General features: G+C 69.3%; 55 protein-coding genes and 1 tRNA gene (2 of these 56 only partly in view). 25 read left to right on the top strand and 31 right to left on the bottom strand.

Going from position 1 to position 54186, the window contains the following annotated elements:
* Positions 1-320, bottom strand: the 5' end (the start) of a protein-coding gene (locus AW272_RS00590) for an MFS transporter (protein ID WP_066359989.1). 877 nt of this gene lie to the left of the window's left edge; the window shows 320 of its 1197 coding nt (coding positions 1-320); its start codon is at positions 318-320; the stop codon falls past the left edge of the window.
* 87 nt (positions 321-407) lie between these two features.
* Here AW272_RS00590 and AW272_RS41610 point away from each other — a divergent pair, with 87 nt between their 5' ends.
* Complete coding sequence (locus tag AW272_RS41610) at positions 408-983, top strand: CGNR zinc finger domain-containing protein (RefSeq protein ID WP_066359987.1); 576 nt, start codon at positions 408-410, stop codon at positions 981-983.
* A 9-nt stretch (positions 984-992) separates the two neighbouring features.
* Here the strand turns inward: AW272_RS41610 and AW272_RS00580 are convergent, their stop codons facing one another.
* Positions 993-1946 carry a helix-turn-helix transcriptional regulator gene (locus AW272_RS00580; protein ID WP_066359985.1) on the bottom strand — a complete coding sequence of 318 codons (954 nt, stop codon included), beginning with the start codon at positions 1944-1946 and terminating at the stop codon, positions 993-995.
* 61 nt (positions 1947-2007) lie between these two features.
* On the opposite strand from AW272_RS00580, the gene AW272_RS00575 reads away from it, so the two are divergent.
* Complete coding sequence (locus tag AW272_RS00575) at positions 2008-2511, top strand: DinB family protein (protein ID WP_066359982.1); 504 nt, start codon at positions 2008-2010, stop codon at positions 2509-2511.
* A 9-nt stretch (positions 2512-2520) separates the two neighbouring features.
* On the opposite strand, the gene AW272_RS45895 is transcribed toward AW272_RS00575, so the two are convergent.
* The 5 genes from AW272_RS45895 to AW272_RS00550 form a co-directional block, all read right to left on the bottom strand.
* Positions 2521-4221: a cellulase family glycosylhydrolase gene (locus AW272_RS45895; RefSeq protein ID WP_083957779.1), complete on the bottom strand. Its 1701-nt coding sequence runs from the start codon at positions 4219-4221 to the stop codon at positions 2521-2523.
* 123 nt (positions 4222-4344) lie between these two features.
* Entirely contained in the window at positions 4345-5568 is a 1224-nt protein-coding gene (locus AW272_RS00565; protein ID WP_066359980.1) for a TIGR02679 family protein, read from the bottom strand.
* Positions 5565-9644, bottom strand: coding sequence for a TIGR02680 family protein (locus AW272_RS00560; protein ID WP_066359979.1), 4080 nt, complete (start codon positions 9642-9644; stop codon positions 5565-5567). Before AW272_RS00560 ends, AW272_RS00565 begins: the two co-directional genes overlap by 4 nt.
* On the bottom strand, positions 9641-10783 hold the full coding sequence (locus AW272_RS00555) for a TIGR02678 family protein (RefSeq protein WP_066359977.1): 1143 nt from the start codon (positions 10781-10783) through the stop codon (positions 9641-9643). The genes AW272_RS00560 and AW272_RS00555 overlap by 4 nt, the downstream gene beginning before the upstream one ends.
* Complete coding sequence (locus AW272_RS00550; RefSeq protein ID WP_245657149.1) at positions 10780-12327, bottom strand: TIGR02677 family protein; 1548 nt, start codon at positions 12325-12327, stop codon at positions 10780-10782. The genes AW272_RS00555 and AW272_RS00550 overlap by 4 nt, the downstream gene beginning before the upstream one ends.
* A gap of 414 nt (positions 12328-12741) precedes the next feature.
* Here AW272_RS00550 and AW272_RS00545 point away from each other — a divergent pair, with 414 nt between their 5' ends.
* Together AW272_RS00545 and AW272_RS00540 are read left to right on the top strand one after the other, a co-directional pair.
* Positions 12742-13329, top strand: coding sequence for an SRPBCC family protein (locus AW272_RS00545; protein ID WP_157518074.1), 588 nt, complete (start codon positions 12742-12744; stop codon positions 13327-13329).
* A 107-nt stretch (positions 13330-13436) separates the two neighbouring features.
* Entirely contained in the window at positions 13437-14159 is a 723-nt protein-coding gene (locus AW272_RS00540; protein WP_174551779.1) for a carbonic anhydrase, read from the top strand.
* A gap of 51 nt (positions 14160-14210) precedes the next feature.
* On the opposite strand, the gene AW272_RS00535 is transcribed toward AW272_RS00540, so the two are convergent.
* Positions 14211-16652: a DUF6493 family protein gene (locus AW272_RS00535; protein WP_066359974.1), complete on the bottom strand. Its 2442-nt coding sequence runs from the start codon at positions 16650-16652 to the stop codon at positions 14211-14213.
* A gap of 51 nt (positions 16653-16703) precedes the next feature.
* Between AW272_RS00535 and AW272_RS00530 the strand changes: the two genes are divergently transcribed.
* Complete coding sequence (locus AW272_RS00530) at positions 16704-17252, top strand: DUF6461 domain-containing protein (protein ID WP_245657148.1); 549 nt, start codon at positions 16704-16706, stop codon at positions 17250-17252.
* On the opposite strand, the gene AW272_RS00525 is transcribed toward AW272_RS00530, so the two are convergent.
* Positions 17249-17617, bottom strand: a complete 369-nt coding sequence (locus AW272_RS00525) for a nuclear transport factor 2 family protein (RefSeq protein ID WP_066359968.1) — start codon at positions 17615-17617, stop codon at positions 17249-17251. The two genes, AW272_RS00530 and AW272_RS00525, sit on opposite strands and share 4 nt — an antisense overlap.
* A 78-nt stretch (positions 17618-17695) precedes the next feature.
* Between AW272_RS00525 and AW272_RS00520 the strand changes: the two genes are divergently transcribed.
* The 3 genes from AW272_RS00520 (at position 17696) to AW272_RS00510 (ending at position 20144) form a co-directional block, all read left to right on the top strand.
* Entirely contained in the window at positions 17696-18244 is a 549-nt protein-coding gene (locus AW272_RS00520) for a DUF1707 SHOCT-like domain-containing protein (protein ID WP_066359967.1), read from the top strand.
* Between the two features lie 61 nt (positions 18245-18305).
* Complete coding sequence (locus tag AW272_RS00515; protein ID WP_066359965.1) at positions 18306-19163, top strand: helix-turn-helix domain-containing protein; 858 nt, start codon at positions 18306-18308, stop codon at positions 19161-19163.
* 72 nt (positions 19164-19235) lie between these two features.
* Positions 19236-20144 (top strand): NHL repeat-containing protein, encoded by a 909-nt coding sequence (locus AW272_RS00510; protein WP_066359961.1) that lies wholly within the window; start codon positions 19236-19238, stop codon positions 20142-20144.
* A gap of 7 nt (positions 20145-20151) precedes the next feature.
* Here the strand turns inward: AW272_RS00510 and AW272_RS00505 are convergent, their stop codons facing one another.
* Complete coding sequence (locus AW272_RS00505; protein WP_218010749.1) at positions 20152-20868, bottom strand: TetR family transcriptional regulator C-terminal domain-containing protein; 717 nt, start codon at positions 20866-20868, stop codon at positions 20152-20154.
* 99 nt (positions 20869-20967) lie between these two features.
* Between AW272_RS00505 and AW272_RS00500 the strand changes: the two genes are divergently transcribed.
* The 3 genes from AW272_RS00500 (at position 20968) to AW272_RS00490 (ending at position 22012) form a co-directional block, all read left to right on the top strand.
* Complete coding sequence (locus tag AW272_RS00500; protein WP_157518071.1) at positions 20968-21201, top strand: hypothetical protein; 234 nt, start codon at positions 20968-20970, stop codon at positions 21199-21201.
* Between the two features lie 26 nt (positions 21202-21227).
* Positions 21228-21512 (top strand): antibiotic biosynthesis monooxygenase, encoded by a 285-nt coding sequence (locus tag AW272_RS00495; protein WP_066359958.1) that lies wholly within the window; start codon positions 21228-21230, stop codon positions 21510-21512.
* Positions 21513-21655: 143 nt separating this feature from the next.
* Positions 21656-22012: a DUF488 domain-containing protein gene (locus tag AW272_RS00490; protein WP_066359956.1), complete on the top strand. Its 357-nt coding sequence runs from the start codon at positions 21656-21658 to the stop codon at positions 22010-22012.
* Here AW272_RS00490 and AW272_RS00485 read toward each other — a convergent pair.
* Entirely contained in the window at positions 22001-23296 is a 1296-nt protein-coding gene (locus AW272_RS00485; RefSeq protein WP_157518069.1) for a hypothetical protein, read from the bottom strand. The genes AW272_RS00490 and AW272_RS00485 overlap by 12 nt on opposite strands.
* 56 nt (positions 23297-23352) lie before the next feature.
* Between AW272_RS00485 and AW272_RS00480 the strand changes: the two genes are divergently transcribed.
* Complete coding sequence (locus tag AW272_RS00480; RefSeq protein ID WP_066359951.1) at positions 23353-23703, top strand: VOC family protein; 351 nt, start codon at positions 23353-23355, stop codon at positions 23701-23703.
* Between the two features lie 10 nt (positions 23704-23713).
* Here AW272_RS00480 and AW272_RS00475 read toward each other — a convergent pair whose 3' ends face one another.
* The 3 genes from AW272_RS00475 to AW272_RS00465 form a co-directional block, all read right to left on the bottom strand.
* Positions 23714-26011: a hypothetical protein gene (locus tag AW272_RS00475; protein WP_066359949.1), complete on the bottom strand. Its 2298-nt coding sequence runs from the start codon at positions 26009-26011 to the stop codon at positions 23714-23716.
* A gap of 83 nt (positions 26012-26094) precedes the next feature.
* Positions 26095-26757: a response regulator gene (locus AW272_RS00470; RefSeq protein ID WP_066359947.1), complete on the bottom strand. Its 663-nt coding sequence runs from the start codon at positions 26755-26757 to the stop codon at positions 26095-26097.
* The gene (locus AW272_RS00465) at positions 26754-27863 is read right to left on the bottom strand and encodes a sensor histidine kinase (protein ID WP_066359944.1); all 1110 of its coding nucleotides are present in this window, start codon (positions 27861-27863) and stop codon (positions 26754-26756) included. The genes AW272_RS00470 and AW272_RS00465 overlap by 4 nt, the downstream gene beginning before the upstream one ends.
* Before the next feature lie 218 nt (positions 27864-28081).
* Between AW272_RS00465 and AW272_RS00460 the strand changes: the two genes are divergently transcribed.
* Positions 28082-28447, top strand: coding sequence for a DUF6223 family protein (locus tag AW272_RS00460; RefSeq protein ID WP_066359942.1), 366 nt, complete (start codon positions 28082-28084; stop codon positions 28445-28447).
* Between the two features lie 371 nt (positions 28448-28818).
* Positions 28819-29229 (top strand): DUF3147 family protein, encoded by a 411-nt coding sequence (locus tag AW272_RS00455; protein ID WP_157518066.1) that lies wholly within the window; start codon positions 28819-28821, stop codon positions 29227-29229.
* An 18-nt stretch (positions 29230-29247) separates the two neighbouring features.
* On the opposite strand, the gene AW272_RS00450 is transcribed toward AW272_RS00455, so the two are convergent.
* The gene (locus AW272_RS00450; RefSeq protein WP_066359939.1) at positions 29248-30180 is read right to left on the bottom strand and encodes an SDR family NAD(P)-dependent oxidoreductase; all 933 of its coding nucleotides are present in this window, start codon (positions 30178-30180) and stop codon (positions 29248-29250) included.
* Positions 30181-30263: 83 nt separating this feature from the next.
* Between AW272_RS00450 and AW272_RS00445 the strand changes: the two genes are divergently transcribed.
* The 5 genes from AW272_RS00445 to AW272_RS00425 all read left to right on the top strand — a co-directional run bounded on the left by AW272_RS00445 (position 30264) and on the right by AW272_RS00425 (position 33566).
* The gene (locus AW272_RS00445; RefSeq protein ID WP_066359937.1) at positions 30264-30833 is read left to right on the top strand and encodes a TetR/AcrR family transcriptional regulator; all 570 of its coding nucleotides are present in this window, start codon (positions 30264-30266) and stop codon (positions 30831-30833) included.
* A gap of 67 nt (positions 30834-30900) precedes the next feature.
* A complete protein-coding gene (locus tag AW272_RS44700) occupies positions 30901-31194 on the top strand; it encodes an LLM class flavin-dependent oxidoreductase (RefSeq protein ID WP_066359936.1) in 294 nt (97 codons plus the stop codon).
* Entirely contained in the window at positions 31191-31646 is a 456-nt protein-coding gene (locus tag AW272_RS40175; RefSeq protein WP_245657147.1) for an LLM class flavin-dependent oxidoreductase, read from the top strand. The genes AW272_RS44700 and AW272_RS40175 overlap by 4 nt, the downstream gene beginning before the upstream one ends.
* A gap of 76 nt (positions 31647-31722) precedes the next feature.
* Entirely contained in the window at positions 31723-32628 is a 906-nt protein-coding gene (locus AW272_RS00430; RefSeq protein WP_066359933.1) for an SMP-30/gluconolactonase/LRE family protein, read from the top strand.
* Positions 32629-32663: 35 nt separating this feature from the next.
* On the top strand, positions 32664-33566 hold the full coding sequence (locus AW272_RS00425) for a phosphotransferase family protein (protein WP_218010747.1): 903 nt from the start codon (positions 32664-32666) through the stop codon (positions 33564-33566).
* Positions 33567-33803: 237 nt separating this feature from the next.
* Here the strand turns inward: AW272_RS00425 and AW272_RS00420 are convergent, their stop codons facing one another.
* The 3 genes from AW272_RS00420 to AW272_RS00410 form a co-directional block, all read right to left on the bottom strand.
* Positions 33804-34481: an alpha/beta fold hydrolase gene (locus AW272_RS00420; RefSeq protein ID WP_174551778.1), complete on the bottom strand. Its 678-nt coding sequence runs from the start codon at positions 34479-34481 to the stop codon at positions 33804-33806.
* Positions 34482-34521: 40 nt separating this feature from the next.
* Positions 34522-37236 (bottom strand): AAA family ATPase, encoded by a 2715-nt coding sequence (locus AW272_RS00415; protein ID WP_169807464.1) that lies wholly within the window; start codon positions 37234-37236, stop codon positions 34522-34524.
* Between the two features lie 134 nt (positions 37237-37370).
* On the bottom strand, positions 37371-37775 hold the full coding sequence (locus AW272_RS00410; protein WP_066359922.1) for a nuclear transport factor 2 family protein: 405 nt from the start codon (positions 37773-37775) through the stop codon (positions 37371-37373).
* 173 nt (positions 37776-37948) lie between these two features.
* On the opposite strand from AW272_RS00410, the gene AW272_RS00405 reads away from it, so the two are divergent.
* Positions 37949-38860, top strand: coding sequence for a helix-turn-helix transcriptional regulator (locus tag AW272_RS00405; protein WP_066359920.1), 912 nt, complete (start codon positions 37949-37951; stop codon positions 38858-38860).
* A gap of 517 nt (positions 38861-39377) precedes the next feature.
* Here AW272_RS00405 and AW272_RS00400 read toward each other — a convergent pair.
* The 5 genes from AW272_RS00400 to AW272_RS00385 form a co-directional block, all read right to left on the bottom strand.
* Positions 39378-39450, bottom strand: a tRNA-Ala gene (locus AW272_RS00400).
* 62 nt (positions 39451-39512) lie between these two features.
* Positions 39513-40205, bottom strand: a complete 693-nt coding sequence (locus tag AW272_RS00395; RefSeq protein WP_245657146.1) for an HAD-IA family hydrolase — start codon at positions 40203-40205, stop codon at positions 39513-39515.
* 5 nt (positions 40206-40210) lie between these two features.
* The gene (locus AW272_RS43950; RefSeq protein ID WP_212735470.1) at positions 40211-40330 is read right to left on the bottom strand and encodes a DLW-39 family protein; all 120 of its coding nucleotides are present in this window, start codon (positions 40328-40330) and stop codon (positions 40211-40213) included.
* 463 nt (positions 40331-40793) lie between these two features.
* A complete protein-coding gene (locus AW272_RS00390) occupies positions 40794-41168 on the bottom strand; it encodes an ATP-binding protein (RefSeq protein WP_066361157.1) in 375 nt (124 codons plus the stop codon).
* Between the two features lie 35 nt (positions 41169-41203).
* Entirely contained in the window at positions 41204-41677 is a 474-nt protein-coding gene (locus AW272_RS00385) for a DUF305 domain-containing protein (RefSeq protein ID WP_169807463.1), read from the bottom strand.
* 127 nt (positions 41678-41804) lie between these two features.
* Here AW272_RS00385 and AW272_RS00380 point away from each other — a divergent pair, with 127 nt between their 5' ends.
* Positions 41805-46208: a HAMP domain-containing protein gene (locus AW272_RS00380; protein WP_083957775.1), complete on the top strand. Its 4404-nt coding sequence runs from the start codon at positions 41805-41807 to the stop codon at positions 46206-46208.
* On the opposite strand, the gene AW272_RS00375 is transcribed toward AW272_RS00380, so the two are convergent.
* The gene (locus tag AW272_RS00375; protein ID WP_066359911.1) at positions 46205-47539 is read right to left on the bottom strand and encodes a sensor histidine kinase; all 1335 of its coding nucleotides are present in this window, start codon (positions 47537-47539) and stop codon (positions 46205-46207) included. The genes AW272_RS00380 and AW272_RS00375 overlap by 4 nt on opposite strands.
* Positions 47536-48204 carry a response regulator transcription factor gene (locus AW272_RS00370; protein ID WP_066359909.1) on the bottom strand — a complete coding sequence of 223 codons (669 nt, stop codon included), beginning with the start codon at positions 48202-48204 and terminating at the stop codon, positions 47536-47538. Before AW272_RS00370 ends, AW272_RS00375 begins: the two co-directional genes overlap by 4 nt.
* A gap of 170 nt (positions 48205-48374) precedes the next feature.
* Here AW272_RS00370 and AW272_RS00365 point away from each other — a divergent pair, with 170 nt between their 5' ends.
* On the top strand, positions 48375-49022 hold the full coding sequence (locus AW272_RS00365; protein WP_157518063.1) for a hypothetical protein: 648 nt from the start codon (positions 48375-48377) through the stop codon (positions 49020-49022).
* Positions 49023-49190: 168 nt separating this feature from the next.
* Here AW272_RS00365 and AW272_RS00360 read toward each other — a convergent pair whose 3' ends face one another.
* From AW272_RS00360 to AW272_RS00345, 4 genes are all read right to left on the bottom strand, one after another.
* A complete protein-coding gene (locus AW272_RS00360; protein ID WP_066359905.1) occupies positions 49191-49775 on the bottom strand; it encodes a methyltransferase family protein in 585 nt (194 codons plus the stop codon).
* Complete coding sequence (locus tag AW272_RS00355) at positions 49772-50719, bottom strand: cation diffusion facilitator family transporter (RefSeq protein ID WP_245657145.1); 948 nt, start codon at positions 50717-50719, stop codon at positions 49772-49774. The genes AW272_RS00360 and AW272_RS00355 overlap by 4 nt, the downstream gene beginning before the upstream one ends.
* Positions 50712-51107, bottom strand: coding sequence for an ArsR/SmtB family transcription factor (locus tag AW272_RS00350; RefSeq protein WP_066361155.1), 396 nt, complete (start codon positions 51105-51107; stop codon positions 50712-50714). Before AW272_RS00350 ends, AW272_RS00355 begins: the two co-directional genes overlap by 8 nt.
* Positions 51108-51177: 70 nt before the next feature.
* On the bottom strand, positions 51178-51528 hold the full coding sequence (locus AW272_RS00345) for a hypothetical protein (protein WP_066359903.1): 351 nt from the start codon (positions 51526-51528) through the stop codon (positions 51178-51180).
* 127 nt (positions 51529-51655) lie between these two features.
* On the opposite strand from AW272_RS00345, the gene AW272_RS00340 reads away from it, so the two are divergent.
* Both AW272_RS00340 and AW272_RS00335 read left to right on the top strand, forming a co-directional pair.
* Positions 51656-51967: a DUF5709 domain-containing protein gene (locus AW272_RS00340; RefSeq protein WP_066359901.1), complete on the top strand. Its 312-nt coding sequence runs from the start codon at positions 51656-51658 to the stop codon at positions 51965-51967.
* Between the two features lie 102 nt (positions 51968-52069).
* Positions 52070-52882 (top strand): SAM-dependent methyltransferase, encoded by an 813-nt coding sequence (locus AW272_RS00335; RefSeq protein WP_066359899.1) that lies wholly within the window; start codon positions 52070-52072, stop codon positions 52880-52882.
* On the opposite strand, the gene AW272_RS00330 is transcribed toward AW272_RS00335, so the two are convergent.
* Complete coding sequence (locus tag AW272_RS00330) at positions 52879-53067, bottom strand: DUF5999 family protein (RefSeq protein WP_066359897.1); 189 nt, start codon at positions 53065-53067, stop codon at positions 52879-52881. The two genes, AW272_RS00335 and AW272_RS00330, sit on opposite strands and share 4 nt — an antisense overlap.
* 330 nt (positions 53068-53397) lie before the next feature.
* On the opposite strand from AW272_RS00330, the gene AW272_RS40170 reads away from it, so the two are divergent.
* Complete coding sequence (locus tag AW272_RS40170) at positions 53398-53799, top strand: ribosomal maturation YjgA family protein (RefSeq protein WP_083957774.1); 402 nt, start codon at positions 53398-53400, stop codon at positions 53797-53799.
* Here AW272_RS40170 and AW272_RS00325 read toward each other — a convergent pair.
* A protein-coding gene (locus AW272_RS00325; protein ID WP_066359895.1) for an MMPL family transporter crosses the window boundary here: on the bottom strand, positions 53780-54186 show its final stretch. It continues 1510 nt past the right edge of the window; only the last 407 of its 1917 coding nucleotides appear in the window; the start codon falls outside the window, past its right edge; it ends in the stop codon at positions 53780-53782. The two genes, AW272_RS40170 and AW272_RS00325, sit on opposite strands and share 20 nt — an antisense overlap.

The raw sequence follows: 54186 nt of genomic DNA, 5'->3' as shown, positions 1-54186 counted from the left end.
CCGAGCAGGATCGCGGCGACGATCAGCCCTGCCATCGACAGGTTCCCGGTGAAGAAGGCGACGCTGACGGCGGCCAGCAGCGCCGCCCTGAGCACGTTGACCCCGCTGAGCAGCAGCCGCCGGTCGACGCGGTCGACGATCCAGCCGGCGTGCAGGCCGAAGACCGGCCAGGCGAGCGTGAGCGCGGCGGTGACCGCCGCCACCCCTCCCGGTGACGCGCCGAGGCCGAGCGCGAGCAGCGGCAGGACGAACAGGGCGATGCCGTCACCGAGGTTGGCCGCGCCGGTGCCGAACCACAGGGCGTTGAACGATCGACCCATCCGATTCTCACCTTTCAAAGGCATTTGATCGGTCATAGCGTGCGGTCTGATGCTCTTACCTGTCAACGGTGTTTTAATGGTGAGATGATGGAGGTCGAGCTGGTCGGCAACGCGTTCTGCCTGGACTTCACGAACACGGTCAACGCGCGCCCGGTGGCCCGGCGAGACTGGCTCAGCACGCCGGAAGAGGCGCTGACCTGGGCGGCAGCAACCGGGCATCCGCTGCAGCAGATCGGCGATCCGGCGGAAGACAGTGCGCCCGAAACCCGCGACCTTCGCGATCTGGCTGCGGCCCGTGAGTTCCGCGAAACGGTGTTCCGGGTCTTCCAGCCCGTGGCCCACGGAGGCTCCGCACCTCAGGAGGGCCTCGACCGGATCCTCGCCGTCTATGGAGAGGGCGTCACCCAGGGGCATCTGAGCGGGCAAGACGGAAATTTCCGGCTGGAATGGGCACCGCCGCGCACGGTCAGGGTCCTAATGTGGGAGGCCGCCACCTCGGCGATGGAGCTTCTCACCCACGGGCCGCTCGATCGGCTCGGCGAGTGCCCGTCGTGCTGCTGGCTGTTCCTGGACGTCAGCAAGAACCGCCGACGACGCTGGTGCAGCATGACCACCTGCGGCAGCCGCGACAAATCACGCCGCTACTACTCGGGCAAGGGATAGCAGCCTCCGCTAGGCCCGCTGGAAGCGCGCTCCCCACTCCCGCAGCTGTTCGGCCAGCTCAGGCGGATGCACGACCCGGAACTCCACCCCCACGCTCCCCAGCGCCATCGTCGGCCAGTCGAGTGAGTTGGTCGTCATCACCATCCGGCACCGCCCGGCGTCGATCTCCTCGACCGTGCACCACCGCCCGATCCGCTCCCGCACGACCTCGGCCGGGGCCTCGATCAGCGCCTCGACCTCATGAGGCTTCGGCGCGCTCTCCAGCCCGGCCTTCACGAACGCGGCCGCGTCCGAGGCGGGCAACTCCCTGGGCCGGAACCGGGTGCCGGTCTTCTCCGGCGCGGTCATCCGGTCGACGCGGAAGCTGCGCCAGTCGTGCCTGGTCAGGTCGTAGGCCACGAGATACCAGCGAAACCCGGTGCAGACGAGCCGGTGCGGCTCGGTCAGCCGGTCGGACTCGCGGCCGTCGGCGGCGGTGTAGGCGAAGCTGAGTTGTTCCTGGTCGCGGCAGGCCAGGGCGACCGCCGTCAGGATGTCGGGGTCGATGCCCGCCCGGGGTGAGCCGCTCCATCCGCTCGGCACGGTCATCGTGCGCAGCGCCTCGACCCGGTGCCGCAACCGGGCCGGCATGACCTGGACGACCTTCGCGAGCACCCGTACCGACGACTCCGCGATCCCTTCCACGGCGCCCTGCGCGGCGGCCTGGAGCCCCACGGCCAGGGCGACCGCCTCCTCGTCGTCGATCACCAGCGGTGGCAGGGCCGCTCCGGCGGCGAGCTGGTAGCCGCCGTCGACGCCGCGCTGCGACTCGACCGGATAGCCCAGCTCGCGCAGCCGGTCGACGTCGCGGCGCAGGGTCCGGACCGACACGCCGAGCCGGTCGGCCAGCTCGCCGCCGAGCCAGTAGCGGCGGGCCTGGAGCAGGGAGAGCAGCCGCAGGGTCCGGTTGCTGGTGTTCGCCATGGTTCGATTCTGGTCGTCATAGAGGACAGGAAGTGACCCCTATTGGCGACAAGCTGGATTCATGGACGAACGAAACGACCTCCTCGCGACCCTGGCCAAGCACCGCGGCCTCCTCCGCTACACCACCCAGAACCTGACTGACGAGCAGGCCGGTCAGCGGACCACGGTGAGTGAGCTGTGCCTGGGCGGCCTGGTCAAGCACGTCACCTCGGTCGAGCGCGGCTGGGCCGAGTTCATCGTGGAGGGCCCGAAGGCCATGGGTGACTTCACCGACATGACCGAGGCCGACTGGCAGCGCCGGGCCGACGAGTTCCGCATGCTGCCGGGCGACACCCTCGAAGGGGTGCTGGCCGAATACGAGAAGGTCGGGCGGCAGACCGACGAGTTGGTCGCCGGCCTGCCCGACCTGAACGCGACCCAGCCGCTGCCGAAGGCCCCGTGGAACCAGGAGGACAGCTGGACGGCCCGGCGAGTGCTGCTGCACATCATCGCCGAGACCGCCCAGCACGCCGGTCATGCCGACATCATTCGCGAAGCCGTCGACGGTCAGAAATCCATGGGCTGACCGCGACGGTCAGAAGTCGTCGGCGGTACGAATGCGGTCACGCACCCATACCCCTGCCTCCTTCAACCGGCTGGTGCCCGTGTACGGCCCGGTCCCGCAGGTCCCGCTGGTGAACACGGCGCCCGTGCGGTTGTCGTCGGAGTAGTTCCAGTTGACCCAGCTGACCTTCTTCTGGGCCATCAGGTCGATGTACTGCTGCGACCGGCTGAAGTTGTTCGGCCCGTCACCCGAGGCCTCCTGGGTGCCGAACTCCGACACGAACATCGGCAGCAGGTCGGCGGCCCGCGACAGGGCGTTCAGGTACTGGGTGCCGTGCGAGGCGGCGTAGAAGTGGAACGTGTACATGATGTTGGTGCCGGTGACCGGGTTGGCGCGGATCGTGTCCGTCTGGTCGCCGGGGCCGGAGACGCCGAGCGACGACCAGTCGGGGGTGCCGACCAGGATCGGCGCGTCGGGGTCGTTCGCACGGATCGTCGGGACGAGCTGGTTGGCGTAGTTGCGGATGACCGACCAGGTGACGCCGCTGCCGTTGGGCTCGTTGGCGATTTCGTACAGGACGTTCTTCTTGGCGTTGTGCCGCTGGGTGATCTCGGTGAAGAACGTCCGGGCCCTGGTCAGGTTGTAGTTGGGGTCACCTGGGGTGAGCATGTGCCAGTCGACGATGGCGTACATGCCGCGGGCGCTCGCCAGCTCGATGAGGCTGTGGACGCGGTCGGTGTAGAGACGCGGGTTGGTCTCGTAGCCGCCCTCCTGGATGTACATGGAGATCCGCAGGACGTCGGCCTTCCAGTCGGTGGCCAGGGCGTCGAGCGAGGCGGTGTTGAGACACTGGTTGTACCACTGGATGCCGTGGCTGCTCATGCCCCTGAGCTGGATCTGCTTGCCGTTCTCGTTGCAGAGCTTGGTGCCGCAGACGCTCAGCTGACCGTTGGCCGCCACCGGGGTCCCGCCGCCGGTTCCTCCGGTGGTCTGGACGGTGATCGCGCTGCTGGTCGCCGAGCGGTTGCCTGCGGCGTCCCTGGCCCGGACCGTGTACTGGTAGGACGTGCTCGCGGTCAGTCCCGTGTCGGTGTGGGTGGTCCCGGTGGCGGTGGCCACCTGGGTGCCGTTGCGCAGCACCTCGTAGCCGGTCACAGCGACGTTGTCGGTGGAGGCGTTCCAGGCGAGCGACACGCTGGTGGCGTTGGCGCCGGTGGAGCGCAGGCTGCCCGGCACGCTCGGCGCGGTGGTGTCACCGCCTGTCGGCGTCTCGCCGTAGACCTCGAACTCCCAGAGGGAGTAGCCCCACACGGTGCCGCGGGCGGTGCCGTACACGCGGACATAACGACCTGTCCCTGAGATCGTCAGGTCGTCCGTCGCGCCGTTGCCGGTCGTGGTGGAGTAGGCGGTGGACCAGGTCCCGCCGTCGGGAGAGATCTCGATCCGGTACGCCGAGGCGTAGGCCGCCTCCCAGGTCAGCTTGACGCGGGAGAGTGAGTAACTGGCGCCGAGGTCGACCCTGATCCACTGCGGGTCGACGCCTTCGGTGGAGGCCCAGCGGGTGGCGGTGTTACCGTCGACCGCCTTACCCGCCTCCAGGCCGGTCGCTTCTATGGACGAGGCGGTGGCCGGTTTCCCGGCGGAGATGAGGACGGGAGCCGCCTGGGCCGGCGAGCTGACCGTGGTCAGGCCGGTCAGGATCAGCAGGGCGACGAGCGTGCTACGTAACATAGGCGCTCCTTGAGGAGTAGTTAGGAAGGTTTCCTAACTTGACGTGGAGCGTAAATCACCGTCAACAGTCACGCAAGCGGATGCCCCGGCGCACTGACGACCATCGGGCCGTCGACCGTCCTCTCAACCTGCGGAAAGGTCGGTCAGAAGAGCGTCCAAGAGGAGTTCTTCCTCAACGCGGACCGCACGGTTGATCATGGCTGCCGACAGTGACGGATCCCAGGGGGTGGGACGCGAACGGCCGCTGAGCGGCCGACTGGCCGGAGCCGCCAGGTAGTCGGCAGCGGTGTAGCGCCACGGGAGAAACCCGACTCGGGTGTGCAGCGACGTGGCGATCTCGACGCCGCCCCAGTCGAAGTCACCGTGGTAGAGAAGAGTGGCGCCGCCAGCGCGGAGAAGGCTGAGCAGGTGCCAGACGGCGGCAGAAGGCTGACCGCCCACGCAGACCAGTGGCGGGCAGTCCGGCCCGAGATCGTCGGCTGCCGCCGCGACCACCACGGGGTTCTCGCACAGATGAACCCGAGTGGCCTTGATCGGCACAGGGTGCCGGCGAAGCTGGCGGAGCGTCAGGCAGGCGGGTTCACCCGCGTCCTTGTGCCCGGAAAGGACAGCGCCGAGCGGGGTGGCGGGATCGGCCACCAGGCCCAGGGTCAGGACGGTGTTCGACAGCTCGTCCAGGTGAACCCCGGCCGAGGCCCAGGTGGCCCGGCGCGACTCTGCGGACGTCTCACCGGCGAACGGCCGTCCGGTCAGGGCCCTGATCGCCGAGAGAGTGAGGGTGGCCAGCGGACGTCCCTCGTCGAGGGCGTGGGCGTCGCCGCAGGTCTCCGCCGCGAGCCGGCCGAGGGGGATCGACGGCGAGGGCAGTCTGCCGAGCACGGCGGCGAACCCGCTCAGCAGCACCGCCGCATCGGCCGGATCGGGGGCGAGCCGGCGCGGCAGCCCGGTGGAGTCGAGCCACGCCCGCCAGGACGCCAGCTCGGGACGGCTGGCCACGGCGTCTTCGAGGGGGCGATATGCCGCCGTCCAGGCGTCTCCCGCCCGCCGACGTGCGTCGGGGAGCGAGGGGATCGGGCCGTTGAGGGCGGTCACGGCTGCGGCGAGTCCGCCGTGGCCGGTGGTCCGGAGGAGCTCGTCGACGTCCCGGAGGTTTACGGTCAGCGAGGAGCCCGTCGCGGGTCTGCGGCCCAGAAGTGCCGCGAGGGCACGCCGCTGCTCCGGCGTGGGAGCGGACAGGGTGACGGTTCCGGTGAGGGGTGCGTCTTTGGCGATCCGCTGGCGGACCCGTTCGACCAACCATGCAAGGGGCTCTCCACCGATCAGCCGCCGCAGCCTCTCTTCGGTCACGTGAACAGGTCCTCCCCGGCGGCCGGCGACGAAGGTTCCGCAGTGATGAACGGGTTCGGCCGGGAGGTGCGGGCCCGCTCGCGGCCGTCCCACCGCCATGGGGTGACGAGAACGGCGTCGATGCCGTCGCGGCGGGAGAGCTGGCAGATCGCCAGGCCCGGCACCTGCGGATAGCAGCCCCATTCGCGTTCGCTGGTCATGACCACGTCCATGTCGAAGGTGGCGAGCAGGCCGAGACACTTGGCGCGGGAGTCGTCGTCGACTCCGGCGAACGCCTCGTCCAGCGCCACCAGGCGGGGGGCGTAGGGATTCCCGGCCGACTTGTAGTAGGCGGAGGCCGCGGCGAACAGAGGGACCGAGGCGGCGAGGACGCGTTCGCCGCCCGAGGCGGGCCCGGCGGCGGAACGCCACTGGCCGTCCTGGAGGCGCTGGATGGCGAACTCGTGCCACGACCTGTAGTCGAGCGCCCGGGTGAGCTGGTCGACCCAGCCGGCGGACGGGTTCTCGCTGTGCTCACGTGCGATCTGGTTCTGGAGGAACGTCCCGACCGCGGCGCGGTCGTCCTCGTCCCACGCGTCGATGGTCTGGCGGAGTTTGGCGCGGACGCGCGGCAACCCGTCAGGAGCGTTCCTGGCCAGGCGCCAGAGCAGGCGAAGGGTCATCCCGGTCGAGGTGGGACGGGCGGTGAGCTCCTCGTTCATCGCGGCGACCTCCTCCTCGCCTGCGGCGATCAGTTCGTGGAGGTTGCCGGCGATCTCGCTGAGCAGATGGTTCTCGAGGATCTCCCGTTCCCGGACCGACAGCACCCTGGCCCGGTGCCGGTTCTCCTCCGTGAGGGCGGCGGCGAGTTCGGGGATGTCACGGGTGCGTCCCAGGAAGATGACGTCCACCAGCATGATCCCGTCGCTGAGGGTCAGCCCGACGGAGTGGCCGTGCCGGGACATCGCGTCTGAGAGGATCTTGTGTTCCTCGGTGACCCGTTTCTGGCTGCGGTCCCACACGGCTTCGGCGTCGTCGACGGCCTCAAGTTCGGCGTTGGCGGTGCGGGCGAGCTGGACGGCGGCGGTCGGCGTCCACGGGCGGGAGAGGTCGGGGAGTTCGGCGCCGGGCAGAGCGAGGTGGAGGATGCCGGTGGCGGTGAACGTCCGGAGCCCTTCGACGGCGGCGTCCCGCACGACGGTCGCCTGGCCGATCTCCCGCTGCAACGACTGCTGCCGTCCCTGTGCCTTCCCCTTGGCGAGGGTGGCCGCGTGCTCGCGACGACGGGTCTCGTGTTCGGCGTCCCTGCGGCGAGTGAGCTCCGTTTCGACATCGCGCAACTGCCGGAACAGCTCGTCGACACCTGCTCCGGCGGTCTCCACCAGCGCCCGGTGGGTCTCCTCGGCGGCGGCGGCGCTGACGCGGGCCGTCTCCGTCTTCCCGGCGGCCTCTGCGGCCTGCTCGCGCAGGCCGTCGACGTCTTCGGCCGCGTCGATCGCCGCCTTGCGATTGGTCAATGCGACGGCGATGGTGGGCCACAGGGCGGCCAAGGCCAGTTCGTAGCGGGCGATCGCCTCCTTCACCTCGGGCAGTCCGGCCGGTTCGGCGGGCAGCCCGACATCGCCGGCGAACTCGGTGGCGGCGGCCCGTGCGACCTCCGTTTCGAGGCGGAGACGTTCGGCCCCGGTGGCGGCGGAGGCCAGGTCGCCGTCGAGTTCCTGTCTGCGGCGGTGCTCGCCGGCGAGCCGCAGGTGGCTTTCGCGCAACGGCGTGTCAGAGGGCAGGTCCCGATGTTCGGCGGCGAGCCGGTCGAGTCGTCCGGCCAGCTGTCGCCGGTCGGCGACCAGGTCTTCGACGACGGTTTCGACCATGGCGAGTTCGGCGCGGACGGCGATCAGCCGGTCCCTGCGGGCCGCTTCGCGGGCGCCCTCACCGATGTAGACGGCGGCGTCCTTCCGCCACCGGCCGCTCACGACGCCGTTGGCCCAGTGCCCGTTCGCCGCGACCCAGGTGACACCGCCCGGACCAAGTCCGATCCGGTTCAGCACCGAAGCGATCACCTCGTCCCCGAGCATGGCGGCGGCCGGGTCGGCGCGGTCGACGGCGGGCTTCAGTACCTGCGCGCAGGTCTGACCGGAGGCGGGCGGGCCGGTCAGCAGAAAGGTGTCGTCGGTCGCGAGCAACGTCCCGTCAGGAGTGATCCACGCGTCGAGCAGCCCAGACGCTTCGAGCGCCGCCTCCAGACCGGCCCGCTGATCAGGGGCGAGAGCATCGGCGAAGTCCACGGCCCGCCACAACGGCGCTCCCGGACGGCCATCCCGGTCGCCCGCGACACGGACGTGTGGGACCGGAGGCGTGTCACCGACACCGGATTCGAGCCGGCCGATCTCGTCGCGGAGTCGCCCGGCGAGGCGGCGGCGCTCGGCTTCGGCGCTTTCCAGCTCCGCATCGGCCCGGGTGAGGGCGACTGTTGCGGCGCGTGCCGCCTCCTCGACGAGGGCGGCTGCCGGATTGGCATCCGTCGCGTTGACCGACCAGGTCTCCAGCCGGGCGAGAACGTCGTCGGGATCGGGCAGCACCAGTTCGGCGAGATCGGCCAGGTAGGCGAAGTAGCGAGCGGCGAGATCCTCGGTCCGCGTGAGCACCTCCCTGTCGCCTTCGGCGATGCGCTCGGCGGCCTGCTGGAGTTCGCGGGTGATCCGCCGCACCTCGTCGTCGGCCTTCTGCCAGCGCACCCGCGCCGCATCGACGGCGGCGAACCTCCGTTCCAGCTCCTGTACTGCCTGACGCCGCCGCCGGGCCAATTCCTGGACGGCGCGTCGAACCGCGGGCAGGTCGCCCTCCCAGCCGCCCACGGCGACGTCGTGATCGGCCGCACATCCACCGAGGTCGGCGGCCTCCCGCGCGGCGGTGAAAGCCATGGCGAGCTCGCGATCGGTCTGTTCCCGCTGCTCGGCCAGCCGAAGGGCCCGGCCCTGGGCCCGGCCGAGGCGGCCGACGCGCTCGGCCTCGTCTTTGGCTCGATCTTGTACGTAGGCGGCCAGCCGCCTGGCCTCCTCGCCAACCTCCTTGAGCCGCTGCGCGTCGCGCATCTCGGGGCTCTGCCGGAGCGCGTTCTGCCGGGCCTCCAGACGGACCCGATCGTTCTCCAGTTGGGCCAGCCGCTCCTCGGCGGCGGCGAGTTCCTCAAGCGCCGACTTCAACTGCTGGTCGGCCTCGATGAGGTCGCGGCCCAGATGTTCGTAGCGGCTGTGGGCGATTCGGAGCACCCCGGCCCTGCGCTTGGTGGCCATCATCGCGTAGCGGCGGTAGTGGACGAGGAAGTCGTCGGCCGCGCGGCTCGCCTCGGTCAGCGCCCGCAGGGCGTCGCGTTCCTCGTCGAGACCGCGGAACGCCTCGGCTACGGTGCCGACGAGGGCGGCGTCGAGCGGCGGCAGGGCTTCGGTGAGCGCGCGGGACAGCAGCTTCTCGTCGGGTTTCTTCGACAACTGCGGCTGGCGCAGTTGGATCAGCAGGTTGACCAGCGCCTCATAGCGGTGTTCGCCGAACCCGAACAGGGCGGCGTCGACCGCTCTGCGGTAGTCCGACGCCCGGTCGTACACGGCGCCCCGCCCCTCCAGGGCGTCGCGCAGCTTCTCCCTGGTGACGGTGACACCGGCGGAGACGAGAGAGAGCTCCGCCCCGATGCGCTGCGCCGTGATGAAGAACCAGTGCCGGGTGATGCCGCGATCTTTCACGGCCTTCAGCCCGCAACCGATCGTCTTGTACTCCATGGTCCCGTCGGCGGCACGGCGCCCGAACTCCAGCCAGGTGTAGCCGAGCCGTTCGGGATGTGGGTGCCTGCCCCCGAGCAGGAGGTTCCATTCCATCCGCTTCCCGCGATCACCGTCGGGTTCGACCCGGTGCGGGGACAGCTCGCCGTCCAGCAGGAAAGGCAGCGTCAGGGCAAGGACCTTCGATTTCCCGGTGCCGTTGTTGCCCCGCAGCAGCAGCCGCCCGTCGTGGAAGCGGAACTCCTCCGCGTCGTAGTGGAAGATGTCGACGAGACCGGCGCGCAGCGGCTTCCAGCGCTCGGCGTCGGGCAGCGGCAGCGTCATCGAGATTCCTTGATCGTGGGTTCGTCGAGGGCGTAGCGCGCGATCGCGGGCAGGGCGGTGACCGTCGAGCCGGACATCTCGGCGAGGCTCAGCGCGATCAACCTGCCCAGGGCACCGGCCACCAAGTCGACCTCGGCGCCTGTGTCGGTGACGCCCCGGCGCCAGTAGGACTTGTGCTTCGCCGCCGCGTCCCGGACGAACGCGTGCAGTTCGGTGAGCGTGGCCGTGCCGGCTCCGGCCAGATATTCGGCGACGAGAAGGGTGAGATGACCGTCGGTGCGCTGCTCCGGCATGCGGATGTCGGTCAGCTCGTCGTGGGGATCGACCATGGCGATGCCTTCGGCCCGCACTTCGGCGATCAGCCCGGTCGCGTCCTCGATGCGGCGGGTGATGGCGTGTCGCTGGGACTGGAGGTAGAGGAGTTCCGGCTCGCTCAGATCCGCGTAGTAGACGACGGGTTCGTCCAGCAGCCTACGGGTGAGGGCCCGTCTCAGGGCCTGGTTCCGCAGGTCGTCGGTGTCGGGTAGCGCCTCGTCCGCCAGCGCCGCGAGCCGCTCGTCCAGGGTGGGCGCGTCAATGGTGGACGGCCCCCGCACCCCCGTGAGCAGCGCCGACAGCACCCCTCTCCGCACGTCGTAGAGAACGTCCCCGGATGACGACAGGTACGCCTCCTCCTCGCCGGCGACCCGGCGCAGCACACCCCAGTCGATCAGCAGCCGGACGACCGCCACCAGGTCGGTCCGATCCGCGCGGGTCTCCAGGGAGAAGGAGAAATCCAGGTCGGGTTCGGCCGCCGCGGTCAGCACCTCGTCGGCCAACCGGCCGAGCGTGGTCTGGGCGTCGGCCCGCTCCAGCATGGCCAGTGCGAGGCACAGCAGCACGTAACGATGGCGTCCGAAGGGTTCCTGGGACCGGCCGCGGGCGGGATGGGTGGCATCGGTCGTGGCAGGCGCCCTCTTGAACAGGCGGGCCGTCTCCGTCTCCACGTGGAGTCGCCAACCGGTCTCACGGGTGAGCCATTCGCGCAGCTCCCGTTCGCAGCGCCGGACCTTGAGCAGCGCCTCGCCGTCGTGTTCCGCGGTGAGCAGCGGCTTGGCCAGTAGTGCCCGTAGCGCCGCTCTGCGGGCGTCGTCGGTCACGTGTCCCCCATCAGGTCGGTGATCTCGATGAGGTGTTCGGGGCCGGTGAGGACCCCGTCATCGGTGACGATGTGGACGTCGCCACCGCCCGGGACGACGGCCAGCCTGATCTCGAACGAGCCGTCCGCCGTGACGGTTCTGACTTCGGTCTCACCGGGCAGCCGCGCCGACAGCGCATCACCGAGCAGCCCCAGGAACAGCCGGAACACACGTGGATCGAGCACATCCACGCTCGAAAGCCGGACCGGCCCGTCGGTGCCCAGCCGGGCCCGCGCCGCCGCGGTCTCGGCGTCTTCTCGTTCGGCCTGGAGCCGCAGGAACCTGCGCTCCTCATCGCGGTTCCGGATCTTGTTCGGCTTGCCCCGGCGCTCGTACGCTCCCGTCCTGCGCAGTTGGGGTGAGATCCGCACGGGCGGAGCCTCCGCCCACGGGGTGGCCGCCCCGGGCTCGTCCTCCCGCCAGGTGTCGAGGGTGGCACCGGTGACGGTCAGATGCCGGGCCGCGTTCAGCCCGAAGGCGACCCGCCACAGCCGGTGCGCCGCGTCGTCGTCGGGGGCGCCGGCGAACCAGCGCGCCAGCGTGCGGAAGTCGGCCGACCGGTCCGACCGCCCCGACCGCCGCTCGTTCAGCAGCCCGACCGTGTCGATCAGCTGCTTGATCGCGGTGACGGCCGATTGGCGCAGCAGCTTCGCCTGAGAGCTCTGTGTACGAGTGGAGACGAACCACCCGGTCAGCCCGCGCCACCGGTTCTCCCACGCCTCGAACGCCGCCCGCTCGGCTCTGTCGATGACCCCGGAGACCTCTTCGCCGTCCGGAACCGCGTCGGCCGCCTCGCGCCGGGCCGCGAGGAGCAGCAACCGTTCATGACCGACCGCCTCCACCTCGTCCAGCAGCACCGCGATCCGGGCGCCGAAGTTCGCGAGATCGGCGATGAACCTGTCGATGTAATCGATCAGGCGTTCCTTGTATTCGATGAATCCGTCGACGTCACCGTCGGAGAAGTCGATCGCGCGGCGCAATGAGCCCATGAAAGCCTGGGCGTTTCCAGCGAGCGAGGCGAATCGATCGGCAAGCCCGAGTAGGAGCAAATGGATCCGCACGGGATCGAGTTCGGACTCTCTCGCCAGCTTGACGAGTGCCTCAAGCTGATCGGCGATGTCGGCCAGCGCGACCGACTGGAGCGCGCCCCGCTGCGCCACCGCTTCCTCGTAGACGGCGAGCGCCTGTTCGGCGGCGTATCCCCTGGTGGTGAGCTGGTAGAGGTATCGCTTGCGATGGAAGTCCTCGACCGAGGTGACCCGTCCGGTGTCGGCGTCGGCCCTCAGATTTCCCCAGTGGACGAGTCGCTCAAGAGCGGAGATCAGCGCGTCGTCGTTGTCGCGGCCGAGTTCGACGGCGACGTCCTCGGGGCGGAGATGGACCAGGAATCGATCCTTGGCCTGGACGAAAACCGACAGGATCGAGCGATAGAGCGGCTCCAATGGAGTGCCGAGATGCGCGAATGGTTGCGTGTCCCAGATGTCGCCCGACCCCTGATTTGGCACCCGAGAATTATCACCTGTTGTCTTTGTTCAAGGGCTTGATTCCGAAGTATTCCGAGCCGGAGTCCAGCGGCGACGACGCTGCCCCGGGACGATCGGGCCACTCGGCCGTGGGAGCGCGGTCAAGGTTACCCGCCTCAAACCGTGACAGAGCTACTCCAACAACCACATCTAGCCCACAAAACAGGCCGACCGGAACCATCATAAAGATGAGATGGTTAAGAATTCAACTGCTTGCGACCACCCGGTCGCTGTCCGCTTTCGGCACGACCTGCGCCTTGTCCGTGCTGGCCAGTGCAAAAATTGGCAATCACTGACAGATGTGATCATGGGAGGTGTACTCGTGGGCGGAATGCGATAAATGTTCTGCTTATGAACTCGAGGCTGCTTCGTCTGTTAAGCGCTCCCCTCCTCGCCATGTCCCTTGTGCTTTCGGTCTTCGGTGCGCCGGCGCGTGCCACGACCGACCCCCTCGCACAGGAGTGGCTGTCCACTTGGAACACGTACAAGTTCACGCAGGTCGCGAACCCGCTGCCGGCCGGCCGGTCGCGCGCGTCACAGAGCATCTCCATCGTCATCAACGCGCCCCGCGCTGAAGTCTTCGCGAAATACTCGAACTTCAACAACCACATCGGCGCCAACCCCGTGCTTGAGCAGGTGATCACCCACAGCGACACCACCCGGCTCGGCAAGCGGACCAAGAACCTCACCGCCATCGAGGTCATCCCGGTGGCACCGGCCCCGATCACGCTGAACACGCACGCGCGGCAGGTGCTGCACCTGGCTGACTTCTTCTACACGGTCGACTCGTGGTCGACGGGGTACATCGTGACCCACCAGAAGATCACCTTCGAGAAGGTCGGCCTGACCAAGACCAAGGTCACCGAGAACCTGACCTTCGAGACGCCCGATGAGCTGATCGACCTCGCGCTGACCTCCGGCGTGCAGGCGCACCAGGGCATCCAGTCGGGCCTGAAGCAGCGGATCGAGAGCGGCGACCTCTAAAGCCCCTTGACCAAGCCGCGGCGACCGCCACCTGGCAGCGGTCGCCGTACACCGTTTTGACCTTTCTCCGGGCTCTTTGATGGCCCAAGGAGGAAAAGATCCAGGTCATGGACGGTATGGGGCGAAGGACGCTACTGACAGGTGCCGTTTCCCTCGCACTCGGCGGCTGCGCCACGACCGAGACGACGCTCAGAGCGGTACCGGTCTCCACCGCGTCCCAGGCCTATCCTGACTCGCCGAAGAGCGCCTTCGACCGCCTGATGACGGGCAACCGCCGCTGGGTGACCGGAGCCCTGCAGCACCCCGACCGCGACCCGACCCGGCGCGAACTCCTGGCGGCCAAACAGCAGCCCTACGGCGTGGTGCTGGCCTGCATCGACTCTCGCGTGCCTCCCGAGCTCGTCTTCGACACCGGCCTGGGCGACCTGTTCGTGATGCGCACCGGCGGCCAGGCCGTCGGTCCCGTGGTGACGGGCTCGGTCGAATACGGCCCGATGACCGGCGGGACCCCCTTGATCGTGGTGCTGGGACATCAGCGGTGCGGGGCGATCGAGGCGGCGTACAAGGCCCTGAAGGACGCGAAGCCCCTGCCGGGGAACCTCCAGGCGATCGTGGAAGCGCTGCGCCCCGCCTATGAGCAGACCGTCAACGAGGGCAGCGCCGACCCGATCGAGACGATGGCCAAGACCCAGGTGAAACTGACGGCCGACGCACTGCGCGGCAACCGCGACCTGGCGCCGCTGGTCAACGGCAAGAAGCTGGCGGTCGTGAGCGCGTTCTACTCCCTGGACACCGGCGAGGTCGAAGTGCTGAACGGCGCGCCGTCCTGACTGATCGTCGTCAGGAGAAGGCGGGCCGACTCGACCGCCCGGCTTCCGCCCTTACGCGCGGCGAACTCCGCCAATTTCGGCACCTCGCCCTGCGTTCCCGCGAGGGCGGCGGCCTTGACCGCCACGTCCAGCAGCTCCGCCAGACCGGTCGGCGGACGTTCGCCCGCGCCGGACGGCAGCAGCGCGGGCAGGCACGGCGAGGATCTTCACCGCGTCGACGGCGGACAACCGCTCTTCGGCCTGTTCGCGCCCGAGCGCCGTCACGACGGCACTCGCCGTCGCCCGTCCGACCGGGCCGTCACACTGGACGAGCGTCGTCAGCACCCCCGCTTTGACCCGGCTGCCCGAGAAGCCCACGGCGAAGCATTCGAGCACGTGGGCGGCGACCACCTCCCGGTGCGACGGCATGATCGCGGGCCACCACGACATGTCGTCGGAAAGTCCCGCCCAGTACTCCTTCGGCTCCAGCGTGCACAGGTCGGCGATCAGTCGCGGCAGGTCCGGCGTTCCCGGCTTCGTGCGGGCGTGCATCGCGGGAACTCGCCGATAGGTCTCATAGGCGATGGTGCGGATCATGGCGTCGATGCCACACTCCATGATCGGTTCGGCCAGACCGCCTTCGCGCAGCCACGCGGCCAGTCGCCGCCCGGCCGGTGAGGTCAGCTTCTCGGCGCGGGCGAGCACCTCGGGTTCGACCGAGCGGGGCAGCCGCAGAAGCGCCTGGCAGAAGTCGAGAGGGAGCGGTTCGTGGTCTCCCAGGAGTTCGAGGCGGCCGACCAGCGTTGCGGCGTCGACGTGGCCGGTGGGCGTCGTCGGGGTGGCCAGCAGCACCGGAAACGTCCGCCCTGACTCCAGCAGGGCGACGACCTCGCGCAGCCGGTCGGGGAACACGTGGTCGAGCGGGGTGCGATATCGACGACTCCCGTGCAGGTATTCGGCGTTGAGAAGGGACGTCGCGACGCTCTGCTCCGGCGACACGATCGCGCTCACGCAGTGTCGTAGCAGGGAGTAGGGGTTGTAGGCGGTGTGACTGCTCGCACTGGGATGAAGGCGGTCGCCGTACCCCTTGCAGTTCTCCTCCCACCAGGGCCGCAGCGCCTCGACGGTCGCGGCGCGGTCGCGATGGGTCAGCTCGACGAACGCGGCCAGGGTCCGCTCGACGTCCGTCCACCTGAACGAGGGCGGGGAGTCGAGTGCGGTGATCAGTTCGGTCGCCGAGACGATCGGCGGCGGCATCTCGGGCGGCGAGAACGTGACCCGCAGGACGCCGGCCACGGGTGTCTCGGCCGCTGGCGTGGCGACCTTGCCGAAAACGGCGGCGATCCGGGTTCGGAGGTCCGCCGGGAGGGCGGTGGCGGCCTCGCGGATGGTGTCGATCGTCTCGGGGGTGGCGTGGGGGGCCAGGTGGACCGCGAGTCGTACGGAACGGGCGCGGAGCGCCGGGGTTTCCTGGTTGAAGATCAGCGCGAGGGCGGCGAGGGCGCCGTCGGCCCGGTCGGGCGGCGCCTGGGCGATCCACTGGAGTGCGGTCGTGGCGTATTTCTTCTCCGGCCGGAACGCCAGCGCGCCGACCGTCTCGGCGAACAGGTCGGGGCTCAGGCCCACCGCGTCGTCGTAGCGGCGTAACTCATCGACGGCCAGCAGGGCGAGCGGGACGGCCGCGATCGGCAGCACGCGGACCAGGTCGACCGCGGGCAGCTCGGCCGGGGCCGGCCGGAGCTGGATCCACAGGTGGACGAAGGGATCGATGTCGCGGTCCTGCCCGTGGGTGAGGAAGCGGGCCGCGCAACCGTCGATCAGGGCCTGCCGCTTCAGCCGGCCCTCGGCGGCCAGGTCGGCCAGCGCGCCGATGACGGAGTGCTGGTGATAGTGGGCGTTCCATTTCCGGTCGTGGGTCAGCGGGGCGCTGACGCCTTCGGCCGCGAACAGCCGGGAGACCATCACGTCGAGAAGGGGGTGGTCGCGGACCGCGTCGATCTTCGCGCCCGTCCAGTGCCGACCGCAGAGGTCCCAGATCCAGCCGACGACGAAGGGGTCGTTCTCGGGCGGCTCGATGCCCGTCTCGATCACCAGGGAGGCGGCCAGGTCCCAGCCGGGCTGACCGTCGACGTTCTGCCAGCCCCTGCGCCCGCCCGGCCGTAGCCCGGTGACCAGCCGGTGCGCGAGATCGCGCCGCCACGCGTCCGGCCGATGGCGCAAGACGCTCAGGATCCACGCGGCGTCGACCCTCGGCTCGCGGGGTTCGCGCAGTTCCCGGCGGTTGAGCCAGGTCGCGACCTGGGCGGCGCCGGCGAAGCAGGCAGCCCCGGCGGCGCGGAACGCGTGGGCCTGCTCCGCGACCTTCCAGCGGCCTTCGTCACGCAGCCGCCCGGCCAGATATCCGGGCAGTTCGGCGGCGACGGCCTTGCGGTCGGCATCGCCGAGGCCGGTCAGGTGCGCCGACAGGTCGGCGTCGTTCTCGATCATCTCGCGGACCTGCCGCCAAGGGGACATGCGCGGACGTTATCGATCACTACCGACAAACGGCCTGCCATGATCGCTCGCATGACCGACTACGCCTGGTTCTCCGAGTCCGGCCTCGCGGAGGCCTTCAGCTTCATCTTCGTCCGGGGGCTGACCCCCGAGCAGCTCGTGGCCCGGATGGGCGGCCGGGTTGAGGATTTCACCTGGATGACGCTCGACGAGTCGATCGACGCCGGTGCCCGCCACGACTACAAGACCGAGTTCGTCGCGGTCACGAGCGTCGGCGGGTGGGCGTTCGTCGCGCAGTACAACAGCTGGCTCGGCGCCAACGACGAGTTCACGGTGCCGCTGTCGGCGGGCACCGGCCTGGTCTCCCTCTACCGCCTCGACATCAAGGACCTGGAGGACTTCCGCTGGATCGAAGACGGCGAGATCCGGTTCGCTTTCCGGGCCCAGGACGGCTACTCCGAGGAGGTCCCCGCCGAACTCGCGGAGACCATGGAGGGGATCGGCGAGGAGGAGGACCTCTACCGGGGGCCCGGCCTGATCCTGATCGAGCGCATCACCGGCGTCAGGTTCACGCCCGAGATCCTCGACGAGTCGAGGTTCCTGTCCGGCGTCCTCTCCTAATCGGCCAGTGCGGCGCGGCCGGTCGGCGCCGGGAACGGGTCGGCGAAGTATTGGGTCTCGTGCGTCACGAGGCCGTCGGCGACCTCCATGATGCTGACCGAGTGGGTCGGCACGCCGTCGTAGGTGATGACGACCTCGCTCACCCAGAGACCGCCGCCGCCCTGGATCCGGCCGACGGTGAAGTGGCGTTCGGCCGGGTGTCCGCCCCGTTGGGCCTGGATCTTCGACCGGCCCCGGAAGCGCTCGCCCGACTGCGGGTAGTCGAGGATCGCGTCGTCGGCGTAGATCGCGTGCTCGGCCTCGACGTCTCCGCGTTCGGAGGCCTCCCAGTGGGCCAGGATCCCTGCCCGGACATCGTCATCCATGATCTGATGCCGTACCCCGTCCCCCTTAAGGATGAGTCGTTCACCCCGTAAATTGTCAACCATCGGAAAGGTGGCCCTATGGACCTGGAAGCCCGTGCCTCCGACCAGGACCGGGAGACGACCGTCAGACGCCTCCAGCAGGCGTTCGCCGACGGCCGCCTGGCCTCGGACGAGATGGAACTGCGAGTCGAGCGCGCCCTGACCGCCGTGTCCCACGGTGATCTGGTCCCGTTGACCGCCGATCTGCCCGAACGTCCGGGCGAGGTGGTGACCATCACCTCCAAGGCGAGCAAGATCACGCGGTCGGGGCAGTGGCGGGTCCCCCGGGTGCTGCGCATCGACTCCGTGTACGGCCATCCCTACCTCGACCTGAGCGAAGCGGTGGTCGAATACCCGGAGATCGTCTTCGACCTCAAGCTGAAATACGGCTCCGCCACCATCACCCTGCCGCCCGGCGCGAGCGCCGACGTCAACGACGTGCAGTGCGAATGGGGCAGCGTCAACTCCGAGGTCTCGGGCGTGCCCACACCAGGCCGGACGCACCTGCGGGTGACCGGCAAACTCGGCTACGGCAAGCTGCGCATCCGCTACCGGAGCGCCCGCCGGCTCCGCTGGTTCTCCCGCTGAGCGCGTGCCTAACCCCGGCAGGGTGTGGCAGGGCCGCGAACCGGCGGCGAATACTTGAGCCATGAACACGAGACGACAGCTCGGGGAGTTCCTGCAGACGCGGCGCTCCCAGCTGCGACCTGAAGACGTGGGGGTGGCCACCTACGGCGGCCGCCGCCGGGTTCCCGGGCTGCGTCGCGAAGAACTGGCGCTGCTGGCCGGGGTCAGCGCGTCCTACTACTCGCGGCTGGAGCAGGGCCAGTCGTCCAACGCCTCGCCCGAAGTCCTCGACGCGCTGGCGCGGGCGCTCCGCCTCGACGACGCCGAACGCCGCCACCTGCACGAACTGGCTGCCGGCGGCCGTCGCCGAACCACCGTCCGCAAGCCCGCGCCCGAGCGGGTAAGCACGGCGACCCGTCAGCTGATCGCGGCGCTCGGCGACGTGCCCGTGGTGGTGCTCGGCAGGCACAGCGACGTGCTGGCCTGGAACACCCTGGGCCACGCCCTCTACGCGGGTCATCTGTCCCAGCGCCCCAACATGGCCCGCCTGGTGTTCCTCGACGCGCACACCCGCGACCTCTACGCCGACTGGCCCGCCAAGGCCAGGGGCGTGGTGGCGAGCCTGCGGATGGCGTCCGGCCGCCACCCTGACGACCCTCAGCTCACCGCGCTGATCGGGGAACTGACGGTCAAGAGCGCCGAGTTCGCCACGATGTGGGCCGACCACCGCGTCAAAACCGGCGGTGACTCCGTGTACGAAATGCGCCACCCCCTGGTCGGCACCATGCACGTGACCCAGCAGACGCTGCGCACCGCCGACGACCAGTCGGTCGTGGTCGCCACCACCGAATCCGGGTCACCCTCGCACGCCGCGATGACCCTGCTCGTCCACAGCGTGGTGACCGGGCAGGCCTCCCGCCCCGCCCCCGTCATCAGCTGACCTTCCCCTCTCAGACAGGCGCTCCGACCAGAGCGCCCGATGCCGCACGCCCTCATCCAGACAGGACCAGAGATGCGCAACAGACTGCTCGCCCTCGCCATCGCCGCCGGAATCGGCCTGGTGGCCGCGGCCCCCGCCGACGCGACGCCCTCCTCCCGGATCGCGGTGCACTTCGACCTGGCGAAAGGCCAGCAACCGGAGAACATCGCCCTCGCCCCCGACGGCACGGCCTACGTCACCTTCGCCTCCGCCCGCCAGATCGCCGCGATCAGCCCGTCCGGAGCCGTCAAGATCCTGGCGACCCTCCCCGACGGCGGCACCGCCGCCCCGGTGCTCGGTTTCGCCCTCACCACCGGCATCGTCCGCGTCGCCGACGGCACGCTCTATTTCCTGTACGCCAGCGGCGACGCCGCGACCACCGGCCTCTACCGGCTGAACCCCGGCCGGAACCCGCACCGGATCGCCGCCCTCCCGGCGAACGGCCTGCCCAACGGCCTGGCCTACGACGAACCGGCCGAGACCTTCTACCTCACCGACTCGGTCCTCGGCACGATCTCCACCGTGCCGTTGAAGGGCGGCATCGCCCGGACCTGGTCGTCGGCCAAGGAACTGGCCGCGACCGGCTTCCTCGGCGCCAACGGCATCAAGGTGCGGCACGGCGCGGTCTGGGCCACCAACCTCGACCAGGGCACCCTGCTCCGCATCCCGATCAAGCACGGCCGGCCCGGCCCCGTGCAGGTCAAGGCCACCGGCCTGGCCGGCATCGACGACATCGCCTTCACCCGTGACGAGCAGGTCATCGCGACCCTGAACGCGCCGAACAAGGTCGTCCGCATCGACGCGCACGGCCACACCTCGACGCTGCTCACCGCCGGACTGCAGAACCCCACCTCGGTGGCCGTACGCGGCCGGACCCTCTACGTCCTCAGCGCCGCCTACCTCACCGCCACCGACCCCAACCTGATCCTGGCCTCCCTTTGAGACCCCTTCAGCCGCTACTGAGGATGCGGTTCAGGTGGTAGTCGATGGTGCGCAGCACGTCCGCCCGGGTGCGGCGGCGGTGCAGCAGGTCGAGCCCTAGCCCGCTCACCCCGCCCACCAGCAGATCGGCCTCCCGGCCCGCGTCGATCGAGGGCCGGAGACCGGCCGCCGAGATCAGGGCGGCGACCAGATCCTCCAGCGGGCTGCCCTCGTGGAGAAAGACCGCCGCCAGCGCGGGGTCGGTGAGGCTCCGCGCGTAGTAGGCGGTCATCACCCGAAGGCTCATCCGGCGCTGGTCGTCGAGCGGCAGCAGCTCTTCGAGGGTGGCCCGCAGCAGCACCCGGGGATCGTGCCCCAGCGCCGCGATCCGCTGCCGGCCATGGCGCTCGTTCTCCTTCTGCAGCGTCTGCAGGGCGTACAGCAGCAAGTGGTGTTTGTCGGTGAAGTGGTATTGCACCACCCGGGGTGACACGCCCGCCTCGGCCGCGATCTCGCGGACGGTGGCCATCTGCAGCCCGCGCTCGGCGGCGATCCGCCAGACCGCCTCGGCGATCTGGCGGCGCCGCCCCGCCGGTTCCGGCTCGGCGGGCGCCGGCACCGGCGGGTTCCTGCGGGACCGGTAGGCCCGTGCCTGGCAGGCGCGGGAGCAGTAGACCGGACGGCGTCCGCGAGTGACCGGCCGCACCGCGCCACGACAGACCGGGCACGTCATTTCGTCACGCACGCTCCCAGCCTAATCGCCTGATTACCGTGACGTATCGCCTGTCCTAGCGGCTTGCGCGGTGGTGTCATTGATACGTTCGTATCTTGAGAGGAGCGGAAAGTGAACGAAGCCTGGTATCGGGTGGCAATGCTTCTCACGCTCGTCGCGGGCATCTGGGAGGGCCCGATAGCGATCATCTTCCGAGTCTTCACCGACAAGGGCCCGAGCTGGCTCGTCGCGGCCAACTACCTGCCGGCCCCGTGGTGTTACGTCGTCGCCGTCGCGGCCGCGGTCGTCGCGCTCGCGGTGATCGCCGTCCTGGACACCCTGCACAAGAGAGCTGCCGCTATTTAGTCACTAATCATGACTATATTGGCGTGATGACGACACTAGAGATCACCAGGTTCCGCGTCTCTCCTGAGCACACGACCGACCTCCTGACCGCACGCGGCGCGATGATCGCCGACTTCGAGGCCGACCGGGAAGGTTTCCTCAGCGCCAGACTCGTCGAACTGCCCGGCGGCGAATGGCTCGACATCGTCGAGTGGCGTTCCCCGGCCGACTTCGCGGCCTCCCGCGCCAAGGGCGGAAACCTGCCGGGGATCCAGGCCTTCTTCGCCGCGATCGACGAACTCCTCTCCTCGGAAGAGGGCACCCTGCACTGACGTCACCAGCGGATGCCGGTCAGCAGCGTCGAACGCCGCATCGACGCCCTCCAGCGCAACCGCGACGCGATCAAGACCTACCTCCGCGCCTGGGAGGAGGCGGTTGAACCTCCCTTGGAATCCCCCCGCGTAGCGTCTGAGTCATGAGCGCAACCGAGGTTCGGGTACGCCGGGTCTACGACGACCGGGCGGACGACGACGGAACCCGAGTACTGGTCGACCGACTCTGGCCCCGAGGCCTGGCCAAGACCGAAGCCGGCCTCGACGAATGGTGCAAGGAGATAGCGCCCTCGGCGGCACTCCGCACCTGGTACGCCCACGACCCCGACCGCTTCGCGGAGTTCGGCCGCCGCTACCGCACCGAGTTGCGGACCCCGGAACGAGCGGCCCTGGTGACACACCTGCGCGAACTGGCCGGCAACGGCGTACTGACCCTGCTCACCGCGACCAAGAAGGCCGACATCAGCGAGGCGGCCGTCCTCGCCGACCTACTCCGGTGAGCTCGGGGCTCCGGTGCGCCAGAGTGCGGCGTGGGAGATCTCCGAGTTGTTCTCTCCCTTCGAGATCACCGACCCCACCGCGTACACCTCGTGGGTGCCCGGTCGCCAGGCCAGGGAGTGGACCCGTGCCTCGGATCCGGCCGGTGCCGGTATGCGGTGGCGGGTCCAGCGGCCGTCGCGCAGATGCCAGAGCAGGTCGGGGTGGCCGATCACCCAGAGTCCGCCCCTGCCGTCGGGCTCGGCCTGGCTGAATCTGGTCATCGGCCGGCCGTCGGGTTCCCCGGTCGAGCTCATCGGACCCCAGTGGCAGGCCCAGGCCTTACCGTTCCAGTGCAACGCCAACGTGTGGCCCTTCTCCAGCGGCTCGTTGTTCTCGTCGTACTCGCCGTCCACCAGCCACGAGATCCCGCCGACGACCCAGACGTCGTCACGGCCGATCACCACGACGTCGGCCAGAACGGTGCGCGGCAGCATGATGTCGCCGGGCGGTTCCACGACGGGGGGCGTCGTGATCAGACGCCAGCCCGCCGGTTCCCAGCGCATCGCCGCCGGCGGACTGTGTTCCCCGCTGACCGCCCAGACCTGCCCGTCGCCTGAGCCCAGCGCCCCGGCCGACGAGGGCAGCGGGTGATACCGCCACTCCTGCCCGGTCCAGAGCAACCCCGCCGGGCCGTTCACCGACCACACTTCGCCCCCTCCCACGGCACGCACCGCGGTGAAGGCCCAGCCGATCGAGTCGGCGGCCGGCTTGTCCAGCAGGTCGGCACGCCACCGGCCGTCGTCGAAGGTGCCGACGAAACCGGTGGTGTCCTTGGACGACGCGCCGTCGGCCGCACCGAACACCCACGCCTGATCCGCCGAGACCGCGGCGATCGCCGCCTCCGACTGCGGGTACTGAGGCCGTGCGCGCGGCACCTGGGACGTCTCCCACCCGGAGCCGTCCCACCGGCGCACCCCGCCGCCGGCGCTCGTCAGCACGCCGTTCTCCTCCTTCTCGGTGGAGTAGGTCGTCCAGAGGGAGCCGTCGGCCGCCGCGGCGAGCAGCGCCATGGACCCCCGGTCGCCGTCCACCCAGACCGGCCGCCATGCGGTGGGGGCGTCGGCCGCCCGCAGATCATCGGCGTTCTCTCGCGGAAGGCCGCAGCCCACCGCCTCGGCCGGCAGGGGCGGAAGCGCGGCCGGACCCACCGGGCTCGGAGAGACCGACGTGGGCTCCCGGCCCACCGGCGCCGACGTGCAACCGGCGACCATCACCATGGCTAAGAGGCATTTCGCCGCTCTCATCCCGAGAGTTTCGCACGCGGGCGGCGTCTTTCAGGATCCGCTCTAGGCTGTTCCGCATGGATCCGACCGGTTTCGGCGCGCCCGCCCAGCTCGTCGTCGACTGCGCCGATCCCGCGTCGCTCGCCGCTTTCTGGGGCCGCCTGCTCGGCGCGGCACCTGTCCACCGCGACCCGTCCTGGTCATACGTGGACGGCCCGCTACGGATCGCGTTCCAGCGGGTGCCGGAGCCGAAGACGGGCAAGAACCGGGCACACATGGACATCCGGGTCACCGACGTCGCTGCGGCGGCCGAGGCTGCGGCCGGGTGGGGCGCCACCCCGCACGGGCCGCTGCAGGCCGACGCCCAGGGGGCCTTCCAGGTCATGCGCGACCCGGAGGGAAACGAGTTCTGCCTGGTCTCAGGTTAGGAGGCGGCCCTCACCGCTGAGGCGGCTTGCGGTATGTGACCGGCTTGTCCCCCTTCCCGGGGAAGGCCATGATCAGCAGGCGCTGGCCGGCCTCTTGCGGTCCCTTCCACGTGAACCAGTCGTAGTGCACGCGGATCCGGTAGTGCCCGGCCCGGCCGCCGAGCGACAGGTCGGGAAGCGCCGTGCCACTCAGACCGTCCATGAGCTCGATCTCACCGGCAGGGCTCTCGTAACCGACCTCGACGACGTGGTCCCAGCCCTTGGTCTCCACCGGCGGGCGGCGGGCGTAGGTCTCCAGGGTGACGCAGATGTCGTAGTCGGAGTGCGTCAGGACCATCAGATGGCCGGGGATGGCGGCCACCAGACCATCTTTCTGAGCCTTGTCGAGTAGCCCGTCCTCATACGGGTCCCCATCATCAGTCGGCTCGAACGCCTCGAGAACCCCGTAGTCCGTCCACTGAGGTTCCTTCATGCGGACCGCCTTCGCCGCTTTGATGAGCGGGCGGTGGCGTGGCCTCGAGTCACACATGCGTTGCGCGCTGGCCTCCCACTCTTCCATCTCCTGGTCCTCTTCCGCGGCAGCGGCCGTGGCCACGGCCCCGGCACTGGGGCAGACCTCCGCGAGCGGGTAGGTCAGAGCGCCGCGGGTCAGTCCGTGCGCGGCGACCTCCTGGGGGTCGTTACGGGTGTAGACGCCGCACAGCCAGCGAGCGTGAGTGAGGATCATGGCGTCAGGCGTGGTGGCGGGGAGTCCGATCACGCCCGACTGCCGGAGGGAGCACACGAGCCGCTGGTCCGGGGTGAGCTCGGGCCCCTCCTCCTCCCACTCCTCACGTGGCGTGCAGTCCCTGGCCGGAGTGACCAGCCCGCGAGCCAGGTCCGCCGCAGGCACGAACGCGAGCGCGACCAGCGTGGCGACCTGGGTCACGAGGAGCATGCGGCGACGTTCGCGCCGGGCGAGCGGGGTCGGGTACAGGAACCACAGGAGCAGGGCGGCGGCGAGCAAGGCCGCGCTGTACCAAGCCGGTGAGATGCCGAGGAAGATCTCACTGTCGCCGTTCTCGGCGAACAGGCTCTCCGGGTAGATCTGGCTGCCTTCGTAGAAGCCATCGAATTCCTGCGACACCGACGTGAGCGCGCTGACGAAACCCAGGGCGGCGGCGATGACCAGCGTCAGCGTCGTGAACCACAGGGTGCGGCGGGTCCGGCGCAGGACGGCGGCCAGGATCAGCAGCGCGGGACCGCCGACGCCGACGAAGACGTCCATGGCGAGCCAGGTCAGCGCGTTCCCGCTGCCCCAGTCCACCCGGACGTAATGCTCGATCACGCCTCTGGGGCCGATCCAGTAGTACCTGCCGTCCGCGAGGTTGACGGCGGCGGGGACCAGCGGCAGCGCGACGGCCGTGGCGGCCAACGGCCACCACCTGGCCGCCGCCCGCACCGGCGCTTGCCGGGCGCCCGGCTCGGGAAGCGGGTTCGCCAGGTCGTTGGCGGTCCTGGCGTCCCACACCAGCCCGAAGACGCTGGCGGCGCCGAGGAGCGTGAAGACGTCGGAGTAACCGTTGCCGCTGAACGAGACCATCCCCGAGGGCTGGAGGAGCATCACCGCCTGCGCGATGACGCCTGTCCAGACGGTCGCCGCGCTCCAGCGAGGATCCTTGGCCTGGGCGATCAGGATCGACACCACCCACACCATCCAGAGGTGGCCGTACCCTCCGGCCAGGGTGAAGATGTCCTCGGCGAAGTGCAGGTCGAGCAGGTCGGTGAGCTCCCCGCCGAGGCTGCTCACGGCGGCGACGGTCCCCACTCCGAGCGAGAACAGCCGAAGCCCACGGGAGACGCTGTCCCGCAGCACCAGGAAGAACAGCCAGACGACGGCCACCTGCACACAGCCGGAGGCGATTCCCGTCACCGACCAGAACCAGTAGATCTCCCACGCGTAGATCAGCGGGGCGGCGGCGATGCTGACCAGGCCGTAGCCGACACCGAAGTACAGGGCGAGCCGCAGCAGCCCGACCGTCCTGCCCCGGGGTGTCAGCTCGCCGCGGGCACGCCCGCGCAGCACCTGCCACAGGGCCCAGGCCTGAAGCGCTCCGATGAGGATCAGGACGACCATCAGCCCCCGCGAAACGGTGCGGGTGTATTCGCCGGGCTCGAAAAACCAGTTTGAGCCGTAGTCGCGGGTGACGATCGTCCAGAGGAGGTCACCCTGGGCGGTGGCCAGCGCGAAAGCGCCCAGCGCGGCGACCGCGACGAGGTAGCCGAGCGCGATCAGGGTGGCGATCGTGCCGAAACGATAGCGTCGCATGGCCATCTTCGGGGATGAGGTGGTCAAAGCGCCCAACCGTAGCGATCAGCAGAGGGTTGATCAAGCCGCTCGCGGCGGTGAGGTCAGGAACCCCGCCGGGCTACCAGGCCCGATTCGTAGGCGATGACCACGAGTTGGGCGCGGTCGCGGGCGTGGAGCTTGGTCATGGCCCGGTTGACGTGGGTTTTCGCGGTCAGCGAGCTGATCACCATGCGGTCGGCGATCTGATCGTTGGACAGGCCCTGGGCGACCAGGGTGACGGCTTCGCGCTCCCGGTTGGTCAGCTCTTTCAGGGCCGCGCCCGCGTTGGGGTGGAGCGGCTGGGTGACGTACCGGTTGATCAGTCTGCGGGTGATCGACGGTGCGAGCAGGGCGTCTCCGCGCGCGGCGACGCGGACGGCGTGCAGGAAGTCCTCCGGCACGATGTCCTTGACGAGGAATCCGGCCGCACCGGCGCGCAGGGCGTCGAAGACGTATTCGTCCAGGCCGTAGTTGGTGAGGATGACGACGTGCACGCCGGCCAGGGCCGGGTCGGCGGCGATGCGCCGGGTGGCCTCGATGCCGTTGAGTACCGGCATCTGGATGTCGATGAGCGCGATGTCGGGCAGGTGTTGTCTGGCCAGGGCCACCCCCTGCTCCCCGTCTGCGGCTTCCGCCACCACCTCGATGTCGTCCTCAAGGTCGAGGAGCGCGCGGAACCCGCTGCGGAGTAGCGGCTGGTCGTCGACCAGCAGGACCCGGATCATGACGTCCGATCGACGGGCAGTTCGGCCTGGACGGTGAACCCGCCCTCGCCTCGCGGCGCCGCACTCAGTTCGCCGCCGAGGGCGGTGACCCGTTCGCGCATCCCGAGCAGGCCGACGCCGGGCACCGGCGCGCTGGCCGGGGTAGCCCTGCCGTCGTCGTCGATGCGGATGGCGAGAGTGCCTGGACGGTAGTCGATCCGGACCGACGCCGTCGCGGCGGCGGCGTGCCGGGCGACGTTGGTGAGGGACTCCTGGACGATGCGGTAGACGGTCCGGCCCACCGCGACGGGCACGTCGTGTCGCTGTCCTTCGATCGTCAACGTCGCGTCGAGCCCAGTGGTCCGGGCGCGTTCCACCAGCTCCGCGACGTGGTCGAGGCCGCGCGGCGGGGTCGGGTCGTCGTCGCGCAGCGCCTCCAGGGTGGCGCGCAGTTCCCGGGTCGCCTCGCGTCCGGCCTCCTGGATCGCGAGCAGGGCGTCCGGCACCTGCTCGCCCCGTTTGCGGGCCACGTGGACGGCGACCTCGGCCTGCACCTTGATGATCGAGATCTGGTGGGTGAGCGAATCGTGCAGCTCCCGCGCGATGCGCAGCCGCTCCTCGTCGGCGCGGCGGCGCGCGGTTTCCTCGCGGGTGCGCTCGGCTTCGTCAGCCCGGCGTTCGGCCTGCCGCAGCGCTTCGCCCGCAGCGCCCGCCGCGATCAGCCAGGCCAGTTCGAGAGCGCCTCGGGCCTGGGCGAACGCCTCACCCGTGTCGTGGAGGCCGGAGGCCAGGGCCGCCAGCGGGAGGAGGGCCAGCATGGCCGCGCCCGCCCCCACGGTGATCGCCCGGTGTCCGGCGCGCACGGCGGCGTACACCGCGAACAGGAACGCGACGGCCGGCACGTCGTAACCGGCCGCCTGATAACCCACCGCGCACAGCCCGGTGACGGCGAGGACGGCGACCGGCGCCCGGCGGCGGGCAACCAGCGCCAAGCCGCCGGCCCCCAGCAAGGCGTAGCCGAGCAGATCGGGGAGCGTGGCGAGCTCGGAAAGGCCGGTGACCAGCAGCGTCGCCGCCACGCCGACGGCGATCACCCAGTCGGCGACCCCTGCCCGGCCTGTGCTCATGCGCGCACCCTAACCGGATGTCCGCGCGGGCGACTCCTGCTCGGGGATGACCGGCCGCCTACCGCACCCGCAGTACTTTTCGCGGCATCTGCGGCATCGGCGGTATCCGGGCGCGCCTGCCGTGGCAGCGCGAAATGTCCGCGTCCGCACGACGACCGAGGGCAGGTCCGGCGGACATCATCGGCGACATCCGGTCGTACGAGAAGAAGGAGCACCTCATGTCAGTCCGACACGTGTTCGCCGATTTGGGGTCCGCGCCCGTCAGTGCTTACGCCATGACTTCCGGGCGTCTCTGGTCCTTGGTGGCCGCCGGGCTGGGGTTGGTCGGCGTGGTGGCCGGCGGGCTCGCCCTGGCCCGCTCCGCCGGTCGTCTCGGTACGGGTTCCGGAAGAAGGGGAGCCATCGTCGCCTTGGCGACGGGGGCGGCCGGCGCGATCATCGGCGGACTGGTCGTGGCCGCCGCGGAAGGCGGTCCAGGCACCGGCTACGGGATAGTCGGAGGCTACCTGGCCCTGGGCGTGGGGCTGATCGCGATGGTTCTCGGCGGATCGGCGCTGGCCCGCGCCCGCCGGCTGACCGGTTGACCGGCGGGCTCTCAGTTCCACCTGAAGACGACCTTCCTCAGATTGTCGATCTCCGCGCCGGGGCCTTCTGGCCAAGGACGCAGCGGGCATCGGCACTCACGACATCCGCGTGCTCCGGGCGACCATATTCCCTCCGCCGGAGGGCAGTGGCCTCTTCATCACCGCGACAGCCGGGGAAGACATCGTTCGTCGAGCCCTGGCCGGACGGGTCAGACGCAAGCTGACAGGAGGACGCCTGTGGACGAGGTCTGGCTGCTTACCGGACGTGGCTTATCGGGGAGGCCTGCTCATCATGGCCTTCACCGCACTGGGCGACGCGCCGAACAGACACGATTCGCGCTGTTCGCGGGCGCGGGCCGGGCGGTGGCCTCATGAGCCGAGTGGAAGAAGGCCTCCGGCTGCACCCGTCGAGACTCCGCTCCATCTCCGTGCGCGGCCTCGCCCTACGGTTCGCCTTCGGCGCGACGATCTCGGTGATCGCCGGGCTGGTCGGGAACCATTGGGGGCCCGTGGCGGGTGGGGTGTTCCTGGCTTTCCCGGCCCTCCTGGCCGCCACGCTGACCTTGATCGATAAGAAGGATCAGCGCAGCCGTCCAGCGGCCCACGACGCCAAAAGCGTGGCGCTCGGAGCTGCGGGCATGATCGGAATCGCCGGATGCGTCTGGGGTCTGGCGGTGACGCTGCCCGCCTGGCTCGTCTTGCTGATCGCCATAGCGGCGTGGGCCGTGCTGGCCGACGTCCTGTACTTGATCTTCGGACGACTGACCCCCTCGACGACCTGAACTCGGACGACTCCGTGGTCACACCGGGAACGTCACCCGGGTCAGCTCTTCCGAGATCGTCCACAGCCGGCGCTGGGCGGCCGGGTCATGGGATCGCGGGCTCGACCGCACCACCTTCGGGTACCCCCTGCTTTCCTGGAACCCGTCCGGCCCCACATACTGGCCGCCCCGAATGGCCGGGTCGGTCGCGGCGCGCAGCGAAGGCAGCGCCCCCATCTCGGCAGGCTGGATCAGCAACGGCCGGACCAGCGCGAAGAAGGCCCGGAAGTACCAGGGCTGGCTCGAGACCGAGGTTCTGGACCCTCCCGTGTCGGATCCCCCGGGATGCGCCGCGACGGCGATCGTCCCCCCAGCTCCGGACAGCCGGCGCTGGAGTTCGTAGGTGAACATCAGATTGGCCAATTTGGAGTTTCCGTACGCGGCGACACGGCTGTACTCGCGGGTGTTCCAGTTGACGTCGCCGAAGTCGATCGGCCCGCCCTGCCGGTGACCCGCGCTGCTGACGGTGACCACTCGGGAGCCGGGGACGGGCAGCATCATGTCGAGCAGTAGCCCCGTCAGGGCGAAGTGCCCCAGGTGGTTCGTGCCGAACTGCATCTCGAAGCCGTCCGCCGTGGTCTTTCGCGGGGCGTACATGAGACCGGCGTTGTTGATCAGCAGGTCGATGCGGTCATGGGTGGCCCGCAGTTCGTCGGCGGCCTCGCGGATCGAGGCCAGCGAGGCCAGGTCGAGGCGCCGCACCATGACGTCGGCGTCCGGAACGGCCGTGATGATCTCGGCCGCCGCCCGCTTGCCCTTGTCCAGATCACGTACGGCGAGGACCACCGACCCTCCGCGCGCGGCGAGCGCCTTGGCGGTCTCGAAGCCGATTCCGGTGTTGCCTCCGGTGATCACGGCGACGCGACCCCGCTGATCGGGCGCGTCGGCGGTCGTCCACCGCTGTCGGGGCATGGGTCCTCCAGATATAATCGGAGCGATCGTTCCGTTTATATACCATACCGGAACGCACGCCCCGTTTGTCGAGGAGACCTCTTGTGACCGAGAAACCCCGGCCGCTGCGCGCGGACGCCGCCCGCAACCGCGCTCGCGTGTTGCAGGTCGCCTACGAGACCTTCGCCGAAGAGGGCGCGGCCGTCCCGATCGACGAGATCGCCCGCCGCGCCGGAGTCGGCGCGGGCACGATCTACCGGCACTTCCCCACCAAGGAATCGCTGTTCCGGGCGATCGTGGCCGACCGGTTGCGCCAGGTCGTCGAGCGGACCCGCGAACAGGCGGCGGTCGACCCGGGAGAAGGTCTGTACGCCTTCCTCGTCCACATGGCCGAACAGGGCGCGACCGATCTGGGCCTCACGGAAGCCTTCGCGGGGATCGGATTCGACCTGGCCGAGGCCCTGCCCGATGTCGAGAAGGAGTTCACGGGGCTGATGGCCGACATCCTCGCCCAGGCCCAGCGCGCGGGAACCGTGAGATCCGATGTGGACGTGGCCGACATCAAGACCCTGATCGTCGGCCTGCAGGCGATGCGGCGCTTCCGCGGCGACAGCGAGTTGATGCACCGCGTCTACCCGGTGATCAGAGCCGGCCTGGCCGCACCTCCGGACTAAGCGGGGCGATCGTTCCGGTACATTTCTCACCGGAACGGTCGCCCCGAATAATTCTGGAGCTGACCGCATGGACATCAGCTTGTCGAGCTACGGCTCCGCCCCCATCCCGGAACTCCTGACCGAGATCGAGCAGGCGGCGGCGAACGGCTTCTCCCGTTTCTGGCTCGGCGAGCACGGCGGATGGGATCCCCTGACCGTGTTCGCCGCACTGGGAGACCGCGCCCCCGACATCGAACTGGGCACCTCCGTCGTGGGCACCTACCCGCGCCACCCCCTCGCCCTGGCCGCCCAGGCGCTCACCACCCAAGCCGCGACCGGACGTCGATCTCCGCCACCGGCGGCGTCACCGCTCCCGGCGTGACCCCGCCATCGCTCCTGCTGGCCGCGAACGGCCCTCGGATGCTCGCCCTCGCCGGCGAACACGCCGACGGCGCGCTCACCATGTGGACGACGCCCCGCTTCCTCGGCGAGGTCGTGGTCCCCACCGTCACCACCGCTGCGGCGGGACGGGCGACACCCCGCATCGCCGTCGGACTCCTGGCGTCCGTGACCTCAGACGTGGAAGGAACACGTCAGCGCGTCAACACCGACTTCAGCCAGGCCGCGACGCTGCCCACCTTCCGCGCCCTGCTCGACCGGCAGGGTTCCACCGGACCGGACGACACCCTGATCGCCGGCGACGAGACCTTCGTCGAAGAAACGGCAGCCGGCTTCGCCGCCGCCGGAGCCACCGAACTGATCATTTTCCCCGTAGGGCGCCCCGAGGACCGGCACCGCACGATCGCCCTGTTCGCCGATCTGGCCAGCCGATAGGAGGCCGTCCTTATCGGCCGGACGCAGTTTGAGACAAGGGAGGACCTGCCTGTTCGCCTCCAGGAAGGGGAAGATCATGTCTTCCGTAACACCCGCCTCCCCGCTCGGCAGCTGGGTGGGCACCGACTACGAGGTCGTCGCCGAGTTCGGCGAACTCATGCCGACCGGCGTGACCGTGACCGACGAAGGACGCCTTTTCGTCTCCTTCCCGAGGTGGGGCGACGACGTGCCCTTCACCGTCGCGGAGGTCGTCAAGGGCGAAGCGGTCCCCTATCCCGACCCCACGTTCAACGAATGGAGCCCAAGGGCCACCGCGGACACCCTGGTGTCGGTACAGAGCGTCATCACCGACCCGGAAGGCCACGTATGGCTGCTCGACACGGGCAGCCTCGCCTTCGAGCCGTGGCTGGAGAACGGGCCGAAACTGGTCGAGGTCGACCCGGCCACCGACCGGGTCGTCCGGATCATCCCGCTGGATCCGGCCGTCGCCACCCGCGCGATCGTGCAGGGCGTCGTCCGGGAGAACTACCGAGTCGGCGTGGACGGCATCGCCCTGAGCGCCGACGGCTCCCGCCTGTTCTACTGCCCACTGTCCAGCAGACGCCTGTACAGCGTGGCGACCGACGCCCTGCTCGACCGCTCACTGACCGACGAGCAGGTGGCGGCCACGATCGTCGACCTGGGCGACAAGGGCGCGTCCGACGGTCTGGAATCCGACGCCGACGGAGCCGTGTACGCCACCGCCTACGAGCACAGCGCCGTCGTCAAACGCGACGCCGACGGCACCTGGTCGACGATCCTGCACGCCCCCGACCTGCTGTGGCCGGACACCCTGGCCCTGGCAGGCAACGGTTTCCTGTACGTCAGCGTGAACCAACTGCCGCGAACCCCGCTGTTCAACGGAGGAACCGACACGCGGGTGCCGCCCTACCAGGTCATCAGGATCCACGCGGGTGCCCGCCCCATCCGCCTGGGCGGGTGATCCGCGCGACGGGCCGGCCGTTGACACTGGCATGGGTGAGCCGGCACCTGAAGACCGGCGAACGGATCGTCAGAACCGAGGAACTGCACGGCGGCATCACCGCCGACATACGAAGGCTGACCATCGGCACGCCGGACGGAGGCACCCGTGACCTGGTGCTACGGACCTTCGTCGACATGGAGCACGCCGAGGATTGGCTGAACAGGGAGGCTCACGCCCTGACCTCGTGCGCGGGGACCGGCGTGCCGGCTCCTGAACTGGTCGCAGTCGATCCGACCGCCGCCCATTGCGAGTACCCCTCGCTCCTCATGACGCATCTGCCAGGCCGGACAATCCTGGTTGATGAGGGATTGGAGACCCGCGTCCCTCTGCTGGCCCGTCAACTCCTGGCCATCCACGCGTTGCGACCCGCTGAGCGACCCCGGGCATACGTGACCTTGACGACCGCCGACACCGTCGTGACCCCGGAAGGCGCCGACGCGGCGGCATGGGCCGCGGCCATCGAGGTGATCCGCAAGCCCGCGCCCTCCTACGAAGGGCGGGTCCTGCACCGCGACTTCCAACCCGGCAACGTGCTGTTCGCCGTGCCGCCCTCAGGTCCGGCAGGCACCCGGATCACCGGCGTCGTCGACTGGGCGGGGGCCTGCTGGGGCCCGGCGGATCTCGATGTGGCGCACTGCTCCACCAATCTCGCCCTACTGCACGGACCGGCGTGGGGTCTGCGGTTCGCGGAGGCGTATGAGGAGGCCGGCGGTGTGCTGGCCGCGACCGGGGACGAGCGGCTGTTCTGGCAGGTGCGGGACGCGCTGGCGTTCTCAGAGGAAGTGCAGTCGGTGTCGCAGCCGTGGAGGGAGGCAGGCAGGACAGAGTTGACGACGCGTGCAGTAGAAGAGCGATTGGACGCCTACGTCACCCTTCTGATGAACGCACTGGCCTGAGCAATCGCGGGTTCGAACGGCCCTAGTCTCGTCGTTGCGAGAGCCGCCTCAAGAGTCGGGTGGCCGGCCAGGCGAAGCCCTGACGGTAAAAGGCTCTGAGGTCCCATAGACCTTCTGGGGCGGGATGGCCTCTTCCTCGGTGGCCACCAAGCCCAGGAGGGATCGTCCGCCAGGCCGGGGTCTGCCGGGGCCGGGTGAAGGCAACCGGCCCCGGCAGGTCTTTCTGCGCCCGGTGAATCAGGCGTTGGCCGCCTGGCGGATGAGATCGGCCACAGCGGCGGGCTGCGACAGGTAGACCGAGTGGCTGCCCGGCGTCTGGGCGACCGTGGCCCCGGCGCGCTGGGCCATGGCGTGCTGGGCGGGCGGCGGGATCATGCGGTCGTCGGCGGCCACCAGGTACCACGACGGCTTGCCGCGCCAGGCGGGTTCGGTGACCGTACCGCCGAGGGCGTCCACACCCCACGGGACCTGCGAGTCGGCCATGAACGCCGCCTCCTGTGCGGGCAGGTCCCCGGCGAACGACGCGGCGAACTTCTCCCGGTCGAGCAGCAGGAAGCCGTTGACCGGGGGCAGGATCGGCGGCACGGGCGCGCCGGGCGGCGGGTCGGCGATGAGGGTGTTGACCGACTCGCCCTTGTCGGGGGCGAACGCCGCGATGTAAGCCAGCGCCGCGACGTTGGGGTGGGTGCCGGCCTCGCTGATGACGACGCCGCCGTAGGAGTGGCCGACCAGGACGGCCGGGCCGTCGAGTGCGTCAAGGACCTGGTGGGTGGCGGCGACGTCGCCGGCCAGGGACAGAGTCGGGTTCTGCACCACCGACACGCGGTAGTCGTCGGCGACGAGCAGGTCGTAAACGGCCTGCCAGCCGGAGCCGTCGACGAAGCCGCCGTGGACGAGCACGATGTTATGGATCATGTTGTTCACGGTAGGAATCAGACGGCCGCGCTCGCGTACGTCAAATGATGTAATCCCCCGGCCGGGCGGTCATGAGGTGGCTCAGCTCGCCACGCGTGGTGATGCCGAGTTTGGGGAAGATGCGCGACAGGTGCGTACTCACAGTGCGGGGCGAGACGAACAGCCGCCTGCCGATGTCGCGGTTGGTGAGGCCGTCGGCGACGAGCTGCGCGATCTGCAGCTCCTGGGCGGTGAGCCGGTCGCGCGCGTCGTTCTTGCGGCGGATGCGCTCGCCGCTGGCGCGCAGCTCGCGCAGCGCCCGCTCCGCCCATGGCACCGCGCCGAGGGCGTCGAAGGCCTCGGCCGCCGCGCGCAGGGGCGCCCTGGCCTCGGCGGCCCGGCGCTGACGCCGGAGCCACGCGCCCCAGGCGTGACGCAGCCGGGCCCGTTCGAACGGCCAGCCGACCAGATCGTCACGCAGTGCACGGGTGAACAGTTCCTCGGCGCTCTCGTCCGGTGCCGTGACGGCCCTGATGTAGGCGAGCGCCACCTGACCGACGGGTGAGCCGCTCTCCTCGACCAACGGGGCCAGCTCGGCCGCGACCGCGCGCAACTCGATCTGACGTCCGCTGAGCAGCGCCGCCTCCGCCAGGTGAGGGAGGGCCCACAGCCGGATGTACTGGTGATAACTGATCTCGGTCGGGTCGAGGATGGGGCGCAGCGCGTCCCAGGCCGCGTCGAAGGTCCCTTCGGCCAGTTCGGCGGCCCCCCTCGCGAGCTGCACCAGAGACAGCATCGGGTGGGCGCCCGCCGACAGGAACGCCCGCTCCACCTGCGCGGCGAGATCGCGCGCCACGTCGGTCGCGCCACGCAGCGCGTGGATCTCCGCCGCGGCGGCGTCCACCGTGAGCACCCACTGCGGCTGCCCGGTCTCGATGGCCAGTTCCCTGGCCTCGGCGGCAGCGACGGCTCCGAGCCGGGTGTCGCCGAGCCGGGCGGCCGAGGTCGCCTGGCCGACGAGCGAATGCGCGAGTGCCCCGAACGGTCCCCTTGCCCGCATTCCAGCGCTCGCCTCCGCGTACAGCCGGGCGCCCAGAGGGAACGCCCCGACCGCGTTCGCCGCCTCGCCCAGCGCCTGCAGGTTGGTCGGGCTGATCCAGCTCGACCTGCTCAGGGAGTCGAGCCGGCAGAGGATCTGCCGGCCCCGCTCGATGGGGGCGATCATCGCGATCGACGAGACGAGTCGCGGGTCGTCGCGCGGTACGTCCAACCGCTCGATCGCGGCGAGCAGCGGGACACGGCTGTCGGACGTGGGATTGGAGAAGTACCAGCGCATGCTGACCCGGGCCAGCCAGCGCAGCGCGAACGCCGAACCGTCGCGCGCGCCCAGCTCGTCGAGGACCGCGCCGAGGTCGGACAGCCGGTCGACGCCGGTCCAGACGAAGTGCAGGACGAGGTTGCGGAAGTAGGTGAGCCGGGACCGGTCGATCAGCGCGAGGTCGGCGTCTTCCGCGCGGCCGACGAGACGTTCCAAAGCGGTGCGGTCGCCGATGTCGAAGGCCATCAGGGCCGCGTCGATCAACCGTGCGCCACGCAGGGCCGGGTCCGCGGTGAGAAGGGCGGCCCGCTCCTGCGCCTCCAGCGCACGCCCCGAGGCGCCGCTGTTCTCGGCGCGCAGCGCGGCGGCCGCGAGTCCGGCCGCCACGTCGTCGTCATAGGAGGACGCCGCCGCGGCCAGGTGCCAGATCCTGTGGTCATCGTCGACGGGCAGGGCGGCGGCGAGTGCGGCGTGCGCCCGGCGGAGCAGGTCGGCCTCGGCCGCCTGGACGATCGCCGATCTGATCAGCGGGTGCCGGAACGTGATGCGCACGGCACCGGGGACGAGCAGCCCCGCCTGAGCCGCCGGGACCAGCGCGGACGCCTGGATCGGCGCGTCCACCAGCAAGGACGCGGCCCGCATGTTCTCCTCGAGCGCGTCGTCCTCGTTGATGGCGGCGACGAGCACGAGGATCCTGGTGTCGGCGGGCAGGCCGCCGAGCGTCTGGACGAACGCCCGCTCCAACCGCTCCGTTGTCGGCAGTCTGCTCGCGGCGAGCATCTCGTGGTCCTGCCGGGAGGCCATCGCGGCGAACTCCAACAGCGCGAGAGGATTGCCCGCGGCCTCCGCCAGCACACGGGCCCGCAACGCCATACCCAGCTCCGGCGCGACACGCGCCAGCAACTCGGCCGCCGCCTGGCCCCCGAGCGGCGACACGGTCAGCGCGGGCAGGCCCGACGCGGCGAGCCTCGTCTGTGCGCCGGCGTCGTCGCGCAGGGTCGCCAGCAGGGCTACGGCGTCCGAATCCAACCGGCGTCCGACGAAGGCGAGTGCTTCCCAGCTCGGCTCGTCCAGCCAGTGCGCGTCCTCGACGGCGAGCACCAGCGGTGTGTCGCCCGCCAGCGCGGACAAACGGTGCAGCACAGACATGGCGGCATGCAGGGACCCGCCGTCCAGATCATCGGGACCGAGCCCCGCCTCGGCGAACAGCCGGCGCAACCCTTCGTAGGGAACCTGGCCTTCGGCGGGCACACCGGTCACGGTAAGGACGCGCGCGCCCCTGGCCACCGCCTCACCGACGGCGGCGCCGAGCAGCGCCGATTTGCCGACTCCCGGCGCCCCGCTCAGCACCAGGGCGCCACCGCCGCCCTCCTTCGTGCCGTCCAGCAGCGCCAGCAGGTCGCGGAGTTCGGCGTCTCGTCCCACCAGGTCGTGCGCCGCCATGACGACAATGCTCATCCTGTTCTCCCACGTCGTAAAGGTATGGATGACACCGGCAGGATGCAGAAGCCACGTGAGGTGCGTCATACGAGGTCACGGTGGCCAGGCACCGTGAAGCTCCGGCGGCGACGGTCCGCGAGTTCGAATGCGCGCTACACGACCTTGGGCTTGTCGACCAAGCTGCCGGCGTCGTGGTAGAACAGCCGATTCTCGACGATCTTGCCGTCCTTGATGGTGAATTGTTCGATGAAGTGGGTCAGCTCACCGGTCGCGACGTCCGTGATGCCGACGCACGCCGCGACGCGGTCTCCATCAGCCATGGTGTAGTGCACCGTGATCGAGGAGACGTCGAGGTAATTCGGCAGGACCTGGGCGAGGCCGAGAAATTCGTCCTTGCCGTGGTAGGCCTTCCCGAAGGGCAGGAACAGCGGCTCGATGACCGTGACGTCGTCGGACAGATGGGAGAAGACCCCCTCGATGTCGCCGTTGTTCGCCGCTTCGAACATGGCTTCGACGATCGCGCGGTTCTGCTCGGTCAGTGATGTGGCTGCGGACATGGTGTTCTCCTTTGAGGTAAAGGCGTCGGAGGAAGGTGCATCGAGGTGAGCGGGGAGCGCCGGCGTCTGCGGCACCCAGCCAACATCGGCTCGCCGCATCCCGGCAGATCCTGCGAAAAGGGGTACTCACAGAGACCCCTTCCGGGACGTGAGCCGGGCGTACCCTCGGTCCCATGGACGAGAAGGAGGCCGCGCGGGCGGCGGTCCGCGAGTTCCTCACCACCCGCCGCGCCCGCGTCACCCCAACCGACGCCGGCCTTCCTCCTCAGGGCACCCGCCGTCGGGTGAAAGGCCTACGCAGGGAGGAGGTCGCGTTGCTCGCCGGGGTCAGCCCGGAGTACTACATTCGGCTCGAACGCGGCCAGGCATCCGGGCCCTCCAACGGAGTCGTCGACGCCGTCGCCGACGTCCTGCGCCTGGACGATGACGAACGCGCTCATCTCGACCGGCTGCTCGCCGCCCTGGCCCCCACAGGCCGCAAACGGAACCGCAGCGCGGCGAAGGACCTGGTCGCCCCCGGAATCCGGGTGTTGCTCGACTCGATGGACCACCTACCCGCAATGGTCTTCAACGGCCGGTTCGACATCCTCGCGGTCAACACATTGGGGCGCGCACTCCTCGCACCGCTGTACGACCGGACCGGACAGCCGAACAGCGCCCGCTTCCTGTTCCTCGACGAGCCCAGGGCCCGAGACCTTTTCCCCGAGTGGGACCGGATCGCAGCCGACACCGTGGCGATGCTGCGCATCGAGGCCGGCCGCCACCCCGACGACCCCGACCTGACCGAACTGATCGGACAACTAGCGACCCGCAGCACAGAATTCCGGACACGCTGGGCGACCAATGACGTTCGAACCCACCGAGCCGGCGCGAAGACCTTCCGGCACCCACTCATCGGCGAGATCACACTGCCCTACGAGACCCTCCGCATCGAGGCCGTCTCCAGCCAGATCCTCACCGTCCACACCCCGAGGCCCGGCACCCCCGAAGCCGACGCAATCCGCCTCCTGGCCAGCTGGAACGCCGACAACCAACGGAACGACAACCCGACAACGGGAACACACGGCCGGAACCGCGAAAACTAACTTGATCTTAATCTGTGCCGGGTCGTCACAGATCCCGGCTGACCACGGGGACAGCCCACCTTTCTCCGCCGATACGGCCACTCACTCGGGCTGAACGCCGCAGCGCCGATCTCCGGTCTGGAACGAAGGCTCGGTCACCCTGAATCTGCGTCGCTGGGACGCCGAGCCGCTTCACGATCCTCGGAAAGGAGCTTCGCCGAGCCCTCCTCGAAGCCGAGATGACCCTCATCTGCTCCGTCATGCCCATTGACCACGCGAAAGCGAGCGAAGCGAAAGCCATCCGAGCGAAGCGAGGCCTTACCGGGGAGCGCGAGGGGCGGAGCCCTTCGCCAGGAGCAAAGCGACCCGGAGCGAAAGCGACGCCGGGGGCGCGACAGCGCACCAGGGGGAGCGCGAGGGGGCGACAGCCCCTTCGCAGCGGGGGGGGTTCGGGGGGTCGTCCCCCCGTAGACGAACGAAAACGGCTCGCGACAGCCGCCCCGAAGGGGCGTCAACCACGAGCCGTTGAAGTGAAGAGTGGAGCCTAGGAGATTCGAACTCCTGACATCCTGCTTGCAAAGCAGGCGCTCTGCCAGCTGAGCTAAGGCCCCGATGACGCCCGCTCCAAGCAGACGTCGCTACACGGTAGCAAGGATCTCAACCTGCTCGCCACTCACCGGACGGCGGCCACGTCGCTCCCCATGACAACAGCGGGAAAATCAGCGATCGACTCCAGGATGTGTGTGGCCCCACCGCCGGCGAGCCGGTCACGGCTGTGCACCCCGGTCAGCACGCCGGCGACCACAGCGGCCCCGGCCCGCCGAGCCGACACCATGTCGCTCTCGGTGTCCCCTGCCACGGCGACCTCCCGGACATCCTCGATCCCGAGCTTCATCAGCGCGGTCAGGATCATGTCGGGATAAGGCCGGCCCCGCCCGCAGTCTTCCGGCGAAAGGGCGAGGTCCACCTTGTCGTACCACCCCAGCGCCCCGAGGACCCGCCCCATGGTCCCCCGGGAGAAACCGGTCACCAGAGCGATCTTGATCCCCGCCCCGCGCAGTTTCTCCAGCGCCTCGACGGTCCCCGGGAGCGGATTGACACCGGCACGCTCGATCGACCCCTCGTAGGATCGCTCGAAGGTCAGGTTGGCGGCCTGAGCCTGCGCCTCGTTGTCGGGGAAGATCCCCCGGAAGACGTCGATCTTGGGGCACCCCCGGGACCGGTGCACATGCACCATCGCGCGTGCATAGGCACTGGTCCCGGGGACGATCCCCTGCGTCGCGATCGACTCGGCGAACGCCCGTTCGACCAGGGCGATGTCGCCGATCGTGGTGCCCGCCAGGTCAAGGCAGGCCAGCTTGATCACGAAGATCAGTTCTCGCTGCCGGTCGCCTCGGTCCAGAGGTCGAGCTCGGCCCGATCGGCCTGGACCTTACGCCAGAACAGCAAGCCAACAACGGCAACGATGGCAAGAAGAAGCAGCTTCTTCATAGTGATGACCCCATTTCCCGGGTGTGACAAACGCCCGGTTCCGCCCCCGGGCCGCGCGCCGAATACAACACTTTATCCCCCCGAGGATTTTCGTCGCGAAAGCCGTACCGAGGAGGGCTCCGCTATCAGCGAAAGAGACGAGACCCGAGGTGAGCAACGAGCTTAGCCTCGCACCAACCCCCGCGTCAGCCGCACAGCGGGTCCCCAGGGCCCTCGCAGATCCTCAGCGGCACCGGCCTGCAAGGCAGCCGACAGTGGCACCCTATGACCCAGTCCACTTGCGTGCCGTCATCCGGCCGCCGATGCGAGCCACGGCAAGCAGATCGGCTCGGGCGCTCGGCCTTGCGGGCAGGCTTCACCGCCAGCCGCACCAGATCGCCCAAGAGCCATAAACCCGTCAGCCACCCGTAGAAAGGCCTCAGCGCTGCGGCACCCCAGCCATCAGCCACCCGCACAAAATGCCTCAGCCCTGCGGCACTCCGGCCGTCAGCCGCACCGTAGTCCCGTCAGGCGCCGTGCTCACCACGATCGTCGTCAGCCGGTGCATCAGCCACAGCCCGCGCCCGCCCGTAGGCGTCCGCAAGGACCCCGTCGCGATGCCCGGCCCGCCGTCCGACACCTCGCACAGCACCCGCGCCCCTTCGCGCCACAACCGCAGCAGGCGCGGTGACTTCGCGTAGCGCACCGCGTTGGTCACCGCCTCGTGGACGGCCAGCACGTAGTCGTCCAGCCCCAGCCCCGACAACCCCGCCGCACCCGCGCAGTCATGGACCGAGCGCCGGACCTCGGGCACGGTCGTCTGGTCAAGGTCGAGGGAGAGAAGGAGGTCGCCCGCCATTGGCTTCGCCTCCCGGAATGTCGTCTCACCCAACCCTAGGCCAGTTGCCGCCCGATCTCCGCGACCATCTCCTCCTGATCGCGGACCAGGCGGCGGGCAAGATCTGCCGTAGGCGAGTGGTCTCCCACCGCCACGACCACCCGGGCCGTCACCATGCTGGCTTCCAGGTGCCGTGACATCAGCGCGAACCAGGTTCGGTCGAATGCCGCCCCGGTGAGGTCGCGCAACTTGACGAACTCCGCGTCGGTCACGTTCCCCGGGCCGATGGGGCGGGCGCCTGCGGGGGGCGCGGCGACCTCCCACATGGAGAGCCAGTTCTCCATCATCTGTACGTCCGCACGTCCCTGCGTCTTCATTGCGAACGCGGTCGATTTGATCCAGTCGTTGAAGGCCCTCCCCTGGGCCATTTCGGCCAGCTGCACCGTCTGCCGGTGCTGGGGAATCATCTCCAGGGAAAACCGCACGTCAGGATCTGCTAGATCCGCACCGGAACAGGCGGCGACCAGCATCAGCACCAGGCTGGCCGCGAATAGCCGAATCGCGCTCATCAGCCGGAGGTACGCAGGATGACCCGGCTAGGTTCAGGTTCTACGGTGGAAAAGCAAGAATTCCTCATGGGCAGGACATGGAGCGAGCGTGGACACGATCAAGCGTGAACGGGAACTCGATCTCCGTCAGCTGCTCGCCGGCCTTACGGCGGTCCGCGACGGCGACTTCGGCACCCGGCTCCCCGACGACGGCGACGACGGCCTGCTGAAGGAGATCGCGACCGTCTTCAACGGCATGGTCGACCAGCTCTCCCTGTTCACCAGCGAGGTGACCCGAGTCGCCCGCGAGGTGGGCACCGAAGGGCAGCTGGGCGGGCAGGCCGACGTACCGGGGGTGTCGGGCACCTGGAAAGACCTCACCGACTCCGTCAACGCCATGGCCGGCAACCTCACCGACCAGGTGCGTGACATCGCCCAGGTCGCCACGGCGGTGGCCAAGGGCGACCTGAGCCGGAAGATCACTGTGGACGTCCGGGGCGAGATCCTCGAGCTCAAGAACACCCTGAACACGATGGTCGACCAGCTCAGTTCGTTCGCCGACGAGGTCACCCGAGTCGCCCGGGAAGTCGGCACCGACGGGCGACTAGGCGGCCAGGCCGATGTGAAGGGTGTGTCGGGAACCTGGCGTGACCTCACCGACTCGGTCAACTTCATGGCGGGCAACCTCACCGACCAGGTGCGGTCGATCGCCCAGGTCACCACGGCGGTCGCCAAGGGCGACCTGTCGCAGAAGATCACTGTGGACGCCCGGGGCGAGATCCTCGAACTCAAGAACACCATCAACACGATGGTCGACCAGCTCAGTTCGTTCGCCGACGAGGTGACCCGAGTCGCCCGAGAGGTCGGCACCGACGGCCGGCTGGGCGGTCAGGCCGACGTGAAGGGCGTGTCCGGAACCTGGCGCGACCTCACCGACTCGGTCAACTACATGGCCGGCAACCTCACCGACCAGGTCCGCAACATCTCCCAGGTGGCCACCGCCGTCGCCCGGGGCGACCTGTCGCAGAAGATCACCGTCTCCGCGCGCGGCGAGATCCTCGAACTCAAGAACACCCTGAACACGATGGTCGACCAGCTCTCCAGCTTCGCCGACGAGGTCACCCGAGTCGCCCGAGAGGTCGGCACCGAGGGCCAGCTCGGCGGGCAGGCCCGTGTCCCCAACGTGGCCGGCACCTGGAAGGACCTCACCGAGTCGGTCAACGTCATGGCCGACAACCTCACCGCGCAGGTCCGCTCCATCGCCGAGGTCACCACGGCGGTCGCCAAGGGCGACCTGACCCAGAAGATCCGGGTGGACGCCCGCGGCGAGATCATGGAGCTCAAGGAGACCATCAACACGATGGTCGACCAGCTCAGCGCCTTCGCCGACGAGGTCACCCGCGTCGCCCGCGAGGTCGGCACCGAAGGGAACCTCGGCGGTCAGGCCACCGTGCGCGGGGTGTCGGGCACCTGGAAGGACCTCACCGACAACGTCAACGTCATGGCCTCGAACCTGACCAGCCAGGTCCGCTCCATCGCCCAGGTCTCCACCGCCGTCGCCCGGGGCGACCTCAGCCAGAAGATCACCATTGACGCGAAGGGCGAGGTCGCCGCGCTGGCCTCGACGCTGAACACGATGGTCGACACGCTGAGCGCCTTCGCCGACGAGGTCACCCGCGTCGCCCGCGAGGTGGGCACGGAAGGTCAGCTCGGCGGGCAGGCCCGGGTGCCCAACGTGGCCGGCACCTGGAAGGACCTCACCGACAACGTCAACTCGATGGCCAACAACCTCACCAACCAGGTGCGGAACATCGCCCAGGTGACCACGGCGGTGGCCCAGGGCGACCTGACCAGGAAGATCGACGTCGACGCGCGAGGCGAGATCCTGGAGTTGAAGACCACCATCAACACGATGGTCGACCAGCTCTCCAGCTTCGCCGCCGAGGTCACCCGCGTCGCCCGTGAGGTCGGCTCGGAGGGTCGGCTGGGTGGCCAGGCCGAGGTCGAGGGCGTCTCCGGCACGTGGAAGCGCCTCACCGAGAACGTCAACGAGCTGGCCGGGAACCTCACCCGCCAGGTGCGGGCCATCGCCGAGGTGACCAGCGCGGTGACCTCGGGAGACCTGGCCCGATCGATCACCGTGGACGCCTCGGGCGAGGTCGCCGAGTTGAAGGACAACATCAACTCGATGGTGAAGTCGCTCCGCGAGACGACCCTGGCCAACAAGCAGCAAGACTGGCTCAAGACCAACCTGGCCGGCATCTCCGGCCTCACCCAGGGCCACCGTGACGTGGCCGTGGTGGCAGAACTGGTCATGAACGAACTGGCCCCGCTGGTCAACGCCCAATACGGCACCTTCCTCCTGGTGGAGGAGACCGGCGTCCTCCAGGTGGTCGGCAGTTACGGCCACCGCGACCACGACCGCCGGTTCGAGTTCGGCGAGTCCCTCGTGGGCCAGGCGGCGGTGGCCAAGGAGCCGATCCTGGTCGAGGACATCGCCCCGGGCTTCCTGACGATCTCCACGAGCCTCGGCGCCGCCGGGCCGGTCAACCTGATCGTGCTGCCCATCGTCGTCGAAGACCAGGTCCTCGGCGTGATCGAGCTGGCCAGCCTGAACAGGTTCACCCAGATCCACCGCCTCTTCCTGAGCCAGCTCGTCGAGACGATCGGCGTCAACGTCAACACGATCGTCGCCAACGCCCGGACCGACGCCCTGCTGGGCGAGTCGCAGCGCCTCGCGACCGAGCTCCAGGTCCGGCAGGAGGAGCTCCAGCGCTCCAACGCCGAACTGGAGGAGAAGGCCGAGCTGCTGGCCCAGCAGAACCGCGACATCGAGACGAAGAACAGCGAGATCGAGCAGGCCCGTCAGGAACTGGAAGACCGGGCCCAGCAGCTCGCGCTGGCGTCCAAGTACAAGAGCGAGTTCCTCGCCAACATGAGCCACGAGCTGCGGACCCCGCTGAACTCGCTGCTCATCCTGGCCCAGCTGCTCGCCCAGAACCCGGCCCGCAACCTCACCGCCAAGCAGGTCGAGTACGCCAACGTCATCCACTCGGCCGGCACCGACCTGCTGCAGCTCATCAACGACATCCTCGACCTGTCCAAGATCGAGGCCGGCAAGATGAACATCACGCTGGAGGCCATGCCGCTGCGGCAGCTCCTCGACTACGTCGAGGCGACCTTCCGCCCGCTGACCACGGAGAAGGGCCTGCGCTTCGACGTCGTCGTGGCGCCGGACGTGCCGGCTCAGCTCCTCATGGACGAGCAGCGCCTCCGCCAGGTGCTCAGGAACCTGCTCTCCAACGCCGTCAAGTTCACCGAACGCGGCTCGGTGGAGCTGCGGATCGAACGGGCCACCGACGACACGATGGTGTTCCACGTCGTCGACACCGGCATCGGGATCGCCGACGGGAACCTGTCCCAGATCTTCGACGCCTTCCAGCAGGCCGACGGCACCACCAGCAGGCGTTACGGCGGCACCGGCCTCGGCCTGTCTATCAGCCGGGAGATCGCGGCCCTGCTCGACGGCGAGATCAAGGCGGTCAGCAGACTCGGCGAAGGGTCCACGTTCAGCCTCTATCTGCCGCTTACCGAGGCCACACCGATGACTCCGCCGCCGCCGCGGCTGGGCCCGCCGAGGCGGTTCGTCCAGATCCCGATGACCCGCGAGGGCCGCCACCTGCTGGTGGTCGAGTCGCGTCCGAACGGGCTGCTGGCGCAGCTCGCCGAGTCGGTGGTCGCCGACCTGGGCGAGTCGCACGGCCCGGTCTGGGTGTCCACCGCCAACGACCCCGACGCCGCGATGACCGCGTTGATGCAGGGCGGCTACCAGTGCATCGTGCTCGACCTGGGCATGCCGCAGGACGCCGCCGCCGAGTTCCTGCGCCGCCTCGACGAGCACCACGCCCTGCGGGAGCTGCCGATCCTGGCCCACCACACGCGCACGCTCACCCGTCCGCAGGAGAACCTGCTCCAGGGCCGGTCGAACAGCCAGCCGCTGGAGCGCCTGCCCAGCCTCGACGAGCTGCGCGAACGCATCACGCTGCACCTGACCGCACAGGACCCGGGCGCGGTGCTGCCGCTCGTGGAGGCCAGCCCCGACGAGCGTCCACAGGCTGTGGAGAACGTCGACACCGGCCTGGTCGGCCGGAAAGTCCTCGTGGTGGACGACGACGTCCGCAACGTCTTCGCGCTGACCAACATCCTGGAACTGCACGGAATGCAGGTCCTGTACGCGGAGAACGGCCGCAAGGGCATCGAGGTGCTGAGCCGCCACGAAGATGTCGATCTCGTCCTGATGGACATCATGATGCCCGAGATGGATGGCTACGCCGCCACGGCGGCCATCCGCAAGATGCCCCGCTTCGCGCACCTGCCGATCATCGCCGTCACCGCCAAGGCCATGCACGGCGACCGTGAGAAGACCCTGTCGGCGGGCGCCAGCGACTACGTCACCAAGCCCGTCGACGCCGAGGAGCTCATCACCCGCATGCAGCAGTGGCTGGAGCTCTAGGGGAGGGTCAGCCGGAACAGCGCGCCGCGCGGGCTGTCCTCGATCGTCAGCGTGCCGCCGTGGGCGATCACGATCTCGCGCGCGATGGCCAGCCCGAGCCCGGCCCCGCCGGCGTCGCGGTCGCGGGCCTCGTCGAGCCGGGTGAACCGGTGGAACACCCTTTCCCGGTGCTCCACCGGGATGCCCGGCCCGTCGTCGAGCACTTCGAGGAGGGGGCCTTCGGCGACACGTACAGAAACAGCCTTTTCGCAGTGCCGCGCGGCGTTGACCAGCAGGTTCGTGATGACTCGGGTGAGCTGGGCGGGGGAGCCCCGCACCACGACGCCGGGTGAGATATCCAGATTCATCGGTACGTGAAGGCGCACCGCCTCCTCCGTCGCGAGTTGCCCCAAATCGACCTCCTGGAGGCGCAGCGGCTCCCCGGCGTCGAGCCGGGCCAGCACCAGCAGGTCGGCGGCGAGCGACTGGAGCCGGGTGACGTCGGTCAGCGACTCCTTGGCCAGCGCCGGGGCGTCGCGTTGACCCAGTTCCAGGCGGGTGCGCAGGGTCGCGATCGGGCTGCGCAGCTCGTGGGCGGCGTCGGCGACGAACCGTTTGTGCAGGTCGACGGCGGTTTCCAGGCGGTCGAGGGTGCCGTTGACGGTCGTCGCCAGGGCGGCGATCTCGTCGTGGGCGTGTGGTTCGGGCACCCGCTGGTGCAGGTCGCGGGCGGTGATGTCGGCCAGCTTGGCGCGGATCGCCGACACCGGCGCGAGGGCCCGGCCGACGGAGAACCAGGTCAGCCCCGCCACCATGGCCAGCAGCAGCGGGATGCCGATGACCAGCAGCCAGATCAGTGTCTGGAGCGCCACCTGGGTCGGCGCCAGCGAGGCGCGGACCGAGATCGTGGTGCCCGCATTGAGCGCCCGGGTGGCGGTGACGTAGCTTTCGCCGGTGACCGTTCCGATGGGGATCGCCGGGCCGGCCTGCCCGAAGACCGCGTCCGGGGCGATGCCCCCGCCGTGGCCGGTGGCCACGGTCCATGTCGGCATCTCCGGGTCGGCCTGGGTGACCAGCACGTCGGGGTCGGTGATCACGATGGGGGCGAGCGGGGTGGCACCGGCCTCGGTGCGCTTGGCCGGGCCATCGGTCGGCATCGGCGCGGCGGGCTGCGCCGGCGCGGCCATCAGCGTCGTGATCTGCTCGGCCTTCCGGCCCGCCTCGTCGGCGGTCCCGCTGACGAGACTGGTGCGCAGCACCCCGATCAGCACCGCGGACGCGACGCCCAACGCGACCGCGACGATGAGCGTGACGGTCACGGTGGCGCGCAGCCGCACCGACCAGCGGCTCATGATTCCAGCCGGTAACCGGCGCCCCGGACCGTGACCAGCGACGTCTTCCCGAAGGGCGCGTCGATCTTGCGGCGCAGCGCGCTGATATAGACCTCGATGATGCTCGGATCGCCGTCGTACGCGAAATCCCACGCCTGGGCCAGCAGGTCGGCCTTGGAGACGACCTCCCCCGGACGTCTGGCCAGCGTGTGCAGCACGGCGAACTCCTTGGGCGTGAGGGCGATCTGCGTGTCACCCCGACGGCAGCGCAGACCGGCCGGGTCGACCACCAGGTCCCCCACGGTCAGTGCGACCGGCCGGGCCGAACCGCCGCGTCGGACCAGCGCCCGGAGCCGGGCCAGCAGGACCACGTAGGAGAACGGCTTCGAGAGGAAGTCGTCGGCGCCGGTGTCGAGCGCCTCGGCCTCGTCGTATTCGCCGTCCTTGGCGGTCAGGATCATGATCGGCGTCCAGTTGCCGTCGTCACGCAGGCGTCGGCAGACGGCATAGCCGCTGAGCCGGGGGAGCATCACGTCGAGCACGATCGCGTCGTAGTCGTGCTCCCCCGCCAGCCACAGCCCTTCCGCGCCGTCGTGCGCGACGTCGACCGCGAACCCCTCGTCGGCCAGACCCGATTTCACCAGGTCGGCCAGACGGCGTTCGTCCTCCACCAGCAGCACGCGCATGGTCCCACCTTCGCAAAGGGCACCTAAAGCGAACCTGAAGCGAGACGCGGACGGCCGGAGACCGGCCGTGGCTCGCGCTGTGAATCTGCCTCAAGAACAGACGGCCTTCAGGCTGGCTTCAGGTACGCCGGGCCAGGGTGGCGATCATCCGAACGAAGGAGATGTTCCCCATGAAACATCGACGCCTGGCCGCAGCGGGCCTCCTGGCCCTGGCCGTGACCTTTGGCGCGACGGGAGCCGCCAACGCCACCGACGACGTCGTCCCGACCCTCACCTCGGTCGCGGACACCATCAGCTGCACCGCGGTGGACGGCGAGAACGTCCAGATCAAGGACGGCGTCATCACCGTCGACGGCAAGGAAGTGGCCGCCGTGAAGGTCACCAAGGCGATCCCGGCCCTGCCGGGCGAACCCGGTGTACCCGCGGCGCCCCACCCCGCCGGGGGGCCGGTCCTCGTCGGGGGCGAGGGCCTCGCCGTGGCGGCGGCAGCGCCGCTTCCGCCCGGCGAACCAGGAAAACTGGCCGAGACGGTGACCATCGTCGCGGCGGTCCCCGGCGAGCCCAGCGGGCCGATCGAACTCGGTGAGGTCAAGGCCGTGCCGGCGCTGCCGATGCCCCAGGGCGAAGCGGGCACCACGATGGCCAAGCCGACCTCTCCCGACGAGGGCCCCTCGTTCTCCATCGGGGGCGAAGCCGGCCAGGCGTCGCCCGGTGAGGGTGCCCCGCATGCCATCGAGGGCGCCAAGGTCGTCTGCGTCAGCGCAAAGGCCCCCAAGAGCCCCGAAGCTCCGGAGTCCCCCGCCGCACCCGCGGAATAGAGGGCGCTCTCGCGTTCTCCGTTCACCTGCTCGTGACGGCGAGGCGGGGAGCGGGTGGTTGGCGCCGGATACGGCGCGGACCAGCGGCGGTGGGCGGTGCCGGCCAGGCGGAGCCGTAACGGAGGAAACGGCTTTTGAGCTTTTGAAGAGGACCCGAGCGAAGACCTCTCAGGCTTGCCATTTCGGGATGAATCGGCCGGTCCTGGCCATGTAGGCGGTGAAAGCCGTTCCGTGGACGCGGGCCAGGTAGGGCTCCTCGACCGCGCGGACCTGGATCTCGACCGCCGCGACCAGGGACACCAGTGCGGCGACCGACGCCCAGGTCGGGACCAGGAAAGGCAGTCCGGCCAGGGCCACGACCATCGCGGAGAAGATCGGGTTGCGCACCCTCCCGAAGATCCCGGTGGTCACCAGGTCGGTGCGTTCCGCCGCGTCGACGCCGATGCGCCATGACGCACCCATGGCGCTCTGCGCGGCCAGGGTGAGGATCAACCCGGCGGCGGCGAACACGAGCCCCACGGCCATGGGCTCCAGCGTCGCCGGGGTGATCCCGGTCAGTTCGAGCAGCGGCGCCGCCACGGTGAGCACCATCGAGAGGATGAAGAGGACCCCGCCCCACCACCCCAGACCCAGCACCGGCTCTCGGATGCCGACGAAGCCGGTGCTGCCCGTCGCCCGCCACTGGGCCCAGCTCCGGTAGCCGAACGCCAGGGTCAGCCCGACGCCGTAGATCAGTAACGCGGTGAGGCTCATTCGTCTCTCCGGTGGACGGGCCCGTGGGGGTCGGCGCAGTGTTCGTCGCCGATGGTCAGCAGGTCGGGGTGGGCGTGGTCGACCTGGAGGGTGGTGTGCTCGATCCCGTAGGCGTCGCGGACCAGCCGTTCGGCCGCCAACCGGGCCGCGTGGCAGTCGGCGCCGGGGTTCACCAGGATGTGCGCCGAGAGGGCGGCGTATCCGGAGGTGACCTCCCAGATGTGCAGGTCGTGCACCTCGACCACGTCGGTGATGTCGGCCAGCCTGCGTCCGGTCTCGGCCGGGTTGAGGCCCACGGGGGCGGCCTCCATGAACACCCGGCCGGCGTCGCGGACGAGCCCCCAACCGGCCTTGACCATGAGCAGCGCGACGACCAGCGCGGCCACGGCGTCGGCGCGGGCCCACCCGGTGAAATAGACGACCAGACCGGCGATCGTGGTCGCGATGAACGCGAACAGGTCGTTGAGGATGTGCTGGTAGGCGCCCTCGACGTTGAGACGCGACCGGTCGGCCCGCCGCAGCAGCCAGGTCGCGATCAGGTTGATCACGATGCCCGCGAGCCCGGTGAAGACGACGAACAGCCCTTCGACCTCGGGCGGCGTGATCAGCCTCCGGACACCTTCGTAGACGAAGAACGCCGCCAGCAGGAGCAGCGTGATGCCGTTGAGCTGCGCCGAGACGATCTCGGCGCGCTTCAGGCCATAGGTGAACCCGCCCTGCGGCGGCCGGGCCGCGATCCGCATGGCGACGAGGGCGAAGAAGATGGCGAACGCGTCGGTCAGCATGTGACCGGCGTCGGTGATCAGCGCCAGCGACTGTGCGATGAAGCCGATGACCACCTCGACGGCCATGAAGGCGATGATGAGCGCCAGCGCCGCACTCAGATACCGCCGATCGGCGTCCTGGGAAACCGCATGGCCATGGCCATGACCGTGGTCACTCACTGATCGGTCCCTTCCCATCGTGGCGCATGTGGGTGATGGCCAGGTCGAACAGCAGGCGTACATGCGAGTCGGCGAGCTGGTAGTAGGCCATCCGCCCCGCCCGGCGCACCTTCACCACCCGGTGGCCGCGCAGCAGGCGCAAGGCGTGGGAGGCCGCCGACATGCTCTGGCCGGTCGACGCCGCGAGGTCGCACACGCACATCTCACCGCCCTCCAACAGGGCGGCCAGCAGGCGGAGCCTCCCGGGGTCGGCCAGCAGCCCGAACACCTCGGCGAGGTCGCCGACCAAGTCGTCGTCGGGCATGACCGAGCGGACATGGGCCACCCGCTCGGCGTCGACGCACGCGTCGGGCGCCAGAGCCACTTCGACATTTGAACGATTATTCATACGTCGACTGTAAAACAACGGGCCGCCCCCCGGAAGGGGGACGGCCCGCAGTTGGTTGTGGACTACCCGATCAGAAGCGGTTGTAGTACCCGCCCAGCTGATCGCGGTACATCGGGTCCTTGAAGGTCATCTCGTCGTACTCGGGAGCGTTCTTGATCTCTTCCTTCGTACGTGCGACGAACACCTTCTGCTCCTGCGGGTCGATCTGAGTGACCGTCCCGGCCGGAAGCACGACCTTCTTACCGAAGATCCACGGGCCCGTGTCGACCACGAGGTAGCTTTCGCCGACCTCGTAGTTCGACTCGTCCACGGAGCCGATCTTTCCGTCTGTCGCCTCGACCGTGAAGCCGGTCACGTCCAGGGTCGTGGTGGGATCCTGTACGCCCTGACGGTAGGTCCAGAGGTTCTCGTTCGGCTGCATGTGCCTTCGCTCTCCTTTGTGGGGTTTGCGGTTGTGGCACCACCCCTACTGCCCGGCCGACCCGTGCCAAACATGTCGTTTCGCGGCAATCTCCCCGGGCAACCCCTGACTGAAGGGGGCGAAAGCCATGAAAGAACCCGATGACCAGGGCATTCAGGACGTCGACCTCGACGCGGAGGACGAAGTCGAAAACGCCGACCACCCGATCGGTCTCGACGATCCGGACGAGGACTCCCTCGACCGGCGACTGTCCGCCGAGCGGCCCGAGGCCCATTTGCACCACGCCCGCGACGAACGCGTGGCGGCCGGCCGCTTGGTCGACCCCGATGAGGGCCTGGGCGAAGACGACGAGAACGAACTCGTCGGCGATGAGGCCGGAGACGACGACGGACGCTATTCGGCCGAGGAGTCGGCCATGCGGGTGGAACGGGATATGTGATCTAAGCCACAAATCCGGAAATGTCGAGTCATGATCCTCGCACTGGGGCCTCGTCCCATAACATCCGTAAAAACTGAGGCTCCAGCCGCGAAGGAGAAGGACGTGACGTCCGAGGAGCGGGCTCCCGCCGGAATCGACCCGTCGGTGGCGAGCGTGGCGCGGATCTACGATTACTGGCTCGGCGGCAAGGACAACTTCGCGTCCGACCGCGCGGCGGCCGACAAGTTACTGGAGTACGTGCCCAACGCCCGGGAGATGTGCCGGGAGAACCGGGCCTTCCTGACGCGGACGGTCTCGTTACTCGCCAACGAGGGCGTCGGTCAGTTCCTGGACATCGGCAGCGGGCTGCCCACCCAGGACAACACCCACCAGGTGGCGCACCGGGTGAACCCCGGCGCGCGGGTCGTCTATGTCGACAACGACCCCATCGTGCTGGTGCACGGCCGGGCCCTGCTCGAGGACAACGGGCACACCCGGGTCGTCAACGGAGATGTGCGTGATCCGGCGGCGCTGCTGGCAGACGCCGAGGTGACGGAGCTGATCGACTTCAGCAAGCCGGTGGCGGTGCTGCTGCTGGCGATCCTGCACTTCGTCAGTGACGACGACGAGGCCGCGGCGATCATGGCGGCGATTCGGTCGGAGCTCGTGCCCGGGAGCTACGTGGTGATGACACACGGCTTTCCCGGTGAACTGCAGGACGACACGCTCGACTCGGTGCGGGAGGTCTACGCGAAGACCGCTTCCGGCGGCGTCGCGGGGCGCTCCCGTGCGCAGATCGCGAGTTTCTTCGAGGGTATGGAGATCATCGATCCCGGAATCGTGCCCAGCGAGGCCTGGCGCCCCGACGTTCCGTGGGACGTTCCGGTCGACTTCACCAAACACGGAGTGCTCGGAGTGGTCGCTCGGGTTCGCTAGGCCATCGCCGGCGCGCGATGCGGGATGCAGGTGCTGCAGTCGGGCATCAACAGCCCGGTGTCGTCGAACAGCACGACGCCGTTGCACAGGAGGCTCCAGCCCTGCTCAGGGTGGGCCGCCACGACGTGGGCGGATGCGCGGTCGGAAGCGTACGCGGACGGGCAGTTCGGGTGATGCTGGCACATGATGGGAACCTCTTCCCAGGTGGTGCGTTCGAGGGTGGTTGCTGATCAGTAGGGCAGGAGCCGACCTGACGGAGTGCGGAGGTCGAGGCTCGGCTTGGGCGCCTTCGGCGGCTTCGGCCGGATTTGGATCATCTTCATCCTCATCACGATCCTTTAGCTGTAGGTCGGACCGACTCGGACGTGCACCCCACCATCATCTCAACCTGGACCGACAGATTCCTGGTCTTTTTGCGGGTTCGGGATGCTTCTCCGGGCTGACAAACGGGCCCATGGACTTATCGCTTCAATCGTGCTAACGGATGACCTTCAGGTCGTAAAGGTTCAACTCTCTTGTCGATCAAAGCCAGGCGATTCACGGCGGTGGCCGTGTCCCTCGTGATCGTCGCTACCGGTCTAGCCGTTCGTGCGGTCTTCGAGGGACCTTTCGCCAAATACTGCGGCACTTCGTTGTACTCATCCTTTATAACCGCTTTTGCCCTTGCATGGTTCCCCAGGACGCGACCTTTTCTCGCCGCAGGGGCGTCGGTGATCTTCTGCTGGGCAGTTGAGTTCGCCCAGCTCACGCCCCTGCCGGCTGACCTCGCGGCCCGAATCCCCGTGTCCGCAGTGGTTTTCGGCACCACCTTCAATTCCCCTGATCTTTTCTGGTACGTCGTCGGCGCGCTCGCCGCGGCCGGATTCTTTACCTGGGTGGATGAGAGGAATTCGAGGGTCAGAGATTGCGATTCTTGACGATCTTTGACCCAAGCCCCGAAGGCCACCAGATTCGATCTCCGGCGTCGATCGTGAGTGCCGTCAGAAGCACCGACCTGACCACGAACGTGTCGAGCAGGACGCCGAAGGCGACGATGAATCCGATCTCGGCGAGCACCACCAGCGGCAGCACGCCGAGCACGGCGAAGGTCGCGGCGAGCACCACGCCGGCCGAGGTGATGACCCCGCCGGTGGCCGACAGGGCGATCAGGGCGGCCTTCCTGGTGCCGTGTTCAGTTGTCTCCTCGCGGACGCGGGTGATCAGGAAGATGTTGTAGTCCACACCTACGGCCACAAGAAAGACGAACGCCAGAAGGGGCACGCCTGTTTCCGTCGCGGCGAATCCGAAGACGTGCGAGAAGATCA

It is taken from the genome of Herbidospora mongoliensis (assembly GCF_001570545.1).
GTDB lineage: Bacteria > Actinomycetota > Actinomycetes > Streptosporangiales > Streptosporangiaceae > Herbidospora > Herbidospora mongoliensis.
This window is presented reverse-complemented; position numbering and strand designations above follow the sequence as displayed.

What these genes read in the sequence shown, in the direction of transcription:
- AW272_RS00540 (WP_174551779.1), top strand. Translation starts at nt 13,437, where the DNA reads ATGGACGGTATGGGGCGAAGGACGCTACTGACAGGTGCCGTTTCCCTC.
- AW272_RS00350 (WP_066361155.1), bottom strand. Translation starts at nt 51,107, where the DNA reads ATGAATAATCGTTCAAATGTCGAAGTGGCTCTGGCGCCCGACGCGTGC.
- AW272_RS00375 (WP_066359911.1), bottom strand. Translation starts at nt 47,539, where the DNA reads ATGAGCCGCTGGTCGGTGCGGCTGCGCGCCACCGTGACCGTCACGCTC.
- AW272_RS00370 (WP_066359909.1), bottom strand. Translation starts at nt 48,204, where the DNA reads ATGCGCGTGCTGCTGGTGGAGGACGAACGCCGTCTGGCCGACCTGGTG.
- AW272_RS00515 (WP_066359965.1), top strand. Translation starts at nt 18,306, where the DNA reads ATGAACACGAGACGACAGCTCGGGGAGTTCCTGCAGACGCGGCGCTCC.
- AW272_RS00410 (WP_066359922.1), bottom strand. Translation starts at nt 37,775, where the DNA reads ATGTCCGCAGCCACATCACTGACCGAGCAGAACCGCGCGATCGTCGAA.
- AW272_RS00485 (WP_157518069.1), bottom strand. Translation starts at nt 23,296, where the DNA reads ATGAGAGCGGCGAAATGCCTCTTAGCCATGGTGATGGTCGCCGGTTGC.
- AW272_RS00580 (WP_066359985.1), bottom strand. Translation starts at nt 1,946, where the DNA reads ATGGCGAACACCAGCAACCGGACCCTGCGGCTGCTCTCCCTGCTCCAG.
- AW272_RS00510 (WP_066359961.1), top strand. Translation starts at nt 19,236, where the DNA reads ATGCGCAACAGACTGCTCGCCCTCGCCATCGCCGCCGGAATCGGCCTG.
- AW272_RS00575 (WP_066359982.1), top strand. Translation starts at nt 2,008, where the DNA reads ATGGACGAACGAAACGACCTCCTCGCGACCCTGGCCAAGCACCGCGGC.
- AW272_RS00530 (WP_245657148.1), top strand. Translation starts at nt 16,704, where the DNA reads ATGACCGACTACGCCTGGTTCTCCGAGTCCGGCCTCGCGGAGGCCTTC.
- AW272_RS00460 (WP_066359942.1), top strand. Translation starts at nt 28,082, where the DNA reads ATGTCAGTCCGACACGTGTTCGCCGATTTGGGGTCCGCGCCCGTCAGT.
- AW272_RS00330 (WP_066359897.1), bottom strand. Translation starts at nt 53,067, where the DNA reads ATGTGCCAGCATCACCCGAACTGCCCGTCCGCGTACGCTTCCGACCGC.
- AW272_RS00535 (WP_066359974.1), bottom strand. Translation starts at nt 16,652, where the DNA reads ATGTCCCCTTGGCGGCAGGTCCGCGAGATGATCGAGAACGACGCCGAC.
- AW272_RS00560 (WP_066359979.1), bottom strand. Translation starts at nt 9,644, where the DNA reads ATGACGCTGCCGCTGCCCGACGCCGAGCGCTGGAAGCCGCTGCGCGCC.
- AW272_RS00430 (WP_066359933.1), top strand. Translation starts at nt 31,723, where the DNA reads ATGTCTTCCGTAACACCCGCCTCCCCGCTCGGCAGCTGGGTGGGCACC.
- AW272_RS00345 (WP_066359903.1), bottom strand. Translation starts at nt 51,528, where the DNA reads ATGCAGCCGAACGAGAACCTCTGGACCTACCGTCAGGGCGTACAGGAT.
- AW272_RS00405 (WP_066359920.1), top strand. Translation starts at nt 37,949, where the DNA reads ATGGACGAGAAGGAGGCCGCGCGGGCGGCGGTCCGCGAGTTCCTCACC.
- AW272_RS00495 (WP_066359958.1), top strand. Translation starts at nt 21,228, where the DNA reads ATGACGACACTAGAGATCACCAGGTTCCGCGTCTCTCCTGAGCACACG.
- AW272_RS00545 (WP_157518074.1), top strand. Translation starts at nt 12,742, where the DNA reads ATGTCCCTTGTGCTTTCGGTCTTCGGTGCGCCGGCGCGTGCCACGACC.
- AW272_RS00480 (WP_066359951.1), top strand. Translation starts at nt 23,353, where the DNA reads ATGGATCCGACCGGTTTCGGCGCGCCCGCCCAGCTCGTCGTCGACTGC.
- AW272_RS43950 (WP_212735470.1), bottom strand. Translation starts at nt 40,330, where the DNA reads ATGAAGAAGCTGCTTCTTCTTGCCATCGTTGCCGTTGTTGGCTTGCTG.
- AW272_RS00490 (WP_066359956.1), top strand. Translation starts at nt 21,656, where the DNA reads ATGAGCGCAACCGAGGTTCGGGTACGCCGGGTCTACGACGACCGGGCG.
- AW272_RS41610 (WP_066359987.1), top strand. Translation starts at nt 408, where the DNA reads ATGGAGGTCGAGCTGGTCGGCAACGCGTTCTGCCTGGACTTCACGAAC.
- AW272_RS00415 (WP_169807464.1), bottom strand. Translation starts at nt 37,236, where the DNA reads ATGAGCATTGTCGTCATGGCGGCGCACGACCTGGTGGGACGAGACGCC.
- AW272_RS00420 (WP_174551778.1), bottom strand. Translation starts at nt 34,481, where the DNA reads ATGATCCATAACATCGTGCTCGTCCACGGCGGCTTCGTCGACGGCTCC.
- AW272_RS00520 (WP_066359967.1), top strand. Translation starts at nt 17,696, where the DNA reads ATGGACCTGGAAGCCCGTGCCTCCGACCAGGACCGGGAGACGACCGTC.
- AW272_RS00525 (WP_066359968.1), bottom strand. Translation starts at nt 17,617, where the DNA reads ATGGATGACGATGTCCGGGCAGGGATCCTGGCCCACTGGGAGGCCTCC.
- AW272_RS00470 (WP_066359947.1), bottom strand. Translation starts at nt 26,757, where the DNA reads ATGATCCGGGTCCTGCTGGTCGACGACCAGCCGCTACTCCGCAGCGGG.
- AW272_RS00385 (WP_169807463.1), bottom strand. Translation starts at nt 41,677, where the DNA reads ATGCTGGTCGCCGCCTGTTCCGGTGCGGATCTAGCAGATCCTGACGTG.
- AW272_RS00450 (WP_066359939.1), bottom strand. Translation starts at nt 30,180, where the DNA reads ATGCCCCGACAGCGGTGGACGACCGCCGACGCGCCCGATCAGCGGGGT.
- AW272_RS00340 (WP_066359901.1), top strand. Translation starts at nt 51,656, where the DNA reads ATGAAAGAACCCGATGACCAGGGCATTCAGGACGTCGACCTCGACGCG.
- AW272_RS00465 (WP_066359944.1), bottom strand. Translation starts at nt 27,863, where the DNA reads ATGAGCACAGGCCGGGCAGGGGTCGCCGACTGGGTGATCGCCGTCGGC.
- AW272_RS00475 (WP_066359949.1), bottom strand. Translation starts at nt 26,011, where the DNA reads ATGCGACGCTATCGTTTCGGCACGATCGCCACCCTGATCGCGCTCGGC.
- AW272_RS44700 (WP_066359936.1), top strand. Translation starts at nt 30,901, where the DNA reads ATGGACATCAGCTTGTCGAGCTACGGCTCCGCCCCCATCCCGGAACTC.
- AW272_RS00360 (WP_066359905.1), bottom strand. Translation starts at nt 49,775, where the DNA reads ATGAGCCTCACCGCGTTACTGATCTACGGCGTCGGGCTGACCCTGGCG.
- AW272_RS45895 (WP_083957779.1), bottom strand. Translation starts at nt 4,221, where the DNA reads ATGTTACGTAGCACGCTCGTCGCCCTGCTGATCCTGACCGGCCTGACC.
- AW272_RS00455 (WP_157518066.1), top strand. Translation starts at nt 28,819, where the DNA reads ATGAGCCGAGTGGAAGAAGGCCTCCGGCTGCACCCGTCGAGACTCCGC.
- AW272_RS00390 (WP_066361157.1), bottom strand. Translation starts at nt 41,168, where the DNA reads ATGGCGGGCGACCTCCTTCTCTCCCTCGACCTTGACCAGACGACCGTG.
- AW272_RS00365 (WP_157518063.1), top strand. Translation starts at nt 48,375, where the DNA reads ATGAAACATCGACGCCTGGCCGCAGCGGGCCTCCTGGCCCTGGCCGTG.